The organism is Ramlibacter sp. G4-7, assembly GCF_057784995.1.
This window is the reverse complement of sequence record NZ_JBYNTT010000008.1, coordinates 55177-110464: the sequence shown is the minus strand read 5'-3', so window position 1 is coordinate 110464 and position 55288 is coordinate 55177. Positions and strand designations below refer to the sequence as shown.

General features: G+C 70.0%; 52 protein-coding genes and 1 riboswitch (1 of these 53 cut by a window edge). Of the genes, 25 read left to right on the top strand and 27 right to left on the bottom strand.

What is annotated here, in order from left to right; all coding sequences use genetic code 11:
* The first annotated feature begins 152 nt into the window (after positions 1 to 152).
* The gene (gene greB / locus AC3EGR_RS12835; protein ID WP_488546871.1) at positions 153 to 725 is read left to right on the top strand and encodes a transcription elongation factor GreB; all 573 of its coding nucleotides are present in this window, start codon (positions 153 to 155) and stop codon (positions 723 to 725) included.
* 78 nt (positions 726 to 803) lie between these two features.
* Here greB and AC3EGR_RS12830 read toward each other — a convergent pair whose 3' ends face one another.
* The 4 genes from AC3EGR_RS12830 to AC3EGR_RS12815 all read right to left on the bottom strand — a co-directional run bounded on the left by AC3EGR_RS12830 (position 804) and on the right by AC3EGR_RS12815 (position 5172).
* The gene (locus AC3EGR_RS12830; RefSeq protein WP_488546870.1) at positions 804 to 3065 is read right to left on the bottom strand and encodes a RelA/SpoT family protein; all 2262 of its coding nucleotides are present in this window, start codon (positions 3063 to 3065) and stop codon (positions 804 to 806) included.
* Positions 3066 to 3306: 241 nt separating this feature from the next.
* A complete protein-coding gene (rpoZ, locus tag AC3EGR_RS12825) occupies positions 3307 to 3510 on the bottom strand; it encodes a DNA-directed RNA polymerase subunit omega (RefSeq protein ID WP_077592946.1) in 204 nt (67 codons plus the stop codon).
* A 21-nt stretch (positions 3511 to 3531) separates the two neighbouring features.
* Positions 3532 to 4149, bottom strand: a complete 618-nt coding sequence (gmk, locus tag AC3EGR_RS12820) for a guanylate kinase (RefSeq protein ID WP_488546869.1) — start codon at positions 4147 to 4149, stop codon at positions 3532 to 3534.
* 102 nt (positions 4150 to 4251) lie between these two features.
* Complete coding sequence (locus AC3EGR_RS12815) at positions 4252 to 5172, bottom strand: YicC/YloC family endoribonuclease (RefSeq protein ID WP_488546868.1); 921 nt, start codon at positions 5170 to 5172, stop codon at positions 4252 to 4254.
* Between the two features lie 76 nt (positions 5173 to 5248).
* On the opposite strand from AC3EGR_RS12815, the gene AC3EGR_RS12810 reads away from it, so the two are divergent.
* From AC3EGR_RS12810 to hemW, 5 genes are all read left to right on the top strand, one after another.
* Positions 5249 to 6253, top strand: a complete 1005-nt coding sequence (locus AC3EGR_RS12810; protein ID WP_488546867.1) for a serine/threonine protein kinase — start codon at positions 5249 to 5251, stop codon at positions 6251 to 6253.
* Positions 6250 to 7152 (top strand): PP2C family protein-serine/threonine phosphatase, encoded by a 903-nt coding sequence (locus tag AC3EGR_RS12805; RefSeq protein ID WP_488546866.1) that lies wholly within the window; start codon positions 6250 to 6252, stop codon positions 7150 to 7152. The genes AC3EGR_RS12810 and AC3EGR_RS12805 overlap by 4 nt, the downstream gene beginning before the upstream one ends.
* Before the next feature lie 118 nt (positions 7153 to 7270).
* The gene (rph, locus tag AC3EGR_RS12800) at positions 7271 to 7999 is read left to right on the top strand and encodes a ribonuclease PH (protein WP_488546865.1); all 729 of its coding nucleotides are present in this window, start codon (positions 7271 to 7273) and stop codon (positions 7997 to 7999) included.
* Between the two features lie 56 nt (positions 8000 to 8055).
* Positions 8056 to 8601: a non-canonical purine NTP pyrophosphatase gene (locus tag AC3EGR_RS12795; protein ID WP_488547018.1), complete on the top strand. Its 546-nt coding sequence runs from the start codon at positions 8056 to 8058 to the stop codon at positions 8599 to 8601.
* Between the two features lie 2 nt (positions 8602 to 8603).
* Entirely contained in the window at positions 8604 to 9791 is a 1188-nt protein-coding gene (gene hemW, locus AC3EGR_RS12790) for a radical SAM family heme chaperone HemW (RefSeq protein WP_488546864.1), read from the top strand.
* Positions 9792 to 9812: 21 nt separating this feature from the next.
* On the opposite strand, the gene AC3EGR_RS12785 is transcribed toward hemW, so the two are convergent.
* From AC3EGR_RS12785 to AC3EGR_RS12760, 6 genes are all read right to left on the bottom strand, one after another.
* On the bottom strand, positions 9813 to 10112 hold the full coding sequence (locus AC3EGR_RS12785; protein WP_488546863.1) for a hypothetical protein: 300 nt from the start codon (positions 10110 to 10112) through the stop codon (positions 9813 to 9815).
* A 93-nt stretch (positions 10113 to 10205) separates the two neighbouring features.
* Positions 10206 to 10976 carry an exodeoxyribonuclease III gene (gene xth / locus AC3EGR_RS12780; protein WP_488546862.1) on the bottom strand — a complete coding sequence of 257 codons (771 nt, stop codon included), beginning with the start codon at positions 10974 to 10976 and terminating at the stop codon, positions 10206 to 10208.
* Positions 10976 to 11752, bottom strand: a complete 777-nt coding sequence (locus tag AC3EGR_RS12775; RefSeq protein ID WP_488546861.1) for a thiazole synthase — start codon at positions 11750 to 11752, stop codon at positions 10976 to 10978. The genes xth and AC3EGR_RS12775 overlap by 1 nt, the downstream gene beginning before the upstream one ends.
* 2 nt (positions 11753 to 11754) lie before the next feature.
* Entirely contained in the window at positions 11755 to 11961 is a 207-nt protein-coding gene (thiS, locus tag AC3EGR_RS12770; RefSeq protein ID WP_488546860.1) for a sulfur carrier protein ThiS, read from the bottom strand.
* Positions 11958 to 13004, bottom strand: coding sequence for an FAD-dependent oxidoreductase (locus AC3EGR_RS12765; RefSeq protein WP_488546859.1), 1047 nt, complete (start codon positions 13002 to 13004; stop codon positions 11958 to 11960). The genes thiS and AC3EGR_RS12765 overlap by 4 nt, the downstream gene beginning before the upstream one ends.
* Before the next feature lie 37 nt (positions 13005 to 13041).
* Positions 13042 to 13152: riboswitch (TPP riboswitch) on the bottom strand.
* A gap of 42 nt (positions 13153 to 13194) precedes the next feature.
* Positions 13195 to 13680, bottom strand: coding sequence for a MarR family winged helix-turn-helix transcriptional regulator (locus tag AC3EGR_RS12760; protein WP_488546858.1), 486 nt, complete (start codon positions 13678 to 13680; stop codon positions 13195 to 13197).
* Between the two features lie 170 nt (positions 13681 to 13850).
* Between AC3EGR_RS12760 and AC3EGR_RS12755 the strand changes: the two genes are divergently transcribed.
* Positions 13851 to 15533, top strand: a complete 1683-nt coding sequence (locus AC3EGR_RS12755; RefSeq protein WP_488546857.1) for a tannase/feruloyl esterase family alpha/beta hydrolase — start codon at positions 13851 to 13853, stop codon at positions 15531 to 15533.
* 7 nt (positions 15534 to 15540) lie between these two features.
* On the opposite strand, the gene AC3EGR_RS12750 is transcribed toward AC3EGR_RS12755, so the two are convergent.
* Positions 15541 to 15897 (bottom strand): STAS/SEC14 domain-containing protein, encoded by a 357-nt coding sequence (locus tag AC3EGR_RS12750; RefSeq protein ID WP_488546856.1) that lies wholly within the window; start codon positions 15895 to 15897, stop codon positions 15541 to 15543.
* A 193-nt stretch (positions 15898 to 16090) separates the two neighbouring features.
* Between AC3EGR_RS12750 and AC3EGR_RS12745 the strand changes: the two genes are divergently transcribed.
* The 8 genes from AC3EGR_RS12745 (at position 16091) to AC3EGR_RS12710 (ending at position 29490) form a co-directional block, all read left to right on the top strand.
* Complete coding sequence (locus AC3EGR_RS12745; RefSeq protein WP_488546855.1) at positions 16091 to 16579, top strand: hypothetical protein; 489 nt, start codon at positions 16091 to 16093, stop codon at positions 16577 to 16579.
* Positions 16580 to 16736: 157 nt separating this feature from the next.
* Positions 16737 to 17081: a hypothetical protein gene (locus AC3EGR_RS12740; RefSeq protein WP_488546854.1), complete on the top strand. Its 345-nt coding sequence runs from the start codon at positions 16737 to 16739 to the stop codon at positions 17079 to 17081.
* A 172-nt stretch (positions 17082 to 17253) separates the two neighbouring features.
* A complete protein-coding gene (locus AC3EGR_RS12735) occupies positions 17254 to 17580 on the top strand; it encodes a hypothetical protein (RefSeq protein ID WP_488546853.1) in 327 nt (108 codons plus the stop codon).
* Positions 17581 to 17831: 251 nt separating this feature from the next.
* Positions 17832 to 24995 (top strand): HAMP domain-containing protein, encoded by a 7164-nt coding sequence (locus AC3EGR_RS12730; protein WP_488546852.1) that lies wholly within the window; start codon positions 17832 to 17834, stop codon positions 24993 to 24995.
* Positions 24996 to 25003: 8 nt separating this feature from the next.
* Positions 25004 to 26635 (top strand): response regulator, encoded by a 1632-nt coding sequence (locus AC3EGR_RS12725; protein WP_488546851.1) that lies wholly within the window; start codon positions 25004 to 25006, stop codon positions 26633 to 26635.
* A gap of 4 nt (positions 26636 to 26639) precedes the next feature.
* A complete protein-coding gene (locus AC3EGR_RS12720; protein ID WP_488546850.1) occupies positions 26640 to 28505 on the top strand; it encodes a PAS domain-containing sensor histidine kinase in 1866 nt (621 codons plus the stop codon).
* A gap of 74 nt (positions 28506 to 28579) precedes the next feature.
* Positions 28580 to 28945: a hypothetical protein gene (locus tag AC3EGR_RS12715; RefSeq protein WP_488546849.1), complete on the top strand. Its 366-nt coding sequence runs from the start codon at positions 28580 to 28582 to the stop codon at positions 28943 to 28945.
* A gap of 53 nt (positions 28946 to 28998) precedes the next feature.
* Positions 28999 to 29490: a 5' nucleotidase, NT5C type gene (locus AC3EGR_RS12710; protein WP_488546848.1), complete on the top strand. Its 492-nt coding sequence runs from the start codon at positions 28999 to 29001 to the stop codon at positions 29488 to 29490.
* A 13-nt stretch (positions 29491 to 29503) separates the two neighbouring features.
* Here AC3EGR_RS12710 and AC3EGR_RS12705 read toward each other — a convergent pair whose 3' ends face one another.
* Together AC3EGR_RS12705 and AC3EGR_RS12700 are read right to left on the bottom strand one after the other, a co-directional pair.
* Positions 29504 to 29860, bottom strand: coding sequence for a nitrile hydratase accessory protein (locus AC3EGR_RS12705; protein ID WP_488546847.1), 357 nt, complete (start codon positions 29858 to 29860; stop codon positions 29504 to 29506).
* A complete protein-coding gene (locus AC3EGR_RS12700) occupies positions 29857 to 30570 on the bottom strand; it encodes a Crp/Fnr family transcriptional regulator (RefSeq protein WP_488546846.1) in 714 nt (237 codons plus the stop codon). Before AC3EGR_RS12700 ends, AC3EGR_RS12705 begins: the two co-directional genes overlap by 4 nt.
* Positions 30571 to 30635: 65 nt before the next feature.
* Between AC3EGR_RS12700 and AC3EGR_RS12695 the strand changes: the two genes are divergently transcribed.
* Positions 30636 to 30833 (top strand): hypothetical protein, encoded by a 198-nt coding sequence (locus tag AC3EGR_RS12695; RefSeq protein WP_488546845.1) that lies wholly within the window; start codon positions 30636 to 30638, stop codon positions 30831 to 30833.
* A 9-nt stretch (positions 30834 to 30842) separates the two neighbouring features.
* On the opposite strand, the gene AC3EGR_RS12690 is transcribed toward AC3EGR_RS12695, so the two are convergent.
* From AC3EGR_RS12690 to nthA, 3 genes are read right to left on the bottom strand one after another with little or no spacing between them, the layout of a single operon-like run.
* Positions 30843 to 31193 carry a hypothetical protein gene (locus AC3EGR_RS12690; protein WP_488546844.1) on the bottom strand — a complete coding sequence of 117 codons (351 nt, stop codon included), beginning with the start codon at positions 31191 to 31193 and terminating at the stop codon, positions 30843 to 30845.
* A gap of 52 nt (positions 31194 to 31245) precedes the next feature.
* Positions 31246 to 31905, bottom strand: a complete 660-nt coding sequence (gene nthB / locus AC3EGR_RS12685) for a nitrile hydratase subunit beta (protein WP_488546843.1) — start codon at positions 31903 to 31905, stop codon at positions 31246 to 31248.
* Positions 31902 to 32519, bottom strand: coding sequence for a nitrile hydratase subunit alpha (gene nthA, locus AC3EGR_RS12680; RefSeq protein WP_488546842.1), 618 nt, complete (start codon positions 32517 to 32519; stop codon positions 31902 to 31904). Before nthA ends, nthB begins: the two co-directional genes overlap by 4 nt.
* A gap of 96 nt (positions 32520 to 32615) precedes the next feature.
* Here nthA and AC3EGR_RS12675 point away from each other — a divergent pair, with 96 nt between their 5' ends.
* On the top strand, positions 32616 to 33020 hold the full coding sequence (locus AC3EGR_RS12675; RefSeq protein ID WP_488546841.1) for a hypothetical protein: 405 nt from the start codon (positions 32616 to 32618) through the stop codon (positions 33018 to 33020).
* 10 nt (positions 33021 to 33030) lie between these two features.
* On the opposite strand, the gene AC3EGR_RS12670 is transcribed toward AC3EGR_RS12675, so the two are convergent.
* Complete coding sequence (locus tag AC3EGR_RS12670; protein ID WP_488546840.1) at positions 33031 to 33483, bottom strand: RcnB family protein; 453 nt, start codon at positions 33481 to 33483, stop codon at positions 33031 to 33033.
* 96 nt (positions 33484 to 33579) lie between these two features.
* Here AC3EGR_RS12670 and AC3EGR_RS12665 point away from each other — a divergent pair, with 96 nt between their 5' ends.
* From AC3EGR_RS12665 to AC3EGR_RS12645, 5 genes are all read left to right on the top strand, one after another.
* Complete coding sequence (locus tag AC3EGR_RS12665; protein ID WP_488546839.1) at positions 33580 to 34158, top strand: hypothetical protein; 579 nt, start codon at positions 33580 to 33582, stop codon at positions 34156 to 34158.
* 164 nt (positions 34159 to 34322) lie between these two features.
* Complete coding sequence (locus AC3EGR_RS12660) at positions 34323 to 36005, top strand: DUF1302 domain-containing protein (RefSeq protein ID WP_488546838.1); 1683 nt, start codon at positions 34323 to 34325, stop codon at positions 36003 to 36005.
* Between the two features lie 10 nt (positions 36006 to 36015).
* Positions 36016 to 37365, top strand: coding sequence for a DUF1329 domain-containing protein (locus AC3EGR_RS12655; RefSeq protein WP_488546837.1), 1350 nt, complete (start codon positions 36016 to 36018; stop codon positions 37363 to 37365).
* Between the two features lie 21 nt (positions 37366 to 37386).
* Positions 37387 to 38358 carry a WD40/YVTN/BNR-like repeat-containing protein gene (locus AC3EGR_RS12650; RefSeq protein ID WP_488546836.1) on the top strand — a complete coding sequence of 324 codons (972 nt, stop codon included), beginning with the start codon at positions 37387 to 37389 and terminating at the stop codon, positions 38356 to 38358.
* Positions 38359 to 38382: 24 nt separating this feature from the next.
* Complete coding sequence (locus AC3EGR_RS12645; protein ID WP_488546835.1) at positions 38383 to 40776, top strand: efflux RND transporter permease subunit; 2394 nt, start codon at positions 38383 to 38385, stop codon at positions 40774 to 40776.
* 87 nt (positions 40777 to 40863) lie between these two features.
* On the opposite strand, the gene AC3EGR_RS12640 is transcribed toward AC3EGR_RS12645, so the two are convergent.
* A complete protein-coding gene (locus AC3EGR_RS12640; RefSeq protein ID WP_488546834.1) occupies positions 40864 to 41763 on the bottom strand; it encodes a dienelactone hydrolase family protein in 900 nt (299 codons plus the stop codon).
* 99 nt (positions 41764 to 41862) lie between these two features.
* On the opposite strand from AC3EGR_RS12640, the gene AC3EGR_RS12635 reads away from it, so the two are divergent.
* Positions 41863 to 42201 (top strand): hypothetical protein, encoded by a 339-nt coding sequence (locus AC3EGR_RS12635; RefSeq protein WP_488546833.1) that lies wholly within the window; start codon positions 41863 to 41865, stop codon positions 42199 to 42201.
* Positions 42202 to 42204: 3 nt separating this feature from the next.
* On the opposite strand, the gene AC3EGR_RS12630 is transcribed toward AC3EGR_RS12635, so the two are convergent.
* The 9 genes from AC3EGR_RS12630 to AC3EGR_RS12590 form a co-directional block, all read right to left on the bottom strand.
* Positions 42205 to 43185, bottom strand: a complete 981-nt coding sequence (locus tag AC3EGR_RS12630) for a Bug family tripartite tricarboxylate transporter substrate binding protein (RefSeq protein WP_488546832.1) — start codon at positions 43183 to 43185, stop codon at positions 42205 to 42207.
* Between the two features lie 23 nt (positions 43186 to 43208).
* Positions 43209 to 44222, bottom strand: a complete 1014-nt coding sequence (locus AC3EGR_RS12625) for a YeiH family protein (RefSeq protein ID WP_488546831.1) — start codon at positions 44220 to 44222, stop codon at positions 43209 to 43211.
* Between the two features lie 2 nt (positions 44223 to 44224).
* Positions 44225 to 45853 carry a 3-(methylthio)propionyl-CoA ligase gene (locus AC3EGR_RS12620; RefSeq protein ID WP_488546830.1) on the bottom strand — a complete coding sequence of 543 codons (1629 nt, stop codon included), beginning with the start codon at positions 45851 to 45853 and terminating at the stop codon, positions 44225 to 44227.
* A 17-nt stretch (positions 45854 to 45870) separates the two neighbouring features.
* Positions 45871 to 47187, bottom strand: a complete 1317-nt coding sequence (locus AC3EGR_RS12615) for an MFS transporter (protein WP_488546829.1) — start codon at positions 47185 to 47187, stop codon at positions 45871 to 45873.
* The gene (locus tag AC3EGR_RS12610) at positions 47184 to 48155 is read right to left on the bottom strand and encodes a quinone oxidoreductase family protein (RefSeq protein WP_488546828.1); all 972 of its coding nucleotides are present in this window, start codon (positions 48153 to 48155) and stop codon (positions 47184 to 47186) included. Before AC3EGR_RS12610 ends, AC3EGR_RS12615 begins: the two co-directional genes overlap by 4 nt.
* A 32-nt stretch (positions 48156 to 48187) precedes the next feature.
* Positions 48188 to 48772 carry an RBBP9/YdeN family alpha/beta hydrolase gene (locus AC3EGR_RS12605; protein WP_488546827.1) on the bottom strand — a complete coding sequence of 195 codons (585 nt, stop codon included), beginning with the start codon at positions 48770 to 48772 and terminating at the stop codon, positions 48188 to 48190.
* Between the two features lie 2 nt (positions 48773 to 48774).
* Positions 48775 to 49833: a beta-keto acid cleavage family enzyme gene (locus AC3EGR_RS12600; protein WP_488546826.1), complete on the bottom strand. Its 1059-nt coding sequence runs from the start codon at positions 49831 to 49833 to the stop codon at positions 48775 to 48777.
* 37 nt (positions 49834 to 49870) lie between these two features.
* Positions 49871 to 50716, bottom strand: a complete 846-nt coding sequence (locus AC3EGR_RS12595; RefSeq protein ID WP_488547017.1) for a TauD/TfdA dioxygenase family protein — start codon at positions 50714 to 50716, stop codon at positions 49871 to 49873.
* Between the two features lie 145 nt (positions 50717 to 50861).
* The gene (locus AC3EGR_RS12590; protein ID WP_488546825.1) at positions 50862 to 53531 is read right to left on the bottom strand and encodes a winged helix-turn-helix domain-containing protein; all 2670 of its coding nucleotides are present in this window, start codon (positions 53529 to 53531) and stop codon (positions 50862 to 50864) included.
* Positions 53532 to 53658: 127 nt separating this feature from the next.
* Here AC3EGR_RS12590 and AC3EGR_RS12585 point away from each other — a divergent pair, with 127 nt between their 5' ends.
* Together AC3EGR_RS12585 and AC3EGR_RS12580 are read left to right on the top strand one after the other, a co-directional pair.
* A complete protein-coding gene (locus AC3EGR_RS12585; RefSeq protein ID WP_488546824.1) occupies positions 53659 to 54660 on the top strand; it encodes a hemerythrin domain-containing protein in 1002 nt (333 codons plus the stop codon).
* A 13-nt stretch (positions 54661 to 54673) separates the two neighbouring features.
* On the top strand, positions 54674 to 55288 hold the 5' portion of the coding sequence (locus AC3EGR_RS12580; protein WP_488546823.1) for a methyl-accepting chemotaxis protein. It continues 705 nt past the right edge of the window; 615 of the gene's 1320 nt are visible here — the first part of the coding sequence; it begins with the start codon at positions 54674 to 54676; its stop codon lies beyond the right edge, outside the window.

Here is a 55288-nt window from a genome sequence, read left to right as displayed (position 1 = left end):
ACCGCGAAAGCTGTGATCCACTTCGCATGTTCCGCCCGGGGCCCTGCTGCACGGTGCGCGCGCCGGCCAGGCTCAGCCATACGAAGGTGCCACGTCGCGCCGGGCACGCCTGCAAGGCCACGGCCGGGGCGCCACTCGCTATGCTTGGCTGCATGAGCAAGGCGTTCACGCGCGAGACCGACAGCGACGACGATGACGAGGAAGGCAGCGCGCTGCCGTCCTTGCCCGCGGGCGGCAAGAACTACATCACCCCCCAGGGCTACGCGCGCCTGCGCGGCGAACTGCTGCAGCTGATCGACGAGGAGCGGCCCAAGGTGGTCGAGGTGGTGCACTGGGCCGCCAGCAACGGCGACCGCTCCGAGAACGGGGACTACATCTACGGCAAGAAGCGCCTGCGCGAGATCGACCGGCGCATCCGTTTCCTGACCAAGCGGCTGGAGATCGCGGAGGTGACCGATCCTTCGCTGCACCACGGCCACGACCAGGTGTTCTTCGGCGCCACCGTGACGTACGCCGAGGAGGACACCGGGGTGGAACGCACCATCACCATCCTCGGCATCGACGAGGCCGACAGCGCCCACGGCCAGGTGAGCTGGATCGCCCCGATCGCCCGCGCGCTGCTGAAGGCGCGCGAAGGAGAGGTGGTCAAATTGGTGACGCCGGCGGGGGCGAAGGAAGTGGAGATCCTGAAGGTGGAGTATCCGGCGCCGGAGGAGGCGCACTAGCGTGCGCGGTGGGGTTGGGCGCTTCGCGGCCTCACCGCCACCGTGCATTCACCGGCGAACCCCACCGAGGGACCCCGATCACGACCCCGGCCGGATCCGCACCGCATTCATCACGCTGGGCGTGCGGCGCAAATTGCGCAGCACCGACTCCAGGTGCGTCCGGTCCCGCACCGACACCACGAAACGCAGGTCGGTCGCATCCTGGGCACGCTCGTCGTCCATGTCCACGTGCGTGATGTCGGCCTCGGCATTGGCCAGCGCCGCGGCGACGCGGGCGAGCGCGCCCTTGCCGTTGGCCACCGTGACCAGCACGCCCGTCTCGAAGGAGCGCACGGGCTCGTCGGCCCACTCCACGCCGATGAAGCGCTCGGTGTCCTTGTGCTGCAGCCGCTTGGCGACCGTGCAGTCGGTGGTGTGCACGACCAGGCCTTCGCCGCGCCCCAGGTAACCGAGGATGGTGTCGCCGGGCACCGGGCGGCAACAGCTGGCGAACTGCACCGACGCGTTCTCGCTGCCGTCCAGCGTCAGGCCGCCTTGCGACACCGTCTCGTGCGCGGTGAAGCGCTCGCGGCTGATCAGGAGGGCGTCCGGCTTTTCGCCCAGCTCCGACAGCAAGGTCATGAGGCGCTTGGCCACGATGCCGGCGATGCGCTTGCCCAGCCCCAGGTCGGTGAGCAGCTCGGCGCGGCTGCGGTTGCCGGTGAAGCGCAGCAGCTTTTCCCACAGGGCGTGGTAGGTCTCGTCGTCGGGCGGCAGCTTTTCCATGCCCTCGGCCCGCAGCGCCTGGGTGAGCAGCTTTTCGCCCAGCTGCTGCGACTCGGTCTGCGCCAGGGTCTTGAGGTGGTGTCGGATCTTGGAGCGCGCGCGCCCGGTGCGCACGAACCCCAGCCAGGCCGGGTTCGGCGTCGACACCGGCGCCGTCACCACCTCCACCACGTCGCCGTTCTTCAGCTCCGTGCGCAGCGGCACCTGGGCGCCGTTGATACGTGCGGCCACAGTGTGGTCACCGACGTCCGAGTGGATGGCGTAGGCGAAGTCGACGACCGTCGCGCCGCGCGGCAGGGCCAGGATCTGGCTCTTGGGCGTGAACACGTAGACGGCGTCGGGGAAGAGGTCGATCTTGACGTGGTCCCAGAACTCCGCCGCGTCCCGCGTCTCGTTCTGGATGTCCAGCAGCGACTGCAGCCACTTGGTGCCCAGGCGCTCCGTGCCTTCGTCCTGCGGCACGCTGGCCTTGTAGAGCCAGTGCGCGGCCACGCCCGACTCGGCCACCAGGTGCATGGCCTCGGTGCGCAGCTGGAACTCCACGTTCACGCCCGACGGGCCCACCAGCGTCGTGTGCAGCGACTGGTAGCCGTTGATCTTGGGGATCGCGATGTGGTCCTTGAACTTGCCCGGCACCGGCTTGTACAGCTGGTGCAGCAGGCCCATTGCCGTATAGCAGTCGGTCACCGTGGGCACGATGATGCGAAAGCCATAGATGTCCGTGACCTGGGCGAAGGACAGGTGCTTCTCGTCCATCTTCTTGTAGATGGAGAACAGCGTCTTTTCACGGCCCGCGATGCGCACCTTCAGGGTCGCGGCATCGAACGCGTTCTCGACGTCGCGGTGCACCTTCTGGATCAGGTCGCGGCGCCGGCTGCGCGCGCGCAAGACGGCCTTGGCCAGCACGGCGTAGCGCCAGGGGCGCAGGTACTTGAACGACAGCTCCTGCAGCTCGCGGTAGGTGGTGTTCAGGCCCAGCCGATGCGCGATGGGCGCGTAGATGTCCAGGGTCTCGCTGGCGATGCGGTGCCACTTCTCGCGCGGCACGTCTTCCAGCGTGCGCATGTTGTGGGTGCGGTCGGCAAGCTTCACGAGGATGACGCGCACGTCGCGCGCCATGGCCAGCAGCATCTTGCGGAAGCTCTCGGCCTGGTTCTCCTCGCGGGTGTTGAACTGCAGCTTGTCCAGCTTGGTGAGGCCGTCCACCAGGTCGGCCACGGCCGCGCCGAAACGCTCGATCAGCTGGTGCTTCGTGACGCCGCAGTCCTCGATCGCATCGTGCAGCAGCGCCGCCATCAGCGCCTGCGCATCGAGCTTCCACTCGGCGCACTGGGCCGCCACGGCGATCGGGTGGGTGATGTACGGCTCGCCGCTCGCGCGCATCTGGCCCAGGTGCGACTCGTCGGCGAAGCGGTAGGCCTTGCGCACCAGGTCGACTTCGGCCGGGTCCAGGTAGTCCAGGCGCGCGGTGAGAGCGGCAAAGCTGGCCGCTGCGGCATTCGCCGCGGCCGGGGAGGGCAGGATGGGGCTGCTGGGCCGCTTACCGCCCGAGGTGGTGGGAAGCACCGCGCTCATGACCCCATGATAGGGGCTATGGCGGGATCCTGAAGGCGGCAGGGACTAGGGAATTCGGGAGAACCCGGGCGCGCACCCGGGACGCGGACATCCGGGGGCGGACCTGCGAACACAAAGGGCGCAGGGTTTGGCAAAAGGCGCCAGGCGACAGCCACCCAAAGGTGTTCCTTTTGCGTCCGCAGTCGGTGTCGCCATGAAAAAAGCACCCCGCGGGGTGCTTTTCTTTCGGGTGCCGCGAGCCTCAGCCCGGGACCTTCTTGAGCATCTCCAGGCCGATCTTGCCTTCGGCGATCTCGCGCAGCGCGGTCACGCCCGGCTTGTTCTTGCTCTCGATCTTGGGCGCATGGCCCTGGCTCAGCATGCGGGCGCGGTAGGTCGCGGCGAGCACCAGCTGGAAGCGATTCGGGATCTTTTCGAGGCAGTCTTCGACGGTGATACGGGCCATGAATTCTCTCCGGGGGGTGGTTCAGAGCCCGAGGGCCTGGAAGCAGTCGGCGCGGGCGCGTCGCTGGGACACGTACTTCAGGCGCTGGGCATGCACGATCGCTTTCAGGTCGAAAAGCGCGCGCTCGAATAACTCGTTGATTATAACGAAATCGAATTCCCTGCACTGCGCCATTTCGGCCGCCGCATTTTTCAGGCGGGTTTCGATGACTTCGGGGGCGTCCTCGCCGCGGCGCTCCAGGCGCGAGCGCAATTCGTCCCAGCTGGGCGGCAGGATGAAGATCAGGATCGCGTTGGTGAAGATGCGCTTGATCTGCAGCGCCCCCTGCCAGTCGATCTCCAGGATCACGTCGTGCCCGTGCGCGATGCGGTCCTCGATGGCCTTCTTGGACGTTCCGTAGCGCCGGCCGTGCACGTGCGCCCATTCCACGAAGGCGTCGGCCAGCACCATCTGGTCGAACTCCGCCTCGGACACGAAGAAGTACTCGCGCCCGTGCTTTTCCTGGCCGCGGGGCGCACGGGTGGTGTGGGAGACGGAGGGCTGGACGTGCGAGTCGAGCTCCAGCAAGGCTTTCACGAGGCTGGACTTGCCGGCGCCGGAAGGGGCGGCGACGACGAAGAGGTTGCCGGGGTAGTCCATGGGCGATTATCTGTGGATTGTGGCCTGCCGCCGGGCCGCCCCGGGAAGGCCAGCCCGCACGGGGGGGCAGCGCCGAAGGCCAAGCCGTGGGGGCCCGGATGCCTATTCGATGTTCTGGACTTGTTCCCGCATCTGCTCGATGAGCACCTTCATGTCCACCGAGATCTTGGTCAGCTCCAGCGTGGCCGACTTGGACCCCAGGGTGTTGGCCTCGCGGTGCAGCTCCTGGATCATGAAGTCCAGGCGCTTGCCGATCTCGCCGCCCTTCTTGACCATGCGCTCGATCTCGTCCAGGTGGGCGGCCAGCCGGGTCAGTTCCTCCGCGACGTCGATGCGGATCGCGAAGGCCGTGGCTTCCGTCAAGGCGCGGTCCTCGGCTGCTTCGCGCGTGGCCCCGCCCTCGCCCAGGGCCATGGCCTCCTTCCAGCGCTCCAGGAATTTCTGGCGCTGCTGCTCCACCAGCTGGGGGACCAGCGGCTTGGCCTGGGCGGCGAGCGTGCGCAATTGCGCCAGGTGGCCGAGCAGCATCGTGGCCAGCCGGGCGCCTTCGCGTTCGCGGGCGGCGACCAGGTCCTCCAGGGCCTTGGCGGCGATCTGTTGCAGGCCTTCCCCCCAGTCCTGGCTGGTGTCCCCTTCGGCGGCGGCCAGGCGCAGGACTTCGGCCACGGACAGGGCCGCGGCCGTGGGCAGCCAGGTCTTGACGGTGTCCTGCAAGGCCGCCAGGCGCTGCAAGGAGGCCATCGAAGGCTCGCGGGCCAGCTCGGCCCCCCCGCCTTCGACGCCGGCGCGGACTTCGACCTTGCCCCGCTTGACGCGGGACGCGATCAGCTCGCGCAGGGCCGGTTCATGGGCGCGCAACTCCTCGCCGAGGCGGAAGGACAGGTCCAGGAAGCGGCTGTTGACCGAGCGGATTTCCAGCCCGAGGCGCGCACCTGTTGCAGTCTTGCCTCCTTCCTGGCCGGCCTGGGCCGTCCCCGCGCTGAGTTGCGCCGAGGCGTAGCCGGTCATGCTGTAAACTGACATGCAGAGGAGTCTTTGAAGTCGTTGCGGGGATTTCGGGGATCAGAGGAGCGCTTCAGCGCCCCGCCAACACCAAATTATGTCAAAGCTGAAACCGGCGCCTCTGCCGCCGGATACCGTCATCGGTGGCTACCGTGTGGTCCGCAAGCTGTCGGCGGGAGGCTTTGGCGTCGTCTATCTCGCCGTCGACAGCGAGGGGCAGCAGATCGCCATCAAGGAATACCTGCCTTCCTCGCTGGCCACCCGCCCGCCGGGTGAGCTCCTGCCGCAGGTCGCCCCGGAAAAGCTCTCCCTCTATCGCCTGGGCCTGAAAAGCTTCTTCGAAGAAGGCCGTTCGCTCGCGCAGATCTCCCACTCCTCGGTGGTGAGCGTGCTGAATTTCTTCCGCGAGAACGAGACGGTCTACATGGTGATGAACTACCTGGAGGGCGCCACCCTGCAGGACTTCATCATCACCGCGCGGGAGCTGAAGAAGCAGAAAGTCTTCCGCGAATCAACGATCCGCTCCCTGTTCGACGAGATCCTGCGCGGCCTGCGCATCGTCCACCAGCACAAGATGTTGCACCTGGACATCAAGCCCGCCAACATCTTCATCACGGACGACAACCGTGCCGTGATGATCGATTTCGGCGCCGCGCGTGAAGTGCTGTCCAAGGAAGGCAACTTCATCCGTCCGATGTACACGCCGGGTTTCGCGGCCCCCGAGATGTACCGCCGGGACTCCTCCATGGGCCCCTGGACGGACATCTACGCGATCGGCGCCTGCATCTATGCGTGCATGCAGGGCTATCCCCCCAACGATGCGCCGCAGCGACTGGAAAAGGACCGCCTGTCGCTCGCGCTGTCCCGCCTGCGCGGCGTCTACTCCGACAACCTCATCGAGGTGGTCGAATGGTGCATGTCGCTCGACCCGCTGTCCCGGCCGCAGTCCGTGTTCGCGCTCCAGAAGGAGCTGAGCCGGGAAGGCGAGCGCCGCTACACCAAGCTGTCGGTCGGCGAGAAGATGCGGCTGCAGTTCGACAACATGGTGAGCGACACCAAGAAGAGCATGCGCCGCAGCGGCATCGGGGCGAAAATCAAATGAAGTTCTCGGTCTTCCAGATCAGCCGCAAGGGCGGCCGCGAGAAGAACGAAGACCGCATGGGCTACTGCTACACGCGCGAGTCGGGCCTGTTCCTGCTCGCCGACGGCATGGGCGGCCATCCGGAAGGCGAAGTCGCCGCGCAGCTGGCGCTGCAGACCATCTCCGCGCTGTACCAGAAGGAAGCGCGGCCGGTCGTCAAGGACGTGACCGAGTTCCTGTCGATCGCGCTGATGGCGGCCCACCACCAGATCATCCGCTACGCCAGCGAGAAGGGCATGCTCGACACGCCCCGCACCACGCTGGTGGCGGCGATCGTGCAAGGGCAGCACGCCACCTGGGTGCACTGCGGCGACTCGCGCCTGTACGTCGTGCGCGGCGGCGAGATGCTCACGCGCACCCGCGACCACTCCTACCTGGAGCAGCAGAACGCCGGGGTGATCCGCATGGACCGGATCAACCGCAACATCCTGTTCACCTGCCTGGGCTCGCCGACCAAGCCCGTCTTCGACGTGACCGGCCCGGTGCAGCTGCAGCAGGGCGACAAGATCCTGCTGTGTTCCGACGGCCTGTGGGGCAGCCTGGAGGACGACGTCATCGTCCGCGACCTGGCGACCAAGCCGGTGTCGGAGGCCGTGCCCGACCTGGTCGAAACGGCGCTGCGCAACGGCGGCGACACCTCGGACAACGTGACCGTCATCGCGATGGAGTGGGAAACGCCGGACACCTTCGAGTCCACCCGCGGCATCTCCACCGACAGCATCAACGACGGCGTCTTCGCCTCGACCATCCAGGCCGGCGTGCTCGACACGCTGGTGGACGACCTCGACGACGCGGCCATCGAACGCTCGATTGCCGAGATCAACGAGGCGATCCGTCGCTCGGCGGCGAAAAAGGCCTGAGGCCCTGCCACCCCGGCCTGGCGCCGGGATCCCGAGGGCTGCGGATCAGGCGCCGCATGGATTGGCGGCGCAAGCCCGCCGTGGCATCCGTTTATTCGTCTTTCCCTATCATTGGCGGATGACGACTTTTCTCCGCAGCGGTGGCCGTGCCGCCGACCAGTTGCGTCCCGTGCGGATCACCCGCGGCTTCACCATCCACGCCGAGGGTTCGGTGCTCATCGAGTTCGGCAACACGCGCGTGCTGTGCACCGCCTCCGTCGAGGAGAAGGTGCCGCCGCACAAGCGCGGCAGCGGGGAAGGCTGGGTGACGGCGGAATACGGCATGTTGCCGCGCGCGACGCACACGCGCGGCGACCGCGAAGCGGCCCGGGGCAAGCAAAGCGGTCGCACGCAGGAGATCCAGCGCCTGATCGGGCGCAGCCTGCGCGCGGTGTTCGACCTGAAGAAGCTCGGCGAGCGCACCATCACGCTGGATTGCGACGTGCTGCAGGCCGACGGCGGCACGCGCACCGCGGCCATCACCGGCGCCTTCGTTGCCGCGCAGGATGCCGTGCACCGGCTGGTCGCCGCCGGCAAGCTGTCCGCGTCGCCCATCCTCGGTCCGGTCGCCGCGATCTCCGTCGGCATCGTGGAGGGCACGCCGCTGCTGGACCTGGAGTACGTCGAGGACGTGGCCTGCGACACCGACATGAACGTCGTGATGACGGGCGCCGGCCACTACGTGGAAGTGCAGGGCACGGCCGAAGGCGCCGCCTTCACGCGCGCGGAGATGGACGAGCTGCTGCGCCTGGCGGAAAAGGGCATCGGCGAACTCGTCGCGCTGCAGAACAAGGCGCTCGCCTCGTGATCCAGCGCATCGTCCTCGCCTCCAACAACCAGGGCAAGCTCGCGGAGCTGCAGGCCATGTTCGCGCCGCTGGGCATCGAACTGGTCCGCCAGGGCGAGCTGGGCGTGCCGGAAGCCGAGGAGCCGCACCGCACCTTCGTCGAGAACGCGCTGGCCAAGGCGCGCAACGCGGCGCGGCACGCGGGCCTGCCGGCGATCGCCGACGATGCGGGCCTGTGCGTCGATGCCTTCGGCGGGCTGCCCGGCGTCGACACGGCGTACTACGCGACGCAGTTCGGCTACCCCAAGGGCGACGACCACAACGTGACGGCCTTGCTGGAGCAGATGCGCGACGTGCAGGACCGGCGTGCCGCGCTGGTGAGCACGCTCGTCGCGGTGCGCACGCCGCAGGATCCCGAGCCGCTGATCGCGGTGGGCCGCGCGGTCGGCGAGATCACGCGCGAGCGGCGCGGCCAGCACGGCTTCGGCTTCGACCCGGTGATGTTCATCGCCGCCTTCGGCCGGACCTTCGCCGAGCTGCCGCCCGAAGTGAAGAACGCCAACAGCCACCGGGGCCAGGCGGCGCGCCAGATGGTGCAGTTGATTCGCGAACGCTGGCTGTAGCCATGGCCACCGACATCACGAACTACATGCGGCCGGGCACGCTGCAGCTCGCGGCGCTGCCGCCGCTGTCGCTGTACGTGCACCTGCCCTGGTGCCTGCGCAAGTGCCCCTACTGCGACTTCAACTCGCACGAGATGAAGGCTGGCGAACTGCCGGAACAGCGCTACCTCGATGCCGTGCGCGCCGATCTCGAATCCGCGCTGCCCCTGGTGTGGGGCCGCGAGGTGCACAGCATCTTCATCGGCGGCGGCACGCCCAGCCTGTTCTCGCCGCAAGGCATCGACCGCATGCTGTCGGACATCCGCGCCCGCGTGAAGCTGGCCGCCGACGCCGAGATCACGCTGGAGGCCAATCCGGGCACCTTCGAGAAGGACCGCTTCCGGGCCTTCCGTTCCGCCGGCGTCACGCGCCTGTCGGTCGGCGTGCAGAGCTTCAACGACGCGCATCTGAAGGCACTGGGACGGGTCCATGACAGCCGCCAGGCGATCGCCGCGGTGGAGGAAGCCGCGGCCACCTTCGAAACCTTCAACCTCGACCTGATGTACGCGCTGCCCGGCCAGTCGCTGGCGCAGCTGGAAGAAGACGTGACGCAGGCGCTGGCGCTGATGCCGCCGCACCTGTCCATCTACCACCTCACCATCGAGCCGAACACCTACTTCGCCAAGTTCCCGCCGGTGACGCCGCCGGAAGACCTCGCGTACGCGATGCTGGACCGCATCACCGAGATGACGGGCGCGGTGGGGCTGGAGCGCTACGAGGTTTCCGCCTTCGCCAAGGCGGGACACCGTTGCTGGCACAACTGGAACTACTGGCAGTTCGGCGACTACCTCGGCATCGGCGCGGGCGCGCACGGCAAGATCAGCTTCCCGCACCGCGTCGTGCGCCAGGTGCGCAACCGCGACCCGCGGCTCTACATGGAGAACGCGCTGGCCGGCGGCGCGATCGCGCAGGAGGAAGAGGTCGCGCGCACGGACCTGCCGTTCGAGTACATGCTCAATGCGCTGCGGCTGAAGGAAGGCTTCGCGCTGCAGGATTTCGCGGAGCGCACCGGCCTGCCTCTCAGCGCGATCGAGAAGCCGCTGCGCGAAGCCGAGGCCAAGGGCCTGATCGCGCGCGACTTCGCGCGCGTGAAGCCGACGGAAAAGGGCTTCGATTTCCTGTCGGACCTGCAGTCCCTGTTCCTGCCGTGACAGGGCGGACCCGCCGCCCGCTCACCCCAGCTTGCGCGGATCCCGATCGCCCAGCGCCTCCTTCAGCGGGTCGATCGGCCGCGAGGGCCGCACGTTCTGGAACGTCTCCACCACGCGGCGCACGATCTGCTTCTGCTCGTCCGTCCACCGCGCGAGCCGCTCCGACCCGAGCACCCCTTCGAGCGCCGTGATCAGGTGCAGCTGGAACTGCTCCGGGTGCGGATGCGTCGCGACCAGCGACGTGAGCGTCACGTAGGAAGCTGTGTGCATCGCGATCAGGTGCTCCACTTCCTTGCGAAGTGCCGCGATCTCGTCTTCCATGCTTGTTTCGTCCTTCCGTCGAGCCCATCCTAGCGGAGGCCGCGCCCCCCTTGCTGTCGGACGGCGGCGGGCGCGCGCTTCCTCGGTGCAGACTCAGCCGTCGAGGCGGATCCAGACCGGCGCGTGGTCGCTGGGCTTGTCGCGTCCCCGCTGCTCCGCGTCCACGCCCGCTTCCTTCAGGCGCGGCACGAGGTCCGGGCTCAGCAGCAGGAAGTCCATGCGAAAGCCCGCGTTGCGGCGGAACGCCGCCTCGTTGACCCAGAAGCTGTAGATGCGCTCCCGCGGGTGCAGGTGGCGCGTCGCGTCGACCCAGCCCTGGGCCAGCAGCAGACCGTACTTCTCGCGCGTCTCGGGCTGCAGCACGGCGTCGAAGCGCCAGCTGCCCGCGTTGTAGATGTCGGCGTTGGTCGGCACGACGTTGAAGTCGCCCGCGAGCACCACGGGACGGCCCGAGTCCATCAGCGCCTGCGCGTGCACCAGCAGCCGCTCCATCCAGCGCTGCTTGTAGTCGAAGTTGGGGCTGGGCACCGGGTTGCCGTTGGGCAGGTACACGGAGACGACGTGCAGCCCGTTGACCTCGCACTCCAGCCAGCGCGAAGCCAGGTCCGCGGGATCGCCGGGCAGGGTGCGGCCGACCTCGCGCGGCATCGCGTCCCGCGCGAGGACGGCGACGCCGTGGTGCGCACGCTGCGGATGCCACACGCCGCGGTAGCCCACATCCTCCAGCGCCTGGGCCGGTCCGCTCGGGTCGCCGGTCTTGATCTCCTGCAGGCACACGACGTCGGGCCGTGTTTCCTCCAGCCACTCCAGCAGGCGCGGCAGCCTGCCCTTCACGCCGTTGACGTTGAAGGTGGCGATCTTCATCAGAGCACGAAAGGCTGGCCGGTGACGGGCGTGCTGGGCACCGCCATTTCCTGCCGCGCCATGATCCCGGCCTCGTACGCGAGCCGTCCCGACTCCACCGCGAGGCGGAACGCGCGCGCCATCTTCACGGGGTCGTGCGATTGCGAGACGGCGGAGTTGACCAGCACGGCGTCGAAACCCAGTTCCATCGCGTGCACGGCGTGCTGCGGCGAGCCGATGCCGGCGTCCACGACCAGCACCGCGTCGGGCAGGCGCGCGCGCAGGGTGCGCAGTGCCGTCGGATTGAGCAGGCCCTGGCCGGATCCGATGGGCGCGCCCCAGGGCATGAGGATGCGGCAGCCCGCGTCCAGCAGGCGCTGGCAGGTCACGAGGTCGTCGGTGCAGTAGGGGAACACTTCGAAGCCGTCCCGCACCAGCGTGCGCGCGGCCTCCACCAGCTCGAAGGGGTCCGGCTGCAGCGTGTACTCGTCGCCGACCACTTCCAGCTTGAGCCAGCGCGTGTCGAACAGCTCGCGCGCCATCTGCGCGAGGGTGACGGCTTCACGCGCCGTGCGGCAGCCCGCGGTGTTGGGCAGCAGGCGGGCGCCGCTGGCGCGGATCATTCCGTAGAAGTCACCGGGCGCGCCGCCGGCGGCGAGCTGCCGCTTCAGGCCGACGGTGACCACCTGCGTGCCGGACGCCGCGATGGCCTCCTGCAGCACCTGCGGGGACGGGTAGCCGGCGGTGCCGAGGAAGAAGCGGCTGGCCAGTTCGGTATCGGCGATGCGAAGGCCCATGCTCAACCTCCTGTGATGGGCTGGAACGTGAAAACGGCGTCGCCCTCGCGCAGCTGCACGCCTTCGCGCGCGCCGCGGGGCACGAACTCGCCGTTGACGGCGGTGGCCAGCGCCTGCGGCGCCTGCCCCAGCGCGCTGACCACGTCGGCCAGGGTCGCGCGGTCCTCGACGGTGCGCGGCTCGCCGTTGACGGTAATCGCAAAACTCATGAGCTCATCTCCAGCAGCGCCCGCTCCACCAGCGCCGGCGCGATCAGCCAGCCGTGGCGGAAGAGGCCATTGATGCGGGTCAGGCCGTCCTGGGTGGACAGGTGCGGCAGGTTGTCCGGCAGCGCGGGGCGCAGGTTGCTCTCGCTGTGCACCACGCGCGCCTCGGCCAGCTCGGGCACCACGCTGTGCGCGGCCGCCAGCAGTTCCACCGTGCTGCGCAAGGACACCGGCGAGCGGTCCTCGCTCTCGATCTCGCTGGCGCCGACGACCACGAGGTCGGGGGCGCGCGGCACCAGGTACACCCGGTAGCGCGGGTGCAGCAGCCGCAGCGGCCGGCGCAGTGTCACGCCGGGCGCGTGCAGCCAGAAGATCTCGCCGCGCACGCCGCGCACCGGCAGCTGCGGCCGTGCGCCCGTGCCGCGCACGTCGAACACGTGATCGAAGCGGCGCTCGCCACCCGGCAAGCGCAGCACGCCTGCGTGCGCGGACTCCACCGTCGTCCCCCAGTTCCAGTGCACGCCAGCCGCACTCGCGGCGAGGGCCTGCATCGCCTGCACGGTGTGGATGCGTCCTTCGCCCGGCAGCAGCCACGCGTGCGCCGGGCCGTTCACGGCGGGTTCGAGTTCCCGGAGGCGATCGCGATCGACTGGCGCAGGGTGGCGCGGCGCAGCCGCGGAAGGTGGATGCGAAGGAACCCCGCCGACCTTCGCCAGCAACAAGTCCACCACCCGCCTCGCCGCGCCTTCATCCCCGCGATGCGCCAGCAACAGGCTGCCGTCGAACGAACACTCCACGCGCACGTCCAGCTGCGCCAGCAGCCCGGGCCACAGCTCCATCGTCCGCAGCCCGAGCCGGAACACGTTCTCGTCGGCGCACTCCAGTTCCGCGACGGGGCTCAACATGCCCGCGGCCGTCCAGCCGGCGGCACCGCGCGCCTCCAGGTGCGCAGCCGGATCGAAGACATGGACTTCGTGCCCCGCACGCGCGAGCTGGAAGGCGAGCAGGCGCCCGAGCAGGCCGGCGCCGGCGACGGCGATCTTCATCGCGGCGCTTCCTTGCGGGACCAGGTGGGGGAGGGGAGGGACTGCATGCGGCTCTCCTTACGCCGGTACGAACCGGTTCAAGTTCACGGGTTTGGTGCTGGCCATCTCAGCGAAGCGGCCCCTGCCGCTCGCACCCCGGAGCGAGGGGAAGTATAGCGGCGCGGGTCCTGCGGCGTGCGCAGCGCGCGCTTCAGCCGGTCTTGCCGCGCGCCAGCGCCACCTTGTGCAGCAGTTCAGCCAGGATGGCCTGCTCGCCCGGGGTCAGCGGCAGGGTGCTGCTCTCCGCCTCCACGATGCGCTGGGTCGCCTTGCGCACCAGGTCCGCCCCCTTGGCCGTCACGTGCAGCACGTGCGCACGCCGGTCCTGCTCGCTGGCCTCGCGGGCGATGAGGCCCTTGGCTTCGAGCCGCTCCACCATCATGGAGATGTTGGGCGGCGTCACCGACAGCGCGCGGGCCAGCCGCACCAGCGAGCCGCCGGGGTTCTCGGCGATCAGCGTGAGCACGGTGTATTCCACCGGCCGCAGCTTGAAGGGCGTGCCGACCTGCTCGAAGAAGATGGCGTCGGTCACCAGCACCGCCTGCGCCAGCTGGTAACCCAGCACCTTCTGCAGGCGGGCCTCCTCCATGCGTCCCGCCGGCGTGAGCTCCGAGCGGGCGCTGCGTTTCTGGGTCATGCGCGGATTGTGCCAAGGGGCAGGAATCGTTCACGGCCGACAGCGTCCTGCCGAGCAGGCCAGAGGACGGTCCTTGGGGAAAACCCCGGATTGGCGCCGCACGATCGGTAAGTACCTTAATGGTTCTGCAGCCGGCCCGCTGCAGTTCCCCACACCGAACCGGAGACACCATGCGCAGTATTCCCCTCGTGACGGCAGCCGTCGCTGCCGCCGTCCTCAGCGCCTGCGGCGGCGGAGACGGCGGCCTGCTTCCGGACATCCATCCGGTCAGCGGCGCCCTGCTCGCCGGCGCCTGCACCGATCTCAAGACCAGCATCGCCTTTCCCAACACCACCATCACCGACGCGAAGGAAATCGCCGCCGGGGTGCTGAAGGTGGCCGGCACCGACGTACCCGCGCACTGCCAGGTGACGGGCAGCATGTTCCCGCGCACCAGCCCGGTCGACGGCAAGAGCTACGCCATCGGCTTCGAGATGCGCCTGCCCCTGAACTGGAACGGACGCTTCTTCTACCAGGCCAACGGCGGCACGGACGGCAGCGTCGTCACGGCGACCGGCGCGGTCAACGGCGGCGGCGGCCTGACCAATGCGCTGCAGAAGGGTTTCGCGGTGATCAGCTCGGATGCCGGGCACAACGCCACGCAGAACGCCACCTTCGGCATCGACCCGCAGGCGCGGCTGGATTACGGCTACCAGGCCGCGGCCAAGCTCACGCCGATGGCCAAGTCCGTGATCCAGACCGCGTACCGGAAGGCGCCGCAGCGCTCCTACATCGGCGGCTGCTCCAACGGCGGGCGCCACACCATGGTCGCCGCCTCGCGCCTGGCCGACCAGTACGACGGTTTCCTGGTCGGCGACCCGGGCTTCCGCCTGCCGCTGGCCGCCACCGCGAACATCAAGGGCTACCAGACCTACCTGACGCTCGCCAGCACGCCCGGCAATGCGTCGACCGGCTTCACCGCGGCCGAACGCACGACGGTCTCCAACGCGGTGCTCGCGAAGTGCGACGCGCTCGACGGCGCCACCGACGGCCTGATCCAGGACCAGGGCGCGTGCCAGGCCGCGTTCAACCTCGCCCGCGACGTGCCGACCTGCACCGGCGCGCGCGATGGCACCTGCCTGACCACCGACCAGAAGACCAAGATCGCCGACCTGTTCGCCGGGGCCACCAACGGCGGCGGCACGCGCTTCTATTCGAGCTGGCCCTACGACTCGGGCTTCGGCACGGCCGGTTATGCCTTCTGGAAGTTCACGGTGCCCGCGATCCTGGATTCGGTGGCCGTCGGCTCCATCTGGGAGGTGCCGCCCGAGGACCCCGCGACCTTCAATGGCCCGGCCTTCGCCGCCACGGCAAACATCGACACGATCCTGGCGAAGATCAATGCCACGAACGCGACCTACACCGAAAGCGCGATGTCCTTCATGACGCCGCCCAACGCGAGCGACCTGGGCACGCTGCGCAATCGCGGCGGCAAGATGCTCGTGTACCACGGTACGAGCGACCCGATCTTCTCCAGCGACGACACGCTCAACTGGTACAAGAGCCTGGTGGGCAACGGCGGCGGCAGTTTCGCGCGCTACTACCCGGTGCCCGGCATGAACCATTGCTCCGGCGGCCCGGCCACCGACCAGTTCGACATGCTCACGCCCCTGGTGCTGTGGGTGGAAGCCGGCGTGGCGCCGGAAGGCATCACGGCCAGCGCCCGCGGCGCCGGCAATGCGGCTGGCGCGAACCCCGACGTGCCTGCCGCCTGGGCCCCCAACCGCACCCGTCCGCTGTGCCCCTTCCCCAAGGTGGCACGCTACAAGGGAAGCGGCAGCGTGGAGCTCGCCGAGAACTTCAGCTGCCAGTAGCCGCAAGCTAGGCCAGCAGCCAGGCGATCGCGGAGGCCTCGTCCGTGAACACGACGAGGTTCAGCCCCGATCGCTGCGCCGTCTTCTCGCTCGCGCGGGTGATGCGGTCGGCCGGCACCACCGAAGCGACGCGGTGCAGGTGCTGCAGCTGCCGGGCGGCCTCTTCGCCCACCGCGTAGTGTTCGGTGAAGGTGGTCAGCGAGCGCACGCCGCGCAGGTCGACGAGCACGCGCTTGATGGGCCATGCGGCGCTGTCCGCGCCGAGCTGGTGCAGGAACGACAGGAACTCTCCCAAGGACGGGTTTCCGGCCACCCGCACCACGGCGTACTTCTCCCTGTGCTCGACGCTGAAGCTGAGGTCCATACGAGACGCAGCATAAGGGAAGCAACGGACCCGCCCGGGGCCTTCTTCGCGGGCCCGGGGCCGCGCTGCGTCAACCATCCTCCGACACGCCTGGCGGCTCCCTCCTACAGGGACGGTCCCGGGGGCTGCCTATGGTCGCCCCACGTGCGGCGATGCTCGCCGGCACGCGAACCCTCCAGGAAGGAACAGACCGATGAAAACGTCCCTCAAACTCTCGACGCTGCTCGCGGCAGCCGCACTTGCCGTCGCCGGCACCGCCATCGCGCAGGGCACCGGCAGCGCCGGCAGCACCGGCGGCTCCGGCCCCGGCACGAACAGCGGCGCCGCGATGGGCACCGGCAGCAGCACGAGCAACAGCGGCGGCGTGGCCAACGGCACCGGCACGGGTGCGCGCCAGGGCGTGAACGCAGGCGCCAGTAGCACGACGACCAGCCCCGCCGGTTCGACGGGAACGCTGGGCGCAGGCACCGCGGGCAGCGCGGACACGAGTTCCGGATCGATGGGCAGCTCCTCGCCGGCGAACGCCGCGGGCGGCAACACGGCGGGCAGCAGCGCCACGTCCGGCGGTACGAGTGGCTCGGGCGCCGCCATGTCGGGCAGCAGCGGCACTTCGGCCGGCAGCATGGAAGCCGGCAGCAGCAGTTCGCGCAGCGCGCGCAAGGCGCGCGCCGACCGCAACTGAGCACCAGCGACGCGCCAAGGCCGGTCCGCGCGAGCGGCCGGCTTTTTTTTCGACGGCAGCGAACAAGCCAACGGCGCCCCTCCTACATGCAGGTGCGCGCGGCGACGACCTCGCGTGCGGGGCGGCCTCCTAAGCTTTCCGGCACAAGGAGAACCACATGAAGATGCTTGTCCTTCCCGCCGCCCTGCTGCTTGCCGCCGCGGCCTTCGCGCAGAACAACGGCACCACCGCCGGTGGCGCCTCCACCAGCAGCGGCGCCGGTGTCGTCACCAGCGGCACCGCCGCGCCCGCCGGCCAGACACCGCGTGCGCAGGGCAGCACGCTCGGCCAGCAAGGCGGGGGCACGGGTGCCGGCATGGGCGCGGCCACCGCGGGCCAGCCGCCGGCGAAGGCGCAGGGCGACGGCGCGCAGTCCGCAAAGACGAAGAAGAGCTCCTCGACCACCAAGACCAAGACGAAGTCCAAGGCCAAGAAGAAGCCGGCGCACAAGACGGCCGCCTGAGCGTCGCCGCGGGGCGGGTGTCCCCGCCGCAGCGGCGCCGGCGGGACCGCCGTGAACGCGGGCAGACGAAAGTGTTAGGCGGGCTTCCTACAGCCCTTGGCGCGCTGGCCCTGCGGCCGGTGAACCCGCGGCGCGCACACTGGCCGGAGCACTTTCCTTGCGAGGCCGTTCCATGAAGTACCTGTTCCTGCCCCTCGCCGCGCTTGCGGCGCTTTCCGGCTGCGCCGGCTATTACGGCGATCCCTACTACGGCAACTACGGCGCTCCCGGGGCCTACTACGGCAACGGTTATGGCTACGCGGCTCCCAGCGTGAGCATCGGCGTCGTCGGCGGCTCCTCCTATGGCGGCGGCGCCTACGGAGGCGCATACGGCGGCGACCGGCGCGGCATGCGGGACCGCGATCGCGACGGCATCCCGAACCGCTACGACCGCGACCGGGATGGCGACGGCGTGCCGAACCGGGCCGACGCGCGTCCGAACGATCCGCGACGCCGCTGAAGCGCTGCGTTTACCCTGTCGCGAACACGCGGCGTCCCACGGGGCGCCGCGTGTTTTTTTTGCGTCCGCAGCCTCCGAGTGCGCGCCCGTCCCTGCCTGTCGGCGGCGTCCTACGACGTTATCGGAATAAGACGCCGACACTAGCGCCCGCCCGCGCATTTTTGCGTTCAGGCTGAGCTTTCAGAACGATCCGCCGCGGCCGCAGCGAGACACGGCCCGCGGCGGGCACAACCTCGCCAACGGAGTCAACCATGGATCAAGCCGTCGCACCGAGCGTGAAGAAGAAGGGCAGCAAACCCGCCCCACGCAGCCAGGCAACCAAGCCTGCCGCTGCGGTGAAGATCCCGCCGATCCAGACGCTGCAGGTCGAAGCGGCCGAGGCGCGGTCGCGCCAGCTGCTGGCGGCGTTGATGGCCTTTGCCGGCGGCGACTTCGGCGCGCGCCTGCCCACCGACTGGTCCGGGGTGGATGCACGCATTGCCGAAGCCTTCAACCAGAGCATCGCCAATGCGGGGCGCATCACGACCGAGGCGGCGCGCCTGTCCAACACGGTGGGCAAGGAAGGCCGGCTCACGCAGCGCATTTCCGCGCCCGGCGCGATCGGCGCGTGGGCGGAGCAGGTGGATTCCCTCAACACCCTGATCGACGACCTGGTGCGGCCGACCACCGACATCGCGCGCACCATCGGCGCGGTGGCCAAGGGCGACCTCTCCCAGCCCATGGAGCTGCAGGTCGACGGCCGTCCGCTCAAGGGCGAGTTCCTGCGCTCCGCGAAGCTGGTGAACACCATGATCGACCAGCTGTCCGTGTTCACGTCGGAAGTGACGCGGGTCGCGCGCGAGGTCGGCACCGAGGGCAAGCTGGGCGGCCAGGCCAAGGTGAAGGCGGTCTCGGGCGTGTGGAAGGACCTCACCGACTCGGTCAACCAGATGGCGGGCAACCTCACGGCGCAGGTGCGCAACATCGCCGAAGTGACCATCGCGGTGGCCAACGGGGACCTGTCCAAGAAGATCACGGTGGACGTGCGCGGCGAGATCCTGCAGCTCAAGGAAGCCACCAACACCATGGTGGACCAGCTGCGCTCCTTCGCCTCGGAAGTGACGCGGGTGGCCCGGGAAGTGGGCACCGACGGCCGCCTCGGCGGCCAGGCCGTGGTGCCCGGCGTGGCCGGCACCTGGAAGGACCTGACCGACTCGGTCAACTCCATGGCCAACAACCTCACCTCGCAGGTGCGCAACATCGCGACGGTGACGACCGCGGTGGCGCGCGGCGACCTCTCGCGCAAGATCACCGTGGACGTGAAGGGCGAGATCCTGGAGCTGAAGGAAACCATCAACACCATGGTGGACCAGTTGAACGGCTTCGCCTCGGAGGTCACGCGCGTTGCGCGGGAAGTCGGCACCGAAGGCAAGCTGGGAGGCCAGGCGCAGGTGCCGGGCATCGCCGGCACCTGGAAGGACCTGACCGACTCGGTCAACTCCATGGCCTCCAACCTCACGGGGCAGGTGCGCAACATCGCCGGCGTGGCCACCGCCATCGCCAAGGGCGACCTCTCGCGCAAGATCACCGTGGAGGTCAAGGGCGAGATCCTGGCCCTGAAGGAAACCATCAACACGATGGTGGACCAGCTGAACGGCTTCGCGTCGGAGGTCACGCGCGTCGCGCGCGAGGTGGGCACCGAAGGCAAGCTGGGTGGCCAGGCGCAGGTGCCCGGCGTGGCCGGCACCTGGAAGGACCTGACGGACAACGTGAACTTCATGGCGTCCAACCTCACGGGCCAGGTCCGCAACATCGCGGAGGTGACCACCGCCGTGGCGAACGGCGACCTGTCCAAGAAGATCACGGTGGACGTGCGCGGCGAGGTGCTGGAGCTGAAGAACACCATCAACACCATGGTGGACCAGCTCAACGGCTTCGCCTCGGAAGTGACCCGCGTGGCGCGCGAGGTGGGCACCGAGGGCAAGCTGGGCGGCCAGGCGCAGGTGCCCGGTGTCGCCGGCACCTGGAAGGACCTGACCGACAACGTCAACTCGATGGCGTCCAACCTGACCGACCAGGTGCGCAACATCGCGGAAGTGACGACCGCCGTGGCGCGCGGCGACCTGTCCAAGAAGATCACCGTGGACGTGCGCGGCGAGATCCTGGAACTGAAGAACACCATCAACACCATGGTGGACCAGCTCAACGGCTTCGCCGGCGAGGTGTCGCGCGTGGCGCGTGAAGTGGGCTCCGAAGGCAAGCTCGGTGGCCAGGCGCAGGTGCCGGGCGTCGCGGGCACCTGGAAGGACCTCACTGACAACGTGAACTCCATGGCCAACAACCTCACGGCGCAGGTCCGCAACATCGCGGACGTGGCGACCGCGGTGGCCAACGGCGACCTGTCCAAGAAGATCACGGTGGACGTGAAGGGCGAGATCCTGGAGCTGAAGAACACCCTGAACACCATGGTGGACCAGCTCAATGGCTTCGCCTCCGAAGTGTCGCGGGTGGCGCGCGAGGTGGGCACCGAGGGCAAGCTGGGCGGCCAGGCCATCGTGCGCGGCGTCGCCGGCACCTGGAAGGACCTGACCGACAACGTCAACTCGATGGCGAACAACCTGACCGGCCAGGTGCGCAACATCGCGGAAGTGACGACCGCCGTGGCCAAGGGCGACTTGTCGCGCAAGATCACCGTGGAGGTGAAAGGCGAGATCCTGGAGCTGAAGAACACCATCAACACCATGGTCGACCAGCTCAACTCCTTCGCGTCGGAAGTAACGCGGGTGGCGCGCGAGGTGGGTACCGAAGGCAAGCTGGGCGGCCAGGCGCAGGTGCCGGGCGTCGCCGGCACCTGGAAGGACCTGACGGACTCCGTGAACTTCATGGCGTCCAACCTCACGGCGCAGGTGCGCAACATCGCGGACGTGGCCACCGCCATCGCCCGCGGCGACCTGTCCAAGAAGATCACCGTGGACGTGCGCGGCGAGATCCTGCGGCTGAAGGAGACCATCAACACGATGGTGGACCAGCTGAACTCCTTCGCCGGCGAAGTGTCGCGGGTGGCGCGCGAGGTGGGCACCGAAGGCAAGCTCGGCGGCCAGGCGGCCGTGGAAGGCGTGGCCGGCACCTGGAAGGACCTGACCGACAACGTCAACTCGATGGCGTCCAACCTGACCGACCAGGTGCGCAACATCGCCGAGGTGACCATCGCCGTGGCCAACGGCGACCTGTCCAAGAAGATCACCGTGGACGTGCGCGGCGAGATCCTGGAGCTCAAGGAGACCATCAACACGATGGTGGACCAGCTCAACGCCTTCGCCGCTGAAGTGTCGCGGGTGGCGCGCGAGGTGGGCACCGAAGGCAAGCTGGGCGGCCAGGCGCAGGTGCCAGGAGTCGCGGGCACGTGGAAGGACTTGACCGACAACGTCAACTCCATGGCCAACAACCTCACCGGCCAGGTCCGCAACATCGCGGACGTGGCGACCGCCATCGCGCGCGGCGACCTGGGCCGCAAGATCACGGTGGACGTGAAGGGCGAGATCCTGCAGCTGAAGGAAACCATCAACACGATGGTGGACCAGCTGTCCGCCTTCGCCTCGGAAGTGACGCGCGTGGCGCGCGAGGTCGGCACCGAAGGCAAGCTCGGTGGCCAGGCCGTGGTGCCGGGTGTCGCGGGCACGTGGAAGGACCTGACGGACAACGTCAACTCGATGGCGTCCAACCTGACCAACCAGGTGCGCAACATCGCCGAGGTGACGATCGCGGTGGCCAACGGCGACCTGTCCAAGAAGATCACGGTGGACGTGCGCGGCGAGATCCTGCAGCTGAAGGAAACCATCAACACGATGGTGGAGCAGCTGCGCTCCTTCGCCTCCGAAGTCACGCGCGTGGCGCGCGAGGTCGGCACCGAAGGCCGGCTGGGCGTGCAGGCCGTGGTGCCCGGCGTGGCCGGCACCTGGAAGGACCTGACCGACTCGGTGAACACCATGGGCGCCAACCTCACTTCGCAGGTGCGCAACATCGCCGAGGTGACCACCGCGGTGGCGCGCGGCGACCTGAACCGCAAGATCACGGTGGACGTGAAGGGCGAGATCCTGGAGCTGAAGAACACCATCAACACGATGGTCGACCAGCTCAACTCCTTCGCCAACGAAGTGACCCGTGTGGCGCGTGAAGTGGGTACCGAAGGCAAGCTCGGTGGCCAGGCGCAGGTGACCGGCGTGGGCGGCACCTGGAAGGACCTCACGGACAACGTGAACTTCATGGCCTCCAACCTGACCGAACAGGTGCGCGGCATCGTGAAGGTGGTGACCGCGGTGGCCAACGGCAACCTGACGCAGCGCCTCACGGTGCAGGCCAAGGGCGAGGTCGCGGCGCTGGCCGACACCATCAACGGCATGACGGACACGCTCGCCACCTTCGCCGACCAGGTGACCAACGTGGCGCGCGAGGTGGGCGTGGACGGGCGGCTGGGCGGCCAGGCCAACGTGCCGGGCGCGGCCGGCACCTGGAAGGACCTGACCGGCAACGTGAACCTGCTGGCGGCCAACCTCACGACGCAGGTGCGCGCGATCGCCGAAGTGGCGACGGCCGTGACCAAGGGCGACCTGACGCGTTCGATCCAGGTGGATGCCAAGGGCGAGGTGTCCGAGCTCAAGGACAACATCAACACCATGATCTCCAACCTGCGGGAGACCACGGAATCGAACCGCGAGCAGGACTGGCTCAAGACCAACCTGGCGCGCTTCACCGGCATGCTGCAGGGCCAGCGCGACCTCAACACCGTCGGGCGCATGCTGCTGTCGGAGCTCGCCCCGCTGGTCAATGCGCACCAGGGCAGCATCTACCACAACAGCCTCGGCGAGAACCACAGCGAGCTGATGGTGCTGGCCACGTACGCGGAGGCGGGCAACCTGCAGGTGTCGGACACGGTCCGCCTGGGCGAAGGCCTGGTCGGGGAGTGCGCGCTGCAGAACCGCCGCATCCTGCTGACCGACGTGCCGTCGGACTACGTGCGGATCAGCTCCAGCCTCGGCGCCTCGAGCAAGCTGTCGGTGGTCGTGCTGCCGGTGCTGTACGAGAACCAGACCAAGGCCGTGATCGAGCTGGCCTCGCTGCAGCCCTTCTCGCCGGTGAACCTGAACTTCCTGGACCAGCTCGCGCTGGGCCTGGGCGCGGTGTTCAACACCATCGAGGCGACGATGCGCACCGAGGGCCTGCTCAAGCAGTCGCAGCAGCTCACCGTGGAACTGCAGGCCCGCCAGACCGAGCTGCAGCAGACCAACGAGGAGCTGCAGAACAAGGCCCGCCTGCTGGCCGAGCAGAACGCGGAAGTGGAGCGCAAGAACTCGGAAGTGGAGCAGGCGCGCCGCGCGCTGGAGGAGAAGGCGTCCGAACTGGCGCTGACCTCCAAGTACAAGTCGGAGTTCCTGGCCAACATGTCGCACGAGCTGCGCACGCCGCTGAACTCCATCCTGATCCTGTCGCAGCAGCTGGCGGAGAACGCCGCGGGCAACCTCACCACCAAGCAGGTGGAGTTCTCGCGCAACATCAACTCCTCCGGCTCCGACCTGCTGAACCTGATCAACGACATCCTGGACCTGTCCAAGATCGAGTCGGGGACGGTCACGGTGGACGTCGAGGAGATCCCCTTCCTCGGCTTGCGCGACAGCCTGGACCGCAACTTCCGCCACGTCGCCGAGCAGAAGAACCTGCCGCTGCTGATCAAGTTCGCGGACGACCTGCCGCGCAACATGGAGAGCGACCCCAAGCGGCTGCAGCAGATCCTGAAGAACCTGCTGTCCAACGCGGTGAAGTTCACCGCCCACGGCCACGTGGAAGTGCGGGCCAGCCTGGCCACCAGCGGCTGGAGCGCCGACCACCCGGTGCTGTCGCAGACGCAGCACGTGGTCGCCTTCGCGGTGGAGGACACCGGCATCGGCGTGCCGCCGGAGAAGCAGCGCCTGATCTTCGAGGCCTTCCAGCAGGCCGACGCCGGCACCTCGCGCAAGTACGGCGGCACGGGCCTGGGCCTGGCGATCTCGCGCGAACTGGCCGTGCTGCTCGGCGGCGAGATCAAGCTGCATTCGGTGCCGGGCAAGGGCTCCACCTTCACGCTGTTCCTGCCGCTGCACTATGCCGGCCCCGACGCGGCGGCGGCGACCACGCGTGCCCGCTCCAGGGCGCAGGACGCCACGGTCATCACCCTGCCGATCGCCCGCGAGGAGCACATTCCCGACGACCGCGAGACCATCCAGCCCGGGGACCCGGTGATGCTGGTGATCGAGGACGATCCGCACTACGCGCGCATCCTGCTCGGGCTGGCCCGCGACAAGGGCTTCAAGGGCCTGGTCGCCACCAAGGGGACCATGGGCCTGTCGCTGGCGCGCCAGTACCTGCCCAGCGCGATCTCGCTGGACATCTTCCTGCCCGACATGCTGGGCTGGACGGTGCTCAACCAGCTCAAGCTCGACCCGGCGCTGCGCCACATCCCGGTGCAGATCCTGACCATGGAGGAGGAGCGCCAGCACGGCCTGTCGCACGGCGCCTTCAGCTACCTGCTCAAGGGGCCGACCACGGACGGCCTGGAAGCCGCCTTCGAGCGCATCAAGGAGTTCACGCAGCCGCGCACCCGCCGCCTGCTGGTCGTGGAGGACAACGAGGTGGAACGCGACGCCGTCGTGGAGCTCCTTGGCTACGACGACATCGACATCGCCACCGCGGGCAGCGGCGACGCGGCGCTGGCGGCCATGCGCAAGCAGGCGCCCGACTGCGTGGTGCTGGACCTGCGCCTGCCCGACATGAGCGGCTTCGAGCTGCTGGAGACGATGCGCAGCGAGCCGCAGCTCGCGGCGCTGCCGGTCGTGGTCTTCACCGGCAAGGACCTCTCCGCGGGCGAGCAGGACCGCCTCCAGAGCATGGCCAAGAGCATCGTGCTGAAGGACGTGCAGTCGCCCGAGCGCCTGCTGGACGAGACGGCGCTGTTCCTGCACCGGGTGATCACGCAGCTGCCGCCGGAAAAGCAGGCCATGCTGGACCGGCTGCACAACTCCTCGGAGGTGCTGCGCAACCGCAAGGTGCTGGTGGTCGACGACGACGCGCGCAACATCTTCGCGCTCACCTCGCTGCTGGAGAACCACGACGTGGAGGTGATCAGCGCCACCAACGGACGCCAGGCGATCGACCTGCTGCAGCAGTCGCAGGACGTGGAGATGGTCCTGATGGACATCATGATGCCGGAGATGGACGGCTACGAGACCATGCGCGAAATCCGCAGGAACCCCGCCTTCCGGACGCTGCCCATCCTGGCGCTCACGGCCAAGGCCATGAAGGGTGACCGCGAGAAGTGCCTGGAAGCGGGCGCGAGCGACTACATCTCCAAGCCGGTCAACACCGACCAGCTGCTGTCGCTCATGCGCGTGTGGCTGTTCCGGTGAGAAGCGCCATGGACACCCCTGAAAAGGTCAACATCCTGATCGTCGACGACGAGCCCCGGAACCTGGCGGTGCTGGAGTCGATCCTGGACAACCCGGGCTACCGGCTGGTGCGCGCCACTTCGGGCGAGGAGGCGCTGCTGGCGCTGATGGCCCACGAGTTCGCACTGCTGGTGCTCGACGTGCAGATGCCGGACATGAGCGGCTTCGAGCTGGCGCAGATGGTCAAGGAGCGCAGGAAGACCGCGCGCGTGCCGATCATCTTCCTCACGGCCTTCTATCACGAGGACCAGCACATCGTCGAAGGCTACGGCACCGGCGCGGTCGACTTCCTGCACAAGCCGGTGAACCCGCCGGTGCTGCGCTCCAAGGTCGCCGTGTTCGCCGAACTGCACCGCAGCGGACGCGAGCTGGAACGCGCCAACCGCCGGCTGGTCGAACTCAACGCCAGCCTGGACCGGCGCGTGGAGGAACGCACGGCCGAACTGCAGCAAAGCGAGGCACGCCTGCGCGAGGCCGACCGGCGCAAGGACGAATTCCTCGCCACGCTGGCGCACGAACTGCGCAACCCGCTGGCGCCGGTGCGCAATGCGATCCACTTCCTGAAGCTGCGCGGGCCGGGCACCACCGACGTGCAGTGGGCCTCGGACATCATCGACCGCCAGGTGGGCCTGATGGCCCGCCTGATCGACGAGCTGATGGACGTCAGCCGCATCAGCCGGGGCCGCATCGAGCTGCGCCGCGAGCGGGTGCTGCTCGACGATGTGCTGGACGACGCGGTCGAAACCATCCAGCCGCAGATCGACGGGGCCGGGCACAAGCTGTCGGTGCTGCACCCCGCGGTGCAGCTGCCGGTGGACGGCGATCCCGCGCGGCTGGCGCAGGTGTTCATGAACCTGCTGTCCAACGCGGCCAAGTACACCGACCCGGGCGGCCAGCTGGAGGTGCGGCTCGTGCGCGACGGAGCCTACGCCGTGGTCTCGGTGCGCGACGACGGCATCGGCATTGCGCCGAAGCGGCTGGAGTCGGTGTTCGAGATGTTCTCGCAGGAGGAACCGGCGCTGGCCCGCTCGCGCGGCGGGCTGGGCATCGGCCTGTCCATCACGCGCAAGCTGGTGGAGCTGCATGGCGGCACGGTCACGGCGGCGAGCGACGGTCCCGGCAAGGGCAGCGTGTTCACCGTGCGGCTGCCGCTGGCCGAAGTCGCGGCGGAGCCGCAGCCGCAGCCGTCGCAGGGCGCAACGCCTCAGCCCGCGGGAAGCCTGCGCATCCTGGTCGCCGACGACAACACCGATGCGGCCGAGACGATGACCATCCTGCTGGAATCGCTGGGCCACGCGGTGCGCCAGGTGCACGACGGCGAGCAGGCGATCGCGGCGGCGGCGGAGTTCGACCCCGAGCTGGTGCTGCTGGACATCGGCATGCCGCGGGTGAACGGCTACGACGCCTGCCGGGGCATCCGCGCGCAGGAAGGCGGCGCCGCGCGCACGCTGGTCGCGGTCACGGGCTGGGGCCAGCCGCAGGACCTCGAGCGCGCGCGCGAGGCGGGCTTCGACCGGCACCTCGTCAAGCCCGTGGACATCGAACAGCTGCTGCAGCTGATCGCGTCCCGCCTGGAAGGCAGCACGCCCGGCCGCCGGTGACGCGGTGGACAGCAGCGCCGTGAGGGCGGGCAGCCCGTTCGACGAAGCCGGGCTGCTCGCCAGGGCGATTGCGGAGACGACCGACGATGTCATCTTCGCCAAGGACCTGCAAGGCCGCTACCGCTTTGCCAATCCGGCCACGCTGGCCGTCTTCGGGCTGCCGGCCGAAGCGGTGATCGGCCGAACCGACGCGCAAATCCTCGGCGACGGCGAGGCGGCCCGGCGCGTGCGCGAGAACGACCGGCGCGTGCTCGAGGCCGGCGAGCCCCAGGAGATGGAGGAGACGGTGCCCGTGCCCGGCGGCGGCTCGCGCTGCTTCCACTCGCGCAAGACGCCCTTGCGCGGCGAGGGCGGGCAGGTGCTGGGGCTGCTCGGGATCGCACGCGACATCACCGAGCGCAAGAACGCCGAGGCCCAGCGCGAGGCCGACCGGCTCAAGCTGCTGATGGGGATCCAGGCCGCGGGCCTGGTGATGGCCGACATCGACTACCGGACCGATCTGAACCACATCTCGGCGGAGCTGGCGCGGCTGCTCGAACTCGGCGAGGGGGCGCTCACCGTCCCGCGCCAGGCGATCTTCGACCGCATCCACCCGGAGGACCGCGAGCGCTATCTCGAGGCGATCCGGCGCACGCTCGATCCGGCGGGCAACGGCCACCTCGCCATCGACGTGCGGGCGCTGCTGCCCAGCGGCATCGTGCGCTGGCTGCACATCCGGCTGCAGATCGTGTTCGAGACGGTGGAGGGCAAGCTGCAACCCGTGCGCGGCATCTGCGCCGCGCGCGACGTGACGACCGAGATGGTGGCCGAGGGCAAGCTGCGCGCGGCGCAGCGCCTGACGCAATCGGTGATCGAGGGCGCCGGTGCGCTGGTGTACGCCAAGGACCTGCAGGGCCGCTACATCCTGTCGAACCAGGCGTGGCGCCGCCTGCACCGGCTCACGGCGGAACAGGCGCAGGGGATCACCGACGAGCAGCTGTTCGGCCCGCGCGTCGCCGAGGAACTGCGCGCGACCGATCGCGGCGTCGCCGAGACCGGCCTGCCGACCAGCGTCCAGGAGCGGGCCGTGGTGCACGGCGAGCTGGCCACCTTCCGCTCCACCAAGTTCCCCCTGTACGACGAGACCGGCCGGGTCTACGCCGTGTGCGGCGTGGCCACCGACATCACGGACGTGGTGGAGGCGGACCGGCGCAAGGACGAATTCATCGCCACCCTCGCGCACGAACTGCGCAACCCGCTCGCGCCCATCCGCACCGGCCTGGAGATCCTGCGGCGCCTGGGCGACCTGCCGCCCGCGGCAGCGCGCACGCGCGACATGATGGAGCGGCAGCTCACGCACCTGGTGCGGCTGGTGGACGACCTGCTGGACGTCTCGCGCGTGACCCGCGGCAAGCTGGAACTGCGCAGCGAGGAGATCACGCTCGGCCAGGTGCTCGACGACGCGCTGGAGACCTGCCATGCAGCGGTCGCGGCGGCGGGCCATACGCTGGCGCTGGAGCTGCCCCAGCACCCCGTGCGGCTGCGGGGCGACCTCACGCGGCTGGCGCAGGTCTTCAGCAACCTCGTGAACAACGCCGTGAAGTACACGCCGCCCGGCGGGCGGATCGCCGTGCGCGCCACGCTGCAGGAGCATGAGGTGCTCGTCGAGGTCTCGGACAACGGCAGCGGCATCGCGCCCGACACGCTGCCGCACGTGTTCGACCTGTTCGCCCAGGGACGCGACCAGTCCCACCTGAGCCAGGCGGGGCTGGGCATCGGCCTGTGGCTGGTGAAGAAGCTGGTCGAACTGCACCACGGCAGCATCGAGGCGCACAGCGCCGGCCTCGGCACGGGTAGTACCTTCCGCGTACGCCTGCGGGTCGTCGGCTAGCGTTCCGGGCGCCGGCTGGCGTCCCCGCCCATCGAAAGGTTTGTTGCAATCCGTAGCCCTATGATGGCGGGCTGATGGACTTGCAGTATCTCGACTTCGACTTCAGCGGCGACGCGCACGGGCAGGGCAGCTTCGATGCCATGGCCTCGGTCGGTGCTGCGCAACTGAAGGCGGTCGATGCCGAGATCCGCGCCGTGCTCGACTGGGCGCAGCGCGGCTTCGGGCCCGCCGCGGCGCTGGACGACGGGGGCGAGTGGGACTACGCGCTGCAAGGCGTCTGGCACGTGGACACGCAGCTCACCGTGCGCTATGCGCCGGATGCCGAGTGCCTGGAGGTGAAGCCGGGCGAGCTCGATCCGCCGCGGGTCACGCTGACGCTCACGGTCACCGGCAGTGCTGCGTTCTGCTCGGCGATGCGCGAGGCCTTCGCGATCGATTGATTTTCCTGCCCGGTCCTACGCGGGCCGCTTGGCCGCCGAGGCAGCATTTGCCCATGTCCGATCGCCAGCTGTACCTCGATTGCGATGGCGTGCTCGCCGACTTCGACGCCGGCGCCGAGAAGATCTTGGGCATGCCGCCCAAGGCCTTCCAGGCCCGCCACGGCGCCGGCCCCTTCTGGGCGCGTCTCGCGCAGCACCCGGATTTCTTCGGGACCTTGCCGCTGATGCCGGGCGCCACCGAACTGTTCGCCGCCGTGCGGCACCTGCACCCGGTGATCCTCACCGGCCTGCCGCGGGGCAACTGGGCGGCGGCGCAGAAGGTGCGCTGGGCCGCGCAGCACTTCCCCGGCACGAAGATCATCACCACGCTCGCCGCGGACAAGCGGGACCATTGCAGCCACGGCGACGTGCTGCTGGACGACACGCTGAAATACCAGCAGCTGTGGGAAGGCGCGGGCGGGATCTTCCTCCACTACCGCGACGTCGGCCAGGCGCTGGCCGAACTCGCCGCCTACTTCCCGCTGCGCGCGCAGCGGACCGGTTGAGCGTCCCCGCGCTTCAGTCCGCGAAGTCCCCGGGCCCCAGTTCGATGGGGTGGCCGTGCGGCGTTCGGTCGGCCGCCCGATCCCACGCATCGCGGTAGCGGCGCAGCTCCGCCGGCGAGCTCGCGCCGCAGCGCGCAACGAGCTGCTCCAGTGTTTCCAGCCACTGCCGGTAGTAGGCGTCGCCCGCGTCCTCGCCGGCGCCGGCGGGCGAGGTGCGGATCGTCTGCGCGAGCGCCTGGGCCCACTCGGGCCAGGTGAACAGCCCCTGCGCGTGCAGCGCGACCGCCATGGCGAAGGCCTGCGCCTGCCAGGGCGCGCCGAACACCGGCCCTTCGGCATCGCGCGGCAGGCCGGGAAGGTCCGGTGTCATGGTGCGAGCGTCTCTTCGTAGACCCCGCGGATGTAGCGGTAGCAGCCGCAAGCCGCGTCTTCGAGCCCCGCGCGATCCAGCACCTCGATGTGGCCGCGGCTGTAGCGGATGAGACCCCGCTGCTGCAGCAGCGTGGCCGAGCGGTTCACGGTCGCGCGGCGCTCGCCCAGCATTTCGGCCAGGAATTCCTGGGTCAGGTCGAAGCTGTCCCCCTCCACGCGGTCGTGCGTCTGCAGCAGCCAGCGGGCGCAGCGTTGCTCCGCCGCATGGGCCCGGTTGCAGGCGGTGCCTTGCGAGGCCTGCACCAGCAGGGCGTAGGCATAGCGGTTCATCCAGTGCGCGAAAGCAGCGTGCTCGCGCACCGCGGCGAGGAAATCGCGTGCCTCCATGCGCCAGCCCCAGCCGGTGACCTGCGGGAACACCAGGCCGGGGCTGCGCTGGGCGCCGAGCACGAGGGGCACCGCCAATGCGCCCTCCCGGCCGATGGTCGCGACTTCGATGCGCGTCTGCGCGGCCGATGTCGCCGCCAGCATGGACAGCGTGCCTGCCGCGGGGAACCAGGCATGCGCCATGGGGCCGTCTTCCTCCCACAAGGTCTCGCGCAGCCGCAGCTCCACGCGCTCCAGGCGGGGTGCCAGCGCCTGCAAGGTGGGGGCATCCAGCAGCGCGAGCAGGCGGTTCGCGCGCAGGTGGGATTGCTCGGTCTCCATGTTGTTCGTGGTTTTTACCTTCGGCTTCCGTTATAGCGGGACGGACTCATCTATAGTGGCGCGCTATGTACGAATCCGGACAAAGTGAGGACCTGCGAGAGGCGCTGCGCCGGCTGGAGGACGCGATCCGGAAGCATGGCGGCGAGGTGCGCAGCGCGCAGGCGAACGCGTCCGACCCCGCATTGCAGGTGCTGCTGCGAACCATCGATCTCATGGAGTCGGAGGCGCAGCGCCTGCGCGCGCTGCTCGCGGCGCGGCCCTAGGCCCCGGATTCAGCCGGGCGGCCCCGCCAGGCGCATGCACACCGCCTGCACACGCTGCGCGTTCTCCCGGACCCGTTCCAGCTGCCCCGCCAGGTCCGGCTGCTGCCCCCGCGAGCCCAGCCACAAGCCGTGCATCAGCTCCGCATGGGCGATCAGCAGGCCGGTCCAGGCCGTACTGGCCTGGGGCAGCTCGCGGCAGGCAAGCCGCACCGTCTCGATGTCCTGCGCGACAGTCTGGTAGAGCTCCGCATCCACGGGGCGTTGCGCCAGCCGAGCCACGTGCTGGAGATAGAGTTCGAGCGCGGCGAGTGCGGTGCCGGCGGACGATGCGGTCGCGGATCGTGGTGGGCGCTCGGGCATTGTTCCTGTTGTCGTGTTGCCTCCACTCCAGTGTAGAGCATCGATGCGAAGCTCACGCCGGCTCCAGGTAAGGCTGCCAGGCATCGATGGAAACGCGCAGCCCTGGCGCCGCATCCGGTCCCCACAACTGAGCGGCTTCGAACACCACCGTGTACAGCGGTTGCGGCTGCTCCCCCAGTCCTTGCGCATGCGTGTCCGCGAACACGTGCGGGCCGTGCACGCGCTCGATCACGCCGACCTTGCCGCGTGCGTAGCCGGGAAGGCGCGTGTGGTGCGGCACGGCATGCGCGCGGGTGCGCACGCGATCGCCCGGTGCAAAGCGGGGCGGAGGGCCATCGTCGCGCTGCGTGGGCGAGCCGCGCGCCAGCGCCGCGGCGACGTCGCCGGCGCGCAGCACGCGCGCCACGGGCACCGGTGCATGCAACGTGTGGCCGGCGGCCACTTCGTCGGGCAGCACCTGGCCACGCTCGGCCATGAGCTTTTCGAGGGCGGCCAGCCAGACCTGGTAGTAGCTGCGCTGCGCGTAGTCGGGCAGGGTCTCGCGCGCCGCGCGCGTCATGTCGAGGTTCCAGCTGCCGGTGGCGCCCATGGCCAGCACGACTGCCAGCACCTCGCGCTCCCAGTCCGCATGGAAAAGGACGTCTTCCGGTTCGGGGACCACCGGGCCGTGGCCTGGCTGGCCGCCCAGGTCGGCATGCGTGCTGTACGTCATGGCTGGCGCGGCAGGCCGGTGCCTATCATGGAGTCGCGCGTCACGAGGGCGGCAAGCTGCTCCTCGTCGAGCCCGCCGGTGCCGGCGGGCCGCTGCGGGATCACCAGGTAGCGCACTTCGGCGGTCGAGTCCCAGACGCGCACCTGCCGCTCGGGCGGCAGCTCCACGCCGAAATCGGCCAGCACGCCGCGCGGGTCGCGCACCGCGCGCGAGCGGTAAGGCGCGCTCTTGTACCAGACCGGCGGCAGGCCCAGCACGGGCCACGGGTAACAGCTGCACAGCGTGCAGACCACCATGTTGTGCACGGCGTCCGTGTTTTCCACCGCCACCATGTGCTCGCCCTGGCGGCCGGTGTAGCCGAGCGAGGCGATGGCGGCGCTCGCATCGCGCAGCAGCCAGTCGCGGAAGGCCGGATCGCTCCAGGCCCGGGCGACGACGCGCGCGCCATTGCGCGGGCCGATGCGGGTCTGGTAGGTCTCGACGATCGCGTCGAGCGCGGCCGGTTCGATGTAGCCCTTTTCGGTGAGGATGGTCTGCAGGGCCCGCACGCGCAGCTCGGTCTCGTCGAGTTCGCTGTGCTCGTGCCCGTGCCCGTCGTCGTGCGCGTGGCTCATCGCGCCAGTGTGCCGCAGTTCGCTCACGATCGGCAACACGCGGCCCCTGGGCAGGCCGCCACGCGCCAGAATGGCCGATTGGAAAAGGAGCAGTCGATGAAAAACGCGATCCTCGCCGTGGCGCTTGCGCTCGGCACGGGCACGGTCCTGGCGCAGGCCGCGGCGACCGCCACGGGCTCGGCCACAGCGAAGGCGTCGGCCGTGCGTTGCGGCGGCGTCGGCGACGAAGACCAGAAGAGCCTCAAGGCCGAGGCGGCGCAGCATGGCCTGCTGGTGACCTTCGCGAGCACCAGCGGGGCCTATGTCGCCGACGTGGACTACGAAGTGCGGCGCGACGGCAAGGTGGTGCTGCAGGGCCGGTGCGCAGGGCCGCTGATGCTGCTCGACCTGGCGCCTGCGGGCCGCTACGAGATCGCGGCGACCTCGCAGGGCAGCACGCAGCGGCAGACCGTCACCACCGGCGGCAAGCCGGCGGGCATCACCTTCCGCTGGCCAGGCTAGGGCCAGCGCCTCAGCCCAGGCCGCGCAGCACGATGTTGACCACGATGTTCGCGTCGGAGACCAGCACCACCTGGTTGTTCACCACCGCGTAGCGGTAACCGTAGGGCGGCGGCGGCAGGGTGGCGCGCACGTGGCGGGGCACCACGTACACCGCGTTCGGCGGCACGCGATGTCCCACGAGGCCGTCGCGGTGCATCTTCTTCGCCTGGCCGGGGGGCAGGCAGCCGTTGTGCTTCTTCGCCAGCCCGGGCGGGCAGCCGCGCCCGTCATCGTGGCGGTCGGCGTAGGCGTGGCGGTCCTCGCGGCGATCCCCGTGGCCGCGGTGCTCGTCGTGGCGGTCGACGTAGGCGTAGTGGTCCTCCTTGCCCCGGAAGCGGTCGGCGTGGTGGCCCCCTTTGTCCGCAAAGGCCGGGGCGATGGCGAGGCCGGCCAGCACGGCGGCGATGACCTTCTTCTTGTCCATGGTGGAATCCTTTCTGGCCCAGGATGACGCGCCAAGGTCCTGCTGGCTGTAGGAAGTTCGCGTGCAGCCGGGGCAGGCGGTGGCTACACTGTCCCGATGGGCTTCCTGCTCTATGGCGGACTCGGGCTGCTGCCCCTCTGGGGGCTGGTGGCCTATGCCTTGCTGGCCCAGCCGGCCGCGGGCACGGAGCCCTCGGGCGCCATCCTCTGGTGGTCGATCGGCGCCATTCCGGCCTGCTTCATGACGCTGATGTTCGCCGAGGCCATCATGGTCTCGCGCGAGCGCCGGCCCGATCCGCGGCGGCAGCACTGGATCGTCCTCGTCGTCCTGCCGATGGCGGCGCTGCTCTATGCGGGCGGCGTCACCTGGGAGCGGCAGGAAGCGGCGCGCGCGGAGGAAGAGGCGCGCATCCTGCGCTTCGTGCTGGCGCACCCCGCCGTCGACGACTGGCTCGGTCCGGGCGCCCAGGCCCGCATCACCTTGTCCCAGCCCAACCCGGACCTGCAAGGCGCGCCCCTGCGCTACTGGGTCACGGCGGAAAACGGGCGCCGCCGCGTGCAGGCCGTCGTCGCGGCGGACCGGCGCGTGAACACCGCGCTCCTGACGGTGGCCTGCTACGCGCGCGAACTCGCGCCGGTGCGCCGCGAGCAGCCGCCCTTGTCCTGCGGCCGCTGACGCGGGCTGCAAGGGGCCTGCAGGCCCTCGGGTGAAACCCTAGCCACCCTCCCCACCCCCCGCACAAGAGGGGGCCGTGCGTTCCCCTCGCTGAGAAGAATGCGTGCTGCCGCGAAGTGCCGAAGCGCGCGTACGGCCCCATCTTTATTCCTCGAGGAGAGAACTTGAACGGATCCATCCAGGGCTCGCGCGTGCACGGAGCGCTGCGCGGCCTGTCCCTCACCGCCGTCGCCACCGGCGTCCTGCTTGCCTGCGGCGCCGCCCAGGCCTTCGAATTCGACACCGGCAACCCGGACCTGTCCGTGCGCTGGGACAACACCGTGCGCCTGAACTACGGCGTGCGCGTGGAGGGCCGCGACAACAAGATCGGCAACGACCCCCTGGCCGACGAAGGCGACTACAGCTTCGACAAGGGCGACGCGGTCGCCAAGCGCATCGACCTGCTCACCGAGCTGGATGTCGTCTACAAGAAGCGCCACGGCTTCCGCCTGAGCGGCGCGGGCTGGTTCGACGATGCCTACGGCAACTTCAGCAAGACCAACCCCAACGGACTCTTCCCCCGGATCGGGAGCTACATCAACCGCAACTACAGCAACACCACGAAGCGCTTCTACCACGGGCCGTCTGGCGAAGTGCTGGACGCGTTCGCCTTCACCGGCTTCGACGCCGGCGAGGTGCCGGTGCAACTGAAAGCCGGCCGCCACACGCTGTACTGGGGCGAGTCGCTGTTCCTCGGCGGCCACCTGCACTCCATCTCCTACGCGCAGAACCCGCTGGACCTGCAGAAGGGCTTCGCGACGCCCGGCACGGAAGCCAAGGAACTGTTCCGCCCCCTGAACCAGCTCTCCGGCCAGGCGCAGCTGTCGGACACCCTGTCGGTGGCCGGCCAGTACCTGCTGGAGTGGGAGTCGGCGCGCTATCCCGAAGGCGGCACCTACCTCGGCCCCGTGGACTTCGTGTTCAATGGCCCCGACCGCCAGATCCTTCCCACTGGCAGCTTCGTGTTCCGCGGCGCCGCCGCCGAGCCCAAGCAACACGGCGAGTTCGGCCTGTCCGCGCGCTGGAGCCCCAAGGCCGTGGACGGCACCTTCGGCTTCTACTACCGGCGCTTCGCCGACAAGCTGCCGCAGGTCCTGCTCACGAGCGGCACCCGGTACAACCTGATCTACGCCGACGACATCGACCTGTACGGCGTGAGCTTCGCGAAGAACATCGCCGGCATGAGCTTCGGCTCCGAGCTCTCCTACCGCCACAACACGCCGCTGAACGCGCGGGTGCTCGGCGTCGCGCCCGGCCTGCCGGCCCAGGGCGAGACCAAGGGCCCGCGCGGCGACACCTGGCATGCGTTGGCCAACCTCACCGGCACCGTCGCCAAGACCGCGGTCTTCGACCAGGCCGTGTGGGCGGCCGAACTGCAGTACTCCCGCTGGGAGAAGGTGCGCAGCGGCGCCAGCCTGTTCAACGCGATCGGCTTCTCGGCCAATTGCAGCGGCGCGCTCGCCGACAAGTGGAACGGCTGCGCCACCAAGGACTACGTCGGCACCAGCGTGGCCTTCACGCCCACCTGGTTCCAGGTGTTCCCCGGCGTCGACCTCTCCGCGCCCATCACCTACGCGGTGGGCCTGCACGGCAACTCCGCCGTCACCTTCGGCGGCAACGAGAAGCTGGGCAACTACTCGATCGGCCTCGGCGCCGACCTGTACCAGAAGTACCGCTTCGACCTGAAGTACATCGACTTCCTCGGTGCCTACAAGTCGAGCGCCACGGCCGTGACCGCCACCAACGGCCTCACGACCTACCTCAAGGACCGGGGTTTCGTCAGCCTCACGTTCCGCACCACCTTCTAAGGAGACGACCATGAAGTTTCCCCTCCGCACCCTCGCGGCGATCGCCGCCGCGTCCTGCGCGCTTGCCGCCCACGCCGCCGTGTCGCCCGAAGAGGCGAAGGCGCTGGGCACGACCCTGACCGCCGTCGGCGGCGAGAAGGCCGCCAACAAGGACGGGACCATCCCCGCCTACGGCGGCGGCCTCACGACGCCGCCCGCCGGCTACAAGTCCGGTGACGGCATCCGCCCGAACCCCTTCGCCAGCGAGAAGCCCAGGTTCTCCGTCGACGCGAAGAACATGGGGCAGTACGCCGGCAACCTCACCGAGGGCACCAAGGCGCTGCTGCAGAAGTACCCGACCTTCCGCGTCGACGTGTACCCCACCCAGCGCACGGTTGCCTTCCCGAAGTACGTCACCGACAACACGGTGAAGAACGCGGTCAAGGCCAGGACGCTCAACGAAGGCCGCTCCATCGAGGGCGCGCACGCCGGCTTCCCGTTTCCGATCCCCAAGACCGGCAACGAAGCGATGTGGAACCACCTGGTGCGCTTCAACGGCCCGGCGTACGAGGCGAAGTACCGCAACATCAACGTGGACGCGAACGGCCGCGCCTCGCTGGCCACCGAAGGCAACAGCGTGCAGGAGTACCCGTTCTGGGACAACGCCAAGGCCGACGCCGAGACCTACTGGCGCCTGAAGCTCACCTACACGGCGCCCGCGCGCCGCGCCGGCGAGGCCCTGCTGCTGGTGGACCCGCTGGACATCGGCACCAAGGACCGCCGCGCCTGGGCCTACCTGCCCGGCCAGCGCCGCGTGAAGGTCGCCCCCGACCTCTCGCACGACACGCCCAACCCCGGCACCGCCGGTGCCACCACCTTCGACGACACCTTCATCTTCAACGGTTCCATGGACCGCTTCGACTTCAAGCTGGTCGGCAAGAAGGAGATGCTGGTGCCCTACAACGCCTATGCGGCGGTGTACCAGTCCAAGCAGGACGACCTGTTCAAGCCCAACCACCTGAACCCCGACCTCGTGCGCTGGGAACTGCACCGCGTGTGGGTGGTGGAAGCCACGCTCAAGGAAGGCAAGCGCCACGTCTACAGCAAGCGCACCTTCTACCTGGACGAGGACTCCTGGGCGGCGCTCGCCAGCGACGCGTACGACGCGCGCGGCCAGCTGTGGCGCGCCGGCTTCGCCTACATGGCTCCGAGCTACGACCTGCCCGCGCCCTACACCGACATGTTCGGCCACTACGACCTGGTCTCGCGCGTGTACTCCGTGACCGGCTTCATCGCCGAGACCGGCGGCCTGCGCCACACCAAGGCCCTGTCCGAGCGCGAGTGGACCGCCGACGCCCTCGCGGGCTCCGGCATCCGCTGACGCAGCGCGGAGCATGACGCGATGAACGCGCGCCACATCCTGATGGCCCTGGCCGCCGGCACCGCGCTGGCGGGCATGGCGGCCACGGGCGCCGTGCAAGGCTGGTCCGACGTGCTGGACACGCCTGCCGTGCAGAGCCCGCTCGCGCAGCGCGGCCTGCTGACCGGACTGGCGCGCGCGGGCGACCGCATCGTCGCGGTCGGCCAGCGCGGCCACGTGCTCTGGACCGACAACGCCGGCCAGGACTGGAAGCAGGCCCGCGTGCCGGTGAGCTCCGACCTGGTGGCCGTGCACTTCCCCACGCCGGCCAAGGGCTGGGCCGTCGGCCACGACGGCGTCGTGCTGCACACCGCCGACGCGGGCAAGACCTGGACGCGCCAGCGCGATGGCCGCCCGGACGCGGCCGACGTGCCGCTGCTGGACGTGTGGTTCCGCGACGAGCGCAGCGGCTACGCCGTCGGCGCCTTCGGCACGCTGCTGGAGACGCAGGACGGCGGCGCCACCTGGACCTCCGCCCAGGAACGGGCCGACAACCCGAAGAAGATGCACCTGTATGCGGTGCGGCCGGTCGGCGACGACCTGTGGATCGCCGGCGAGCAGGGCCTGCTGCTCAAGCTCGATCGCACCAGCAACCGCTTCACCGCCGTGCCGCTGCCCTACCAGGGCACGCTGTTCGGCGTCACCGGCACGGCCAATGCCGTGGTGGTGCACGGCCTGCGCGGCAACGTGCTGCGCAGCACCGACCACGGCGCGAGCTGGCAGGCGGTGCCCACGGGCGTGCAGGTCGGCATCACCGCCAGCGCGGTGGACGCCGGCGGGCGCATCCTGCTGGCCAGCCAGGCCGGCCACCTGTTCGTCAGCACCGACGACGGCGCGCGCTTCGCGCCGGTTTCCCTCGAGCGACCCTTCCCCGCGGCTGCGGTGCTGGGCGCCGCCAGCGGTCGCGTGCTCGTGGCCGGACCGCGCGGCGTGCAGGCACAGCCGCTGCCCTGACGCCTGACCTTTCCCGGACCTGCCATGCATGCCCCTGCCATGGACGACGATGCGCTCGCCGCATCCGCCGCCGACTTCGACCCCGCTTCCGGCTCCCGCCTGGAGCGGCTGGTGTTCAACAACCGCCGCGTGGTGCTGGTCGTGTGCCTGCTGCTCACGCTGGTGCTGGGCGCCGTCGCCGCCGTCCGGCTGACGCTCAACGCGAGCTTCGACAAGATGATCCCCCGGGGTCATCCCTACATCCAGAACTACCTGGACAACCGCACCGAGCTGCGCGGCCTGGGCAACTCGCTGCGCATCGTGGTGGAGAGCCCCAAGGGCACCATCTATGACGCGCGCTACCTCGACGAACTGAAGAAGATCCACGACGAGCTGTTCCTCACGACCGGCGTCGACCGGGCCTGGGTCAAGTCGCTGTGGGCCCCCGGCGTGCGCTGGACCGAGGTGACCGAGGAGGGCTTCCGCGGCGGCCCGGTCATGCCGGACAACTACAACGGCTCGCCGGAGGCGACCGCGCAGCTGCGCGGCAACATCGCGCGCGCCAACCTGGTGGGCAGCCTGGTCGGCGACGACTTCAAGTCCAGCATGATCGTGCTGCCCTTGCTGGACAAGGACCCGGTGGCCGGCCAGCGCCTGGACTACCGCGCCCTGGCGCAGAGCATCGAGAAGATTCGCGCCCGCTACGACGCCATGGGCGATGCGGCCCCCGTGCGCCTGCACGTCACCGGTTTCGCCAAGCTGGTGGGCGACCTCATCGCCGGCCTGGTGCAGGTCTCCCTGTACTTCGTGCTGGCGGCGCTGATCGCCGCGGCCATCATCTACGCCTACACGCGCTGCGTGCGCAGCACGGTGCTGGTCATCGCCTGCTCGCTGGCCGCCGTCGTCTGGCAGCTGGGGCTGGTGGCACTGCTCGGCTTCGAGCTGGACCCGTACTCCATCCTGGTGCCCTTCCTGGTGTTCGCCATCGGCGTGAGCCATGGCGCCCAGAAGATGAACGGCATCATGCAGGACATCGGCCGCGGCGCCGAGAAGCTGGTGGCCGCGCGCTTCACCTTCCGCCGCCTGTTCCTCGCCGGCCTCACGGCGCTGCTGGCGGACGCGGTGGGCTTCGGCGTGCTGATGGTGATCGACATCCCGGTGATCCGCGAGCTGGCGCTGGCCGCCAGCCTGGGCGTGGCCGTGCTGATCTTCACCAACCTGATCCTGCTGCCGGTGCTGCTGTCGTACGTGGGCGTCAGCGCCGCGGCGGCGGAACGCAGCCTGCACGCGGAAGACGGCGGCGCCTTCCACAAGCTGTTCGTGTTCTTCGAGAAGTTCGTGCAGCCCTGGTGGGCGACCGGTGCGCTCGTGGTCGCGGCGCTCCTGACGGCGGCGGGCTACGTGGCCAGCACCCACCTGAAGATCGGCGACCTGGACCCGGGCGCGCCGGAGCTGCGCGCCGACTCCCGCTACAACAAGGACAACGCCTACACGACGGACCACTACAGCCTGTCGAGCGATACGTTTGCTGTCATCGTCAAGACGCCCAAGGAGGGGTGCCTGAAGTATGAGACCCTGGTGGAGGCCGACCGCCTCGCCTGGAATCTGCAGCAGGTGCCGGGCGTGCAGACGACGGCGGCGCTGACCAACGCCGTGCGCCAGATCACGGCGGGCAGCAACGAAGGCAGCCCCAAGTGGCTCACCATCGCCCGCAACCAGGACGTGCTGAACTACGGCGCGCAGCAGGCGAGCGTGAACAACCCCGACCTGTTCAACACCGACTGCTCGGTGATGCCGGTGATCGCCTACCTGTCCGACCACCGCGCCGAGACGCTGGACCGCGTGGTGGCCGTGGCCGACCAGTTCGCGCGGACGCACTCGGCCCAGGACCGCGAGTTCCAGCTGGCGGCGGGCAGCGCGGGCATCGAGGCGGCGACCAACATCGTCGTGCGCAAGGCCTGGACGCAGATGCTGCTGCTGGTGTACGCGGCGGTGATCCTGCTGTGCTTCATCACCTTCCGCAGCTGGCGCGCGGTGGTCGTGGCGGTCGTGCCGCTGGTGATCACCTCCGTGCTGTGCGAGGCCCTGATGGTGGGCCTGGGCATCGGCGTGAAGGTGGCGACGCTGCCGGTGATCGCGCTGGGCGTGGGCATCGGCGTGGACTACGCGCTGTACCTGCTGTCGGTGCAGCTCGCGCAGCAGCGCCACGGCGCCTCGCTCGCCCAGGCCTACAAGGTCGCGCTGGAGTTCACCGGCCGCGTGGTGGTGCTGGTCGGCGTCACGCTCGCCGTCGGCGTGCTGACCTGGGCCTTCTCGCCCATCAAGTTCCAGGCCGACATGGGCATCCTGCTCGCGTTCATGTTCCTGTGGAACATGGTCGGCGCGGTGATCCTGATTCCGGCGCTGTCGCACTTCCTGCTGCGCGCGCGCAAGGCCTGAGGCCGGCGCCGCAGGGCAAATCGTCTCCAGGGTTGGAGGGCCGCGTCCGCGGCCCTCTTTTTTTGTCCGGCGTGCAGCGCGCGGCGCTCAGCCGGCGCCCAGGTTGCTGCGGAAGAAGGCCACGGTCCGGTCCCAGGCCTGCTTGGCCGCCGCCGCGTCGTAGCGCGGCGTCGTGTCGTTGTTGAAGCCGTGTTGCGTCCCCGGGTACTGCACCATCGTGTACTTCACGCCGGCCGCGCGCAACGCGGCTTCGTAGGCAGGCCAGGCGGCGTTGATGCGTTCGTCGACGCCGGCCAGGTGCACCAGCAGCGGCGCCTGGACCCTGGCGGCCTCCTCCGGCGGGGGCGTGTTGCCGTAGAACGGCACCCCGGCATCCAGGCCAGGCAGGCGCGTCGCCAGCCAGTGCACCATGCCGCCGCCCCAGCAGAAGCCCACCGCGCCCAGCTTGCCGTTGCTGTCCGGGCGCGCGTCCAGCCAGGCCGCCGCCGCCAGGAAGTCCTCGCGCGTCTTGGCCTGGTCCAGCCTGGCGAAGGCCTCGCGCGCCTTGTCCTCGTCGCCGGGATAGCCGCCCAGCGACGTGAGCGCATCGGGGGCGAAGGCCATGAAGCCGTCCAGCGCCAGCCGGCGCGCGATGTCCTCGATGTGCGGGTTCAGTCCGCGGTTCTCGTGGACCACGAGGATCGCGGGCAGCTTGCCGGTGCCGGCAGACGCGGGGCGGGCGAGATAGCCGTGCAGCTGGCCGTTGCCCTGGGGCGAGGGGATGGTGACGCGCTGCGTCTTCAGCCGCGCGTCCTCGGGCTTCACCTGCTGGCCCGACGCGAAGTCCGGGCTGAGCGAAGCGAGCAGGCCGGCCGCGGTCACGCCGGCCTTGGCGAAGCGTTGCGCCTTGTCGAGGAAGCCGCGCCGGTCCAGCTTGCCGTGCACGTAGGCGTCGAAGAGGATCAGCAGGTCCTGGTCGAAATCCTGGGACGTCAGACGTGGGGGCATGCACGCACTCCTTTGTTTGGAACGCGCGCAGCGTAGCCGAAAGCCGACAGATCGTGCGGGCGCCTGCGTGGCCGCGCGGGGCTCGCTTAGGATGGGTCCATGAAGCGCCTGCCGCAGTCCTGCGCCGAACTCAAGGAGGCCCTGGCCGCGATCTTCCCCGGCCTGCCGAGGGACTTCGGGGCCTGGGGCGAGTCGGTGCTGGAAAGCGCGGGGCCGACGCCGCATTCGCTGCTGCGCGAGTTCGCGCTGCACTTCGAGCGCAACGCCGGCCAGTTCCCCGAGCGCCAGCTGCGGCGCTTCGCGGAACTGACCGCGCGCTGCATGGAGGCGGGCGGCACCATGGCCGATGCCTTCGCCACCTGCATCGTCGAGCCCATGCGCGACGATCCAGGCGCGGTGCGCTTCATGGAACTGCTGCGCGCGGCGCGCGCAGGCTGAGGCTTACTCCGGCTTGAAGCCGATGGACTGGAGCACGCCACCCACGCGGTCGTAGTCGGCCTTCAGGCCCTTGGCCATTTCTTCGGTCGTGCGCGGCAGCCCGGCCTCGAAACCGGTCTCGAGCATGCGCGCGCGCAGGCCGGCATCGGACAGCACCTTCAGGGCCGCCTCGCGCACCCGCGCCTGCACGGCCGCCGGGACGTCGGGCGTGGACCACAGGCCCATCCAGCCCAGCGCGTCCAGCTGCGGATAGCCCGCCTCGCGGAAGGTCGGCACGTCCGGCAGCTGCGGCGCGCGCTGGGGCGAGCTGACCGCATAGGCCTTGATCTTGCCGGACTTGATGAGGGGCAGCGAGGTCGCCAGGCCGTCGAACATCAGCGGCACGTGGTTGCCCATCACGTCGGCCAGCGCGGGCGTCGAGCCCTTGTAGCCCACGTGCGTGAGCTGGATGCCGGCGGCCTGGTTCAGTTGCAGTCCGAGCACGTGCGACAGCGTGCCGGGGCTGTAGGAAGCGTAATTGAGCTTGCCGGGGTTGGCCTTGGCATGGGCCACCAGCTCCTTCAGGTCCCTGGCGGGCATCGAGGGATGCGCCACCAGCACCAGGCCGCCGCGCGACAGCTCGGCCAGGGGGCGGATTTCCTTGCCCATGTCCCAGCGCAGCTTGACGATGTGCGGGATCTCGCTCACCAGCGAGTTCACGCCCACCAGCAGGGTGTGGCCGTCGCGCGGGGCCTGCAGCAGTTCACCCACCGCGATGGCGCCGGCGCCGCCCGGCTTGTTGTCGACGATGACCGGCTGGCCCAGCTCGCGCGCCAGCGGCTCGGAGACGAGCCGGGCCACCAGGTCGGCGCTGCCGCCGGCCGGGCCGGCCACCACGAGGCGCACGGGTTTCGTCGGCCAGGCCTGGGCCAGGCCCAGCCCGGGGGCGAGGGAGAGCAGGGCGGCGGACAGCAGCTGCCGCCGGGAGAGCGCGATACGGTTCATGGGTCTCGTTCCGGATTCGGGATTCAGGGGAGCCAGCGCAGGAGCAGCAGCGCCAGGGCGGCGAGGAACAGCGTCTCGCCGAGCATCAGCAGCACCGGCTTGATGCCGACGGTGGCCAGTTCCTTCAGGTGCGTCTTCATGCCGATGCCGGCGATCGAGATCACCAGGAACCAGCGCGAGACGTCGCTGCCGACGGCCTGCAGCGCATGCGGCACCCAGCCGGTGCTGTTGATCGCCACCAGCACGGCGAAGGCGACCGCGAACCAGGGCAGCAGCGGCGGGCGCTCGCCGCCTTCGGCGGCGCCGCTGCGCCGCGTCAGCAGCGAGGCGAACAGGATCACGGGCAGCAGCATGGCCACGCGCATCAGCTTGACCAGCGTGGCGACGTCGCCCGCCTCGGTGGAGATGCTGTAGCCGGCGCCGACGACCTGGGCGACGTCGTGGATCGTGCCGCCCAGGAACTTGCCCGCCACGGGCGCACTGAAGTCCAGCGCCTGCGTCACCATGGGATAGAGCACCATCGCCACGGTGGACAGCGCGGACACCACGATCACGGTGAACAGCGTCGCCTTGTCCTTTTGCGGGTGCGCCGGCAAGGCCGCCGACAGCGCCAGGGCCGCCGAGGCGCCGCAGATCGCGGTGGCACCGCCGGACAGCAGGCCGAACAGGGTCTGGAAGCCCATGAGGCGCGCGGCCAGCATGGACACGCCGATGGTCACCACCACGCAGACGATCACCAGGGCGATCGGGCCCCAGCCGAGCGCGACCACCTGGGCGATCGTGATGCGCAGGCCCAGCAGCGCGATGCCGACGCGCAGCACCTGCTTCGACGTGAATTCGATGCCGGGCTTGCAGGCGCCTTCGGTGGACAGGAAGTTCATCGCCATGCCGAGCAGCAGGGCGAACAGCATCACGGGCGCACCGTAATGCTCGGAGAGGAAGGCGGCGGCCGCCCCCACCACGCCGCAGGCCAGCAGGCCGGGCGCGAGGGTGCGCACGCGCGCCGACCCGAGCGAGACGCGGGCGGTCAGTTCCATGGTCAGGCCGACGGCAGCTTGTGGTCGCTGAACTGGTCGCGCAGCTTGTTCTTCTGCACCTTGCCGGTCGCGCCCAGCGGGATGCTGTCGACGAAGACCACGTCGTCGGGCGTCCACCACTTGGCGATCTTGCCGTCGTAGAACTTCAGCAGCTCGTTGCGCGACACGTCCGCGCCCGGCTTCTTCACCACCACCAGCAGCGGGCGCTCGTCCCACTTCGGGTGGCGTGCGGCGATGCAGGCGGCCATCGCCACCGCGGGGTGCGCCATCGCGATGTTCTCCAGGTCGATGGAGCCGATCCACTCGCCGCCGGACTTGATCACGTCCTTGCTGCGGTCGGTGATCTGCATGAAGCCGTCGGCGTCGACGGTGGCGACGTCGCCGGTGGGGAACCAGCCGTTGACCAGCGGGTCGCCGCCCTCGCCCTTGAAGTACTTCTGGATCACCCAGGGGCCGCGCACCAGCAGCTCGCCCGAGGCCTTGCCGTCGTGCGGCAGCTCGCGGCCTTCGTCGTCGACGATCTTCAGGTCGACGCCGAACACCGGCCGGCCCTGCTTGGCCTGGATGGCCAGGCGCTGCTCGGGCGGCAGCTTGAGCTGCTGCGGCTTGAGCACGCAGGCGGTGCCCAGCGGGCTGAGCTCGGTCATGCCCCAGGCGTGCAGCACGGCGACGTCGTAGCGGTCCTGGAAGGCCTGCATCATCGCCGGCGGACAGGCCGAGCCGCCGATGATGGTCCGGCGCATCGTGCTGAACTTCAGGTTGCCCGCTTCGACGTGCATCAGCAGGCCCTGCCACACCGTGGGCACGCCGGCGGACACCGTCACGCCTTCGGCTTCGAACAGCTCGTACAGGCTCTTGCCGTCCAGGAACGGACCCGGGAACACCAGCTTGGCGCCCACCATGCAGGCGGCATAGGGCAGGCCCCAGGCGTTGACGTGGAACATGGGCACCACGGGCAGGATGGTGTCCTTGGCCGACCAGCACAGCCCGTCGGGCAGGGCGCTGGCGTACGTGTGCAGGATGGTGGAGCGGTGGCTGTAGAGCGCGCCCTTGGGATTGCCGGTGGTGCCCGAGGTGTAGCACAGCGAGCTGGCGGTGTTCTCGTCGAACACCGGCCACTGGAACACGTCGCTCTGGGCCGCGACCAGGTCCTCGTAGCAAAGCAGGTTCGGGATGCTGGTGCTGGCGGGCATGCGCGAGCGATCCGTCATGGCCACGAAGGCCTTGATGGTCTTCACGCGGCCGGCCACCGCCTCGATCAGCGGCAGGAAGCTCAGGTCGAAGAACAGCACTTCGTCCTCGGCGTGGTCGGCGATCCAGACCACCTGGTCGGGATGCAGGCGCGGATTGAGCGTGTGCAGCACGGCGCCGGAGCCCGACACCGCGTAGTACAGCTCCATGTGGCGGTAGCCGTTCCAGGCCAGCGTGGCCACCCGGCCGCCGAACTTGACGCCCAGCGCCGCGACGGCGTTGGCCATCCTGCGCGCGCGGGCGGCGAGCTCGCGGTAGGTGTAGCGGTGGATGTCTCCCTCGACGCGGCGCGAGACGACCTGCTGGTCGCCGTGGTGGCGCTCGGCGTGCGTGAGGAGGGAGGAAATCAGCAGTTGCTGCTGCATCATGGAGCCGTTCATGGCGTTTTCCTTGGAGGTCAGGGCGCCTCGGCGGCACGGGCCGCGTCGGCTTCATAGGTGCGGCCCGCGCGCAGGAAGGCGAGGGCGGCGAGGATGGAGAAGAAGGGCATCGCGGCCAGCGCCAGAGGCAGGCCCCAGGCGTCCGACAGGGTGCCGGCGATCAGGGGACCGGCGGCCAGGCCGAACAGGTTCTGGAACAGCGCCAGCACCGAGGAGCCCGTGGCCCGCACGCCGGGGTGGATCACGTCGATGACCACCGCCGACACGGGGCCGACGGAGCAGGTCATGACGAAGCCGCCGGCGGCGATCAGGCCGAACTGCGCGCTGGGCGAGATCGCCCAGCCCAGCGCCGGCAGGCCCAGGGCCAGCGCCAGCACCACCAGCGACAGCAGGCACAGGGCCGCCATCGCCAGCAGCTTGTTGCGCGGTCGGTGCGCGCCGGCGCGGTCCACCATCGCGCCCCAGGCGACGCTGCCCACGGCGCCGCACAGCACGATCAATGCGGCGCGCACGCCGGCCTGCTCCGGCGCGAGACCGTGCACGCGGTTGAAGAAGCTGGGCAGCCAGGACCACACGGCGGAGACGACGATCAGCTGCGCCGCGCCGCCGATGCACACGAACAGCATCGTGGGCGAGCGGCTGAGGGCCTTGGCGACGTGCCGCAGCACGCCGCCGGCCGACTGCGTGGCCTTGTCGAGCGTGGGCGTGAGCGCCACGGTGCGGTAGTCGCGGACCTTCAGGTACAGCAAGGCCAGCACCAGTCCGGGCACGCCCACCACGCCGAAGGCCGCCTGCCAGCCCCAGCGCGCGGCGATCAGGCCGCCCAGCATCACGCCCAGCACGGAGCCGACCGAGGCGCAGGCGAAGAAGCCCGCCATCAGCGCGCCGCGCAGGCGCTGCGGGAAGTGGCTGGCGATCAGCGCCGCGCCCACCGAGCCGTAGCCCGCTTCGCCGAGGCCGACGGCCGCGCGGCCCGCCAGCAGCTGGCTGTAGCTGCGCGTGAACATGCAGGAGATGCTCGCGATGCTCCAGATCACGGCCATCGTGACGATGCTCTTCACCCGGCTGGCGCGGTCCGCGAACAGGGCCACGGGCAGCGCGCCCAGGGCCACCGTCAGCGAGACGACGGAGACCAGCGCGCCGAGCTGGGTGTCGCTGAGGCCCCAGGCCGTCTTCATGTGCGGGAACAGGGACACGATCACCTGCCGGTCCACGTAGTCCACCACCATGAGCCCGAGGGTCATGGCGTAAGCGAACCAGGCGGCGCCGCGCGTGAACAGGTACGCATCGTCCGAAACCGGCCGCGCGTCGATGGAGGTCAGCTGGATGCTCATGGCACGAGCACCGTGGCGCCGGTGGTGCGGCGCGATTCGAGGGCGCGGTGCGCCTCGGCGGCGTCCGCCAGCGCATAGGTCTGGCTGGGCTCGCTCCTGATCTTGCCGGCGAGCACGAGGTCGAACAGCTCCTTGGCCATCCCGAGCATGTGCGCGCGCGGCGTCGCATAGTGGATCATGGCCGGGCGCGTCACCCAGATGGAGCCCTTCACCGCCAGCAGCATGGTGTCGATCACCACCGGGCCGGAGCTGGTGCCGTTGCTCACCAGGTGGCCGCGCGGCTGCAGGCTGTCCAGCGAGGCCATGAGCGTGTCCTTGCCCACGGAGTCGTAGACCACCGGAACGCCCTTGCCGTCGGTGAGTTCGCGCACGCGCTTGGCGATGTCCTCGCGCGCGGTGACGATCACCTCGGCACAGCCATGCGCCTTGGCGATGGCCGCCTTCTCGTCGGTGCTGACGGTGCCGATCATGCGCACGCCCAGGGCCTTCGCCCACTGGCAGGCGATCAGGCCCACGCCGCCGGCGGCCGCGTGGTACAGGATGGTCTCGCCGCCCTGGAGGGGGAAGACCTGGCGGAACAGGTACTGCGCCGTCATGCCCTTCATCATCAGCGTGGCCGCGGTGGCGTCGGTGACGCCATCGGGCAGCGGGATGAGCACGTCGGCCGGCATCACGCGCACGTCGGAGTACGCGCCTTGCGGGCCCAGCAGGTAGCCCACGCGGTCGCCCGGCTGGACGTCGGTGACGCCGGCGCCCACGGCTTCCACCACGCCGACGGCGTCGGAGCCGAGGCCGTTGGGCAGCGCGAGCGGGTAGCGGCCCGTGCGGAAGTAGGTGTCGATGAAGTTGACCGCGACGTACTTGTGGCGCACGCGCGCCTGGCCCGGTCCGGGCTCGCCGACGCTGACGTCCTCGAGGCGCAGGACCTCGGGGCCGCCGGTTTCATGAATGCGGATGGCTCGCGCCATGCTTGTCTCCTTGTTCGTTAGTGGCGCCCGCGTCAGGCGCGGACGGGATCGCGTTGCGCGAGCTGCGCGATGAAGGCGTGCGCCAGCGGCCAGGGGCCGTAGCCGGAGGAAGGGTTCAGGTGGCCGACTTCGCCCAGGTCGACCAGTTCGCTGCCCCAGTCGCGCGCGAGCAGCGCGACGCGCGACCACTCGCCGAGCGGGTCGTTGCGGCTGGCGACCACGATGCTGCGGAAGGGCAGCGTGCGGCGCGGCACCGGCAGCCAGCCGCCGGCCTGCAGCGCCTCCAGCGTGGGATAGCCCGCCGGCATCGGCTTGTCGAAGTCGGGCGGCGTGGCCAGCAGGGCGCCGAGCACGCGCCGCCGGGTCCGCAGCGCCCAGTGGGCGACCATGATGCAGCCGCCGCTGTGCGCGACGATGACCAGCGGACCCTGCACCTGCTGCGCGGCGTGTTCGATCGCCTCCACGCGCTTGCTGCAGTCCAGGTCTTCACGGCCCATGGGCGGCACCGTGAGCACCCGCGGCAGCTCTTGCGCGAGCAGGGTCTGCCAGTGCTGCTCGACGTGGTCGCGCAGTCCCGGGACGATGAGGACCGTGGCCGGGTCCTGGTCCGCCGCCATGCTCAGGCCGCCTTGCGCAGGAAGCCCTGCTGGCGCCCCTTGGCGTTGGGGGCGAAACCGTTGGCGGCCAGCGTCTCTTCCACGGTCTCGTAGAAGACGCCGATCTTGCAGATCTTGCGCGCTTCCTTGCCGGTGGCGACCTCGCGGCCGAACTCGCGGGAGATGCGCACCAGCTGCTCGATCTGCTGCACGGTCGTCATCTTGGCCGTGCGCGACTGGTTCCACAGGTTGTCCTCGATGCCGCAGCGCACGTGCAGGCCCATCGCGATGCCCATCATGTTGATCGGCAGCACGTTGCGCATGCTGGACTCCACGGTCAGCATGGTGCCGTCTGGAATGGCGCGCACGAAGTTGGCCAGGCTGTAGATCGTCGGCTGGTCCATGCCGCCGCCGATCGCCACCCAGTTGCACACCAGCGGGCCCTTGTAGATGCCGCGGCGGATCAGGCGCTCGACCGTCTCGTAGCTGTTGATGTTGTAGAACTGGAAGGCGCTCTGGATGCCGGCCTTGCTCAGGCGCCGCACGTGCTCCTCGAAGAAGCTGGGGGTCGAGGGCACGACCATGTTGGCGTAGGCGTGGTTGTTCTCCGGCTCGGCGAGCGAGGTCCCGGCGATGTCCTCCACGTCCATCTGCTCGACGACGTTCATCTGCGAGGTGTTGACGGTCACGGTCACCTGGTCCGGCTTGGGGTCCAGTTCCGCCAGCATGTGGCGGGTGTCGTCGGACAGCCACTTGGCCGCGGCGCCGTCGGTTTCCGGCGCGAAGGAGATCGAGCCCCCCACCTGGATGATCATGTCGGGCACGGCCTTGCGCACGCCGGCGATCAGCTCGTTGAACTTCGACAGCTTCTTGGAACCCTTGCCATCGAGCTCGCGCACGTGCAGGTGCAGCACCGTGGCGCCGGCGTTGTAGCAGTCCACCGCCTTCTGCACCTGCGCTTCCATCGTGACCGGGATGTCCTGCGGGAAGTCGGAAGGGATCCACTCCGGGCCATAGGGCGCGGCGGTGATGACCAGCTTGTCCTGGTTTTCGGGGAACAGGGAACCGTCGAGGAAATTCATCGCTTGTCCTTGGGATGTGTGACGTTGGTGGGGCGGGTCAGAAGGTGGCTTCGCCGATGATCCCGGCGCGTTCCATCTTGCGGTGGCAGGGCGGGTAGTCCATGACGGCGTAGTGCTGCGTCGACCGGTTGTCCCACATCGCCATGCTGTTGGGCTTCCAGCGGAAGCGGACCTGGTACTCGGGGATGGAGGCCTGCGAGACCAGGTAACGCAGGAGGTCGCTCGCGCCGTGCGTGTAGTCCTGGCCGTAGCGCACGTTCTCCGCCGTGTGGAAGTTCGTGAAGTGCGTGGTGAAGGCGTTGACGAACAGGATCTTCTCGCCGGTCTCGGGGTGCGTGCGCACCACCGGGTGCTCCGCGTCCGGGAACTGGACGTGCAGCGCCAGCCGCTTTTCCACCGGCATGGCGGCGCCGAAGCTGGCCTCGATGCTGTGGCGCGCGCGCAGGTTCGCGATCCGGTCCTTCACCGTGGCGGGCAGCTTCTCGTACGCCAGCACCATGTTGGCCCACATCGTGTCGCCGCCCACCGGCGGGCACTCCACGCAGCGCAGCACGCAGCCGAAGGGCGGCTTCTCGCGCCAGGTGGCATCGGTGTGCCAGGAGTTCTCGTAGCGGTCGTTGGGCTGCTCGGGCGACTTGTAGATGCGCACGAGGCCCGGGTTGTCCGGGTCGCTGCCGGCCACGGGGTGGTCCTCCAGCTCGCCGAAATGGCGGGCGAAGGCCACGTGCTCGGCACGGGTGATGTTCTGGTCGCGGAAGAACACGACGCGGTGCTGCAGCAGCAGCGCGCGGATTTCGGCGACGAGTTCCGGGTCGCGCGAGGCGACCCCGAGGTTCACGTCGAGTTCGGCGCCGATCGCGCAGGTGAGCGGCTCGACCCGGATCGAACGGGAACGGGTGGAAAGGACGGCAGGGGCCGCGGCGCGGCTTGTCTCCTGGGTGGTGAGCATCTTGGCTTCTCCTTGGGGATGCGCCAAGAGTAGGCAGCGGGGGCCCTCCACGTCCCCCCATCGCAGAGGGGGCCGGCGCCTACAAGGAGGAGGCGTCGGCCAGCAGGCCGAGGATGCGCGCGCGCGAGACGACCTGCTTGCGCGTGCCGGCATCCAGCTTGGCGAACAGGTTTTTCATGTGCCACTTGATGGTTTCCTCGCCGACCTGCATCGCCAGTCCGATTTCCTTGTTGGACAGGCTGCGCGCCAGCAGCTCGAGCACCTCGCGCTCCTTGGGCGTGAGCACCATGCTGGGGGTCGCTTTCGGCTGCAGGGCGGGCCGGCCGTTGACCGGCACCGGCGGTGCGGCGGCGCGCGCCGGCGCCGGCGGGCTGGCGTTGCGCAGCCAGTCGGCCAGCGCGGGATGGGCGTCCGTGAAGACGCGCTGCAGGCCGCAGGCCTCCGCCAGGCCGAAGGCCTCCTGCATGAGGCCCTGCGCCCGTTCACCGCAACGGTCGAGCACCCAGGCGCGCAGGCCGAGGGCCTCGATGCGCACGCGGCCCTGGCGGGTCTGGCGCGCGATGGCCTCCGCCTGCGCCAGCGGCTGCACGGCCGTGCGCCAGTCCTGCGCGGCAATGGCCGCGTAGCCTTGCGCCAGCAGCCGCATGCCGTCGACCGGACGCTGCCAGAGCGGACCGTCGGGGATGCCCGGCTCGGCCAGCACCGCGTCCATCTGGCGGCAGAGGTCGCGGCAGGTTTCGCTGCGAAAGCGCCGTGCGTGCAGCCGCACCTGTTCGGCCAGGCTGGCGATGCGCAGCCGCGGCAGGCGCCGGGCCATGCCGACCGCGTCGAGCGCGCCCAGCAGTTCGAGCGCGCGATGCTCGTTCTGGCTGGCCACCGCCATGCGCGCGAGGGCACGGTACGCCAGCAGCACACAGTCGGCCAGCCCGCAGCGCTCGAGCACGTCCAGCCGGTTCGCGAGCAGGGCCTGGGCTTCGGCGGGCTGGTCGCGTTCCCAGGCCGCGGCGGCCAGCAGGGCGGCGAGGTTGACGGCGAGCGGGCTGCGCCGGCCCAGGTCGGCGTCGGTGCCGGCCAGCGCCGGGCGCAGCATCTGCTCGGCCAGCAGGACCTGGCCCTCCCACAGGTAGCTCAGCGAGATGATGAGGTCGCCCCAGCGGTTGAGGTGCTCGGACGAATTGCCTTCGCTGCGCGGCCCCTGCTGCTGCCGCAGGCGGGCCAGCGCCGGCTCGCCCTGCAGCAGCGCGCGCATGGCCAGGCGGTTCGCGTGGATCTGGCGCAGGCGCGTGTCGGCGCCGGGGGGCGCCTCCGGCCAGGGCTCGTGCAGCGCGACGAAACGGTCGGGATCGTCGGCGAACATGGCCGCGCCGCCGAGGATGAGCGCGCACTCCCAGCGCAGGCTCGCGTCGGCGGCGGGGCCGGGCTGTTCCAGCAGGCGGGCGACCAGCCGGCTCGCTTCCTCGTGCCGTTCGCTGATCGCCAGCGACCAGGCCCCGGCCAGCAGCAGGCGCGGCCGCCGCTCCAGTTCTCCCGCGGGCAGGCGCTGCACCCAGTCGAGCACCGTCGCCTGCCGGCCCTGCACGACCATCAGCTCGTAGAGGCTGCGCTCGGCGAGTTCATAGGCCTTCTGCTCCTGGCCGGAGGCGAGCGCCTGCTGCGCGGCGGCGTCCAGCAGGCCTTGCTCGGCCAGCCATTCCGCGGCCCGCGCGTGCAAGGCGCGGATCTCCTCGGCGGGGAAGGCCTTCAGCCGCTCGCGCAGCGCTTCGCCCGCGAGCGAGTGCAGCCGCAGCCAGTCGGAGTGTTCGGAGGCGACGAACACCGGCGTGTCGCGCAGCAGGCGCGCGAGGCGCTGGCGCGAGCCGCCTTCGGGCACCAGCGTGTCGCACAGGTCGGGGTGCAGCGGGTCGGCGATGGAAATGCGCGTGAGGAAGTCGAGGTCGCCGGGGTCCAGGTTGCCCAGCAGGTATTCCAGCAGCTGCGAGCGCAACGCGCCGCCCTGCGCCGGAAGGCGCGGCAGCTCCGGCCGCGCGCCCGGAGCCGTCATCGACAAGGCCAGCTGCAGTCCGAGCGGCCAGCCTTCGGCCATCTCGTGCAGGCGGGCGGCCGCATCGGCGTCGACCGCATCGCCGAAGCGGTTGCGCGCGAGCTGCAGGGTCTCCTCCAGCGTGAAACGCAGCTGCGCCGTGCCCACGACCACGCACTGGCCGTAGGCGACCAGGTCCTCCAGATCGAGCTGGCAATCGGTGCGCGCCGCGACGATGCAGCGCAGGTTGGGCGGCGCATTGCGCAGCAGGTAGGCGAGCGCATCGCGCGTGGCGGCTGGCAGGCGGTCGGCTTCGTCCACCACCAGCACCAGGTTCAGCGCGCTCTGGGCGACCTCCGCCAGCCACGCGGTGACGCCGTCGACGCCCGCCGGGCTGCCGGCCTGCAGCAGCGCGTGTCCGAAGGTGGGCCGCCCGGCGCCCACGCGCACGGACAGGGCCAGCGCCTGCACGAACCGGGCCGGGCTGTCCTCGGGTTGTCCCAGCAGCCAGGCAACCGCGGCGCCGTGCGACAGGTGCTCGCGCCGCCACTGCGCGAGCAGCAGGGTCTTGCCGAAACCTGCGGGGGCCTGCACCAGGACCACCGGATGTTCTCCCAGCGCCCGCTCGCTGCCCGCGAGCGCGGCGCGTGCGATGGCCTCGCGCGGTGCGCGCGGGGGCGTTACCTTCAGCAGCAAGTCGGTGCTGGCGGCGCTGGCGGGCGGGGGCACGGGACGGTCCGGAATGAATACGAATGGTAGCGCGCCGCGGCCGCTTCTCCCCCCCAGCGTGGGGAGGCCTTTGGGGCAATGGCGCTCCTAATCTGCCGGTGCTGGCGGTCCTCCGCCCGGAGCCTTCATGTACCGCCATATCCTCGTTCCCCTGCACTCGGCCGATCGCGCCTTCGACACGGTGGGCCGGGCGCTCGCGCTCGCGCGGCCGCTCGATGCACGCGTGACCTTCTTCCACGTCGTCGTGGAGGAAGACGCCCACGAGGACGCGCCGCTGCTGCGGACGCTGGCCGCGCCGGAGCTGCGCGACAGCCAGCGCACCGGGCGCGCGCGCGAGCTGCTGTCCAAGGCGGAAGCGGGCGCACGCGCGCTGGGCGTGCCCTGCGACGCGCGCTGGACCCGCGGCCGGAGTGCCGAGACCGCGACCCTCGCGGCCGCCGGGACGCTCGGCTGCGACGTGTTGTTCGTCGCCCCGGAGGCGGCCGAATGCAGCGCCGGCGGCATAGGCGCGCTGTCCCTGTCCGCACTCGCCGGTGCCGGCCTGCCGGTGCTCGTGGCACCCGTGATGCCGCCCGCGGCCGGGCAGCGCGCGCTCGCGGTGATCCGCGACGAGCACCGGGCGCTGGGAGCCGTGATCCACGCCTGCATGAGCCTGCTCGCCGCGTCGCGCGAAGCCGGAACCCCGGTGGACCTGCTCGCTCTGGGCGCGGCGCTGTCGGCGCTGCGCTCGCCGCCCCTGGGCCTGCACCACGCGAAGGAGGAGCAGCACCTGTTCGGCCGGCTGCGCGCGCGCAGCCAGGACTTCGACACCGAGCTCGACGAGCTGCAGCGCCAGCACGTGCGCGACCAGGCCTTGCTTGACGAACTCGCGATGCGGCTGCACCTGCTCGAAGACGCGGCCGGCCTCCCGGCGCGGCTGGCCGCCAGCCGCGCGCTGGAAGACGCGATGGGGCGCTTCGCGGAGCTGCACTGGGAGCACATGGGCCGGGAAGAGGCCGTCGTGATTCCCGCGGCGCGCGCGCTGCTGGCGCCCGAAGACTGGGCGGCCCTGAACGCCGTCTTCGCCCATGCCCCTTCCGGCAACGCGGAGCTGGATTTCCGCCAGCTGCTCGCGCGCCTGTCCCCTTGATGGAGAAGTCTTGATGTCCCGCCTCGGTATCGCCACCCGCCTGTGGCTGCTCGTCATCCTCCTGCTCGCCGCGACGGCGATCGTCGCCGGGCTTGGCGCCCTGCAGGTGCGCGGCGCGCATGCGCAGCACGCGCAGGACCTCGCGCGGATGCGCGCGCTGGTCGGCTCCTTGACGCAGGTGCAGGCCGCGCCGCCCGAGCTGCGCGCCGAGCTGCAAGCCGTGGCGCAGCGCGCCGGCGACGAGGAAGCGCGCCTGCTCGCCCGCAGCGCCGCCCAGGGACGCGAGGTCCTGCTGCTGCAGGCCGGCGTCTTCCTGCTGGCGCTGGCCGCGTCCGGGCTGTTCGCCGCGCTGCTGGTGGGCAGCGTGCGCCGGCCGCTGCGCGAGGTGATCGTCGCCGCCATGCGCATCGCCAACGGGGACCTCAGCACCCGCGTGCGCGTCTACGGCAAGAACGAGGCGGCGCGCCTGCTGCAGGCCACGGCCGCGATGACCGAGCAGCTGCGCAACCTCGTGCTCGAAGTGGCGCAACGCGCGCGCATCGTCGCGGACACCAGCGCCCAGGTCGCCCAGGGCCACATCGACCTGTCGCAGCGCACCGAGGAACAGGCCACGACGCTGGAGCAGACG

Coding starts and splice junctions, on each gene's coding strand:
- AC3EGR_RS12715 (WP_488546849.1), top strand. CDS start 28,580: ATGGACTTGCAGTATCTCGACTTCGACTTCAGCGGCGACGCGCACGGG.
- AC3EGR_RS12750 (WP_488546856.1), bottom strand. CDS start 15,897: ATGGACCTCAGCTTCAGCGTCGAGCACAGGGAGAAGTACGCCGTGGTG.
- AC3EGR_RS12615 (WP_488546829.1), bottom strand. CDS start 47,187: ATGAGCATCCAGCTGACCTCCATCGACGCGCGGCCGGTTTCGGACGAT.
- AC3EGR_RS12810 (WP_488546867.1), top strand. CDS start 5,249: ATGTCAAAGCTGAAACCGGCGCCTCTGCCGCCGGATACCGTCATCGGT.
- AC3EGR_RS12725 (WP_488546851.1), top strand. CDS start 25,004: ATGGACACCCCTGAAAAGGTCAACATCCTGATCGTCGACGACGAGCCC.
- AC3EGR_RS12830 (WP_488546870.1), bottom strand. CDS start 3,065: ATGAGCGCGGTGCTTCCCACCACCTCGGGCGGTAAGCGGCCCAGCAGC.
- AC3EGR_RS12670 (WP_488546840.1), bottom strand. CDS start 33,483: ATGGACAAGAAGAAGGTCATCGCCGCCGTGCTGGCCGGCCTCGCCATC.
- AC3EGR_RS12735 (WP_488546853.1), top strand. CDS start 17,254: ATGAAGTACCTGTTCCTGCCCCTCGCCGCGCTTGCGGCGCTTTCCGGC.
- xth (WP_488546862.1), bottom strand. CDS start 10,976: ATGAAGATCGCCACCTTCAACGTCAACGGCGTGAAGGGCAGGCTGCCG.
- AC3EGR_RS12605 (WP_488546827.1), bottom strand. CDS start 48,772: ATGGCGGCGGACCAGGACCCGGCCACGGTCCTCATCGTCCCGGGACTG.
- AC3EGR_RS12675 (WP_488546841.1), top strand. CDS start 32,616: ATGAAAAACGCGATCCTCGCCGTGGCGCTTGCGCTCGGCACGGGCACG.
- gmk (WP_488546869.1), bottom strand. CDS start 4,149: ATGGACTACCCCGGCAACCTCTTCGTCGTCGCCGCCCCTTCCGGCGCC.
- AC3EGR_RS12690 (WP_488546844.1), bottom strand. CDS start 31,193: ATGCCCGAGCGCCCACCACGATCCGCGACCGCATCGTCCGCCGGCACC.
- rph (WP_488546865.1), top strand. CDS start 7,271: ATGACGACTTTTCTCCGCAGCGGTGGCCGTGCCGCCGACCAGTTGCGT.
- AC3EGR_RS12625 (WP_488546831.1), bottom strand. CDS start 44,222: ATGGAACTGACCGCCCGCGTCTCGCTCGGGTCGGCGCGCGTGCGCACC.
- AC3EGR_RS12785 (WP_488546863.1), bottom strand. CDS start 10,112: ATGGAAGACGAGATCGCGGCACTTCGCAAGGAAGTGGAGCACCTGATC.
- AC3EGR_RS12765 (WP_488546859.1), bottom strand. CDS start 13,004: ATGAAGATCGCCGTCGCCGGCGCCGGCCTGCTCGGGCGCCTGCTCGCC.
- rpoZ (WP_077592946.1), bottom strand. CDS start 3,510: ATGGCCCGTATCACCGTCGAAGACTGCCTCGAAAAGATCCCGAATCGC.
- thiS (WP_488546860.1), bottom strand. CDS start 11,961: ATGAGTTTTGCGATTACCGTCAACGGCGAGCCGCGCACCGTCGAGGAC.
- AC3EGR_RS12710 (WP_488546848.1), top strand. CDS start 28,999: ATGTCCGATCGCCAGCTGTACCTCGATTGCGATGGCGTGCTCGCCGAC.
- AC3EGR_RS12665 (WP_488546839.1), top strand. CDS start 33,580: ATGGGCTTCCTGCTCTATGGCGGACTCGGGCTGCTGCCCCTCTGGGGG.
- AC3EGR_RS12805 (WP_488546866.1), top strand. CDS start 6,250: ATGAAGTTCTCGGTCTTCCAGATCAGCCGCAAGGGCGGCCGCGAGAAG.
- AC3EGR_RS12815 (WP_488546868.1), bottom strand. CDS start 5,172: ATGTCAGTTTACAGCATGACCGGCTACGCCTCGGCGCAACTCAGCGCG.
- AC3EGR_RS12745 (WP_488546855.1), top strand. CDS start 16,091: ATGAAAACGTCCCTCAAACTCTCGACGCTGCTCGCGGCAGCCGCACTT.
- AC3EGR_RS12730 (WP_488546852.1), top strand. CDS start 17,832: ATGGATCAAGCCGTCGCACCGAGCGTGAAGAAGAAGGGCAGCAAACCC.
- AC3EGR_RS12695 (WP_488546845.1), top strand. CDS start 30,636: ATGTACGAATCCGGACAAAGTGAGGACCTGCGAGAGGCGCTGCGCCGG.
- AC3EGR_RS12740 (WP_488546854.1), top strand. CDS start 16,737: ATGAAGATGCTTGTCCTTCCCGCCGCCCTGCTGCTTGCCGCCGCGGCC.
- AC3EGR_RS12655 (WP_488546837.1), top strand. CDS start 36,016: ATGAAGTTTCCCCTCCGCACCCTCGCGGCGATCGCCGCCGCGTCCTGC.
- nthA (WP_488546842.1), bottom strand. CDS start 32,519: ATGAGCCACGCGCACGACGACGGGCACGGGCACGAGCACAGCGAACTC.
- AC3EGR_RS12760 (WP_488546858.1), bottom strand. CDS start 13,680: ATGACCCAGAAACGCAGCGCCCGCTCGGAGCTCACGCCGGCGGGACGC.
- AC3EGR_RS12630 (WP_488546832.1), bottom strand. CDS start 43,185: ATGAACCGTATCGCGCTCTCCCGGCGGCAGCTGCTGTCCGCCGCCCTG.
- AC3EGR_RS12775 (WP_488546861.1), bottom strand. CDS start 11,752: ATGGGCCTTCGCATCGCCGATACCGAACTGGCCAGCCGCTTCTTCCTC.
- AC3EGR_RS12700 (WP_488546846.1), bottom strand. CDS start 30,570: ATGGAGACCGAGCAATCCCACCTGCGCGCGAACCGCCTGCTCGCGCTG.
- AC3EGR_RS12650 (WP_488546836.1), top strand. CDS start 37,387: ATGAACGCGCGCCACATCCTGATGGCCCTGGCCGCCGGCACCGCGCTG.
- AC3EGR_RS12600 (WP_488546826.1), bottom strand. CDS start 49,833: ATGAATTTCCTCGACGGTTCCCTGTTCCCCGAAAACCAGGACAAGCTG.
- AC3EGR_RS12635 (WP_488546833.1), top strand. CDS start 41,863: ATGAAGCGCCTGCCGCAGTCCTGCGCCGAACTCAAGGAGGCCCTGGCC.
- hemW (WP_488546864.1), top strand. CDS start 8,604: ATGGCCACCGACATCACGAACTACATGCGGCCGGGCACGCTGCAGCTC.
- AC3EGR_RS12645 (WP_488546835.1), top strand. CDS start 38,383: ATGCATGCCCCTGCCATGGACGACGATGCGCTCGCCGCATCCGCCGCC.
- AC3EGR_RS12640 (WP_488546834.1), bottom strand. CDS start 41,763: ATGCCCCCACGTCTGACGTCCCAGGATTTCGACCAGGACCTGCTGATC.
- AC3EGR_RS12610 (WP_488546828.1), bottom strand. CDS start 48,155: ATGGCGCGAGCCATCCGCATTCATGAAACCGGCGGCCCCGAGGTCCTG.
- greB (WP_488546871.1), top strand. CDS start 153: ATGAGCAAGGCGTTCACGCGCGAGACCGACAGCGACGACGATGACGAG.
- AC3EGR_RS12705 (WP_488546847.1), bottom strand. CDS start 29,860: ATGACACCGGACCTTCCCGGCCTGCCGCGCGATGCCGAAGGGCCGGTG.
- AC3EGR_RS12795 (WP_488547018.1), top strand. CDS start 8,056: ATGTTCGCGCCGCTGGGCATCGAACTGGTCCGCCAGGGCGAGCTGGGC.
- nthB (WP_488546843.1), bottom strand. CDS start 31,905: ATGACGTACAGCACGCATGCCGACCTGGGCGGCCAGCCAGGCCACGGC.
- AC3EGR_RS12585 (WP_488546824.1), top strand. CDS start 53,659: ATGTACCGCCATATCCTCGTTCCCCTGCACTCGGCCGATCGCGCCTTC.
- AC3EGR_RS12755 (WP_488546857.1), top strand. CDS start 13,851: ATGCGCAGTATTCCCCTCGTGACGGCAGCCGTCGCTGCCGCCGTCCTC.
- AC3EGR_RS12620 (WP_488546830.1), bottom strand. CDS start 45,853: ATGAACGGCTCCATGATGCAGCAGCAACTGCTGATTTCCTCCCTCCTC.